The sequence below is a fragment of the Nocardia sp. NPDC055165 genome, from assembly GCF_053606985.1.
This window is the reverse complement of the sequence record NZ_JBSGSS010000008.1, coordinates 115344-170889: the sequence shown is the minus strand read 5'-3', so window position 1 is coordinate 170889 and position 55546 is coordinate 115344. Positions and strand designations below refer to the sequence as shown.

Genomic DNA, 55546 nt, shown 5'->3' with positions numbered 1-55546 from the left:
TCACCGTCGACAGTGGTCTCGGTGAGCGCGCCGGTGCCCGCGTCTACCCGCAGAACCCGGTTGGGGGCGGCGACGAGGACTTCGCCGGGCTTGCCCTGGGCCAGTGACGCGCCGGCGGCGGGGAGGGCGACCGCGCGTGAGGTTGCCGGTGCGGCGGGGTCGATCAGCGACAGCGTGGTGCCCGCGGTATCGAGGGCGGCGAGCAGACCGGTCGAGTGTTCGGCGAGCAGTGCTTTGGTCGCGGCCGCGGCGAAGACCCGCCCCGCGGGATCGACCGCGGCGGGCGAGACCGCCGCGGTCGCGGGCGCCCTGGTCGGCACATCGGGACCGCCGTCTTCACCGCTGCACCCGGTCAGTACCACCAAAACCGCCGCGCCGACCAACGCAGAGGCGACCGAGCCACGAGGGCGCATGCACCGAACTCCTTCAATCCGCACGAGGTGACTGCCTTGATCACCATCTGACCATGATGACTCACCAGTAGCTCCGACCGGGTATCTGGCGTCGGAGCTGTCGGTGACGCGCGTTACTGTTGACGTGTCGAGCAATTGATCGCCATGCAACGGCAGGAGATCCCCACGATGACCGACCGGACACCGGCGGGTTTCGGCATCGATGACATCTCTGTGGGACCGTTCGCCCACGGCTTCGGCACCACCGACGACGGTCACCCCTTCGCCTTCCGCACTCACCGCGCCACCCTCACGGTGCAGATCTATCGCGCCGACCTGGGCGACGCGGTGCCCAGATCCGACGACGTGGTGGCCCAAGCCCAGGCGCAGGTGACCGACATCGACCTCGGCGACGAACGCAGCGTCAGCGCCTTCGTGCGCGATCTGCTCCTCGACGCCGACCCTGTCGAGGCGCCCGCAACCAGTGACATCTCCACAGTTCGCGCCATCCTGGGACGGATCAGTGCCGTCATTGATGGTATGTAGATGGTGATGTCTTCCACACTTTCCGCCAGGGCCGCTGCGGCCACCGCCTGCCTCACGGCCCTCGTCGCCCTCGCCGCGTGCGCGGGAACCACCGACGAGGCCTCGGTCGACGCCGCACGGTCTTCGGCCAACGCCTCCCTCGCTTCCTCCGTCGCGACCTCGGCCAGCAAGGCCAATGTGCCGCTGCCGACCGCCCAACAGCTCGACGCGCAGATCAAACGCGCGCTCGACCCCAACCTGCCCGATGTCGAACGCACCGAACTGATCGAAGACGGCGCCGCGTTCTCCGACGCCATCCCCGACATGTACAAGGCGCTGCGCGACAACCCCCACGCGGTGTACGGCGTCGTCGACCCGGTCTTCGACAACCGTGACGGCACACTCACCGCCACCATGCGCCTGGACAAGGACGGTTCGGGCACCAACGTGCGCACCACCATCGTGCATTTCGTGTTGCTCGACGGTAAGTGGAAGATCTCGCGCACCGACCTGTGTGGCATCCTGCGCTCGGCCGACTACCGCACCGCCGCCTGCGGCTGAGATGCGCGAATCTCGATCCATGCGGTGGGGCAGGTTCGTCTACCGCCACCGATTCCTCGTGCTCGGCTTCTTCGTGCTGACCGTGCTGATCTCGGGGTGGTTCGGTCGCGACCTCGCCGACCGCTACACCCAGGAGGGCTGGTTCGACGAGTCGAGTCAGTCGGTGGCGGCGTCCAAACTGGCCGATGACATTTTCGGCCGCGACACCGACGGCGATCTGATCGTCATCTACACCGCCCCACCCGGCACCACTGTCGACGATCCCGCCGTCCGGGGACCGGTGACGGCCGCCCTGGCCGACCTGCGCAAACAGCACGGTGAGCGCATCCACAAGATCGACAGCTACTGGGACAGCCCCTTCTCTGCCAATGCCTCCGACCCGACCAAACAGCACGCGTTCGCCAGCATCGGGCTGGCCGGGGGCGGCGGAACCGCGACGGTCAACAACTACCTCGCGCTGAAACCCCATCTGCACGCCGATGTCCCCGGCGCCGGGCCCGGCGGGACGACAGTGCAGCTGGCAGGGCTGCAGCCGGTGGTCGAGGGCATCAATATCGGGATGCAGCACGACATCAAGCGCGCCGAGATCATCGCCTTGCCGATCGTGGCGATCCTGCTGTATTTCGTGTTCGGCGGGGTGATCGGCGCACTGCTGCCGGTGCTGATCGGTGGGCTCACCATCCTCGGCACCTCCGGGATCTTGCGGGTGCTCACCGCCCATATCGAGGTCAACGTGTTCGCCAGCGCGGTGATGACGTTGGTCGCGCTCGGATTGGCGATCGACTACGGACTGTTCACGGTGACCCGGTTCCGGGAGGAACTCTCGGCCGGGCGATCGGTCGAGGACGCGACCGCGCGGACCGTCGCCACGGCGGGGCGCACGGTGCTGTTCTCCGCGGCGATCATCGCTTTGAGCCTCGGTGCGCTGTTCATCTTCCCGAACGGGGTGCTGCGCTCGGTGCCCTACGGTGGCATCTCCGCGGTGATGCTGGCGGCGCTGCTGTCGGTCACCGCGCTGCCCGCCGCGTTGAGTATCGCCGGCCACCGGATCGACTGGCTGGGCTGGAAACGTTTCTCGCGCAGCAAGACCGAAGCCGAGATCGATGCCGGGTTCTTCTCCCGGCTGGCGCAGTGGGCGATGCGACGGCCGTGGGCGGTGGTGATCCCGATCGTGCTCGGACTGCTCGCGCTGAGTATTCCGTTGCGCCACATCGAGTTCGGTGGGATCAGCGAGAAATACCTGGCTGCCGACAACCCCGCGCGGGTGGCCCAGGAAGACTTCGATCACCTGTTTCCCGGTTTTCGCACCGAACCGCTGAAACTGATCGTGGTCGGTGCCTCACCCCAGCAGTTGAGCGATATCCGGTTCGAGGCCAATCAGGTTCCCGGACTGACCGGGCGGTTCGAACCTGCGGCGGCGACCAAGGACAACGTCAACGTGCTCTCCGCCGGGCTCGGCGACAAACGCGACGCCGACCGCGTGATCGACGCACTGCGTGCGCTGCCCGCCCCACCGGGCGTGCAGGTGATGGTCGCCGGCATCCCCGCGCTCGAACGCGACAGCATCAACGGGTTGATCGACGGGTTGCCACTGCTGTTGGCGATCCTGATCGCGGCGGCGCTGGCATTGATGATCGTGGCGTTCCGGTCGGTGATCCTGGCGGTGAAGGCCGTCGCGATGAGCGCGCTCAGCCTGGTCTCGACCCTGGGTGTGCTGACCTGGATCTTCGTGGAAGGGCACGGGTCCGGGGCATTCCAGTTCACGCCGGGACCGCTGATGTTCGCGGTAGTCGCCTTGATCGTGACGGTGATCTTCGGATTGTCCACCGACTACGAGGTGTTCCTGCTGTCCCGGATCGCCGAGAAACGGGCCGCGGGCGCCGATGCCGCCGAATCCATCCGCTACGGCGTGGCCCACACCGGCGGGGTGATCACCTCGGCGGCCGCGATCCTGATCGTGGTGACCGGCGCGTTCGGCTTCTCGGATCTGGTGCTGATGAAATACATCGCCTACGGGATGATCGTGGCCCTGATCATCGACGCCACGATCATCCGGATGGTGCTCACACCGGCCCTGTTGAAGATCATCTGGAAATAGCAGGTTCGACCAGGGGGCCGACGGTGCGGACTCGAGGAGCTGCAGTGAGCCCAGTGACTATCTGAGAGAAGGGTCCTCACTCGAGTCGAAGTCGGGTGAGGACCCTTCATATGTTGTCAGGCAGCTGTGGCCCGGACAGGCTCGGTAGACAGTCGTCTTCGAACGCTCATCTAGCGATTGGGGCGGCTGTTCGGCGGTGCGTATCCAACGGGCCACCGCGTGGTGTCGTCGTAGTAGACCTGGGTGAGGTTCGCGTCGGTCAGCTGAGCGCCGGTGAGGTTCGCGCTGGTCAGGTCTGCGCCGGTGAGGTTCGCGCCGGTCAGGTCAGCGTCGGTGAGGTTCGCGCCGGTCAGTTGAGCGTCGGTGAGGTTCGCGCTGGTCAGGTCAGTGCCGGTCAGATCTGCCTCGATGAGGCCGGCGCCGACGAGATTCGCGCCTTCCATGAAAACACCGGTGAGATTCGCGCGCCCGAGCCAGGCATCGGTGAGATTCGCCTGGTTCAGGAACGAACCGGTGAGGTTTGTACCGCCGAGGTCGGCTTCAGTGAGATTCGCGAAGGAAAAGCCTCCACGGGTGATGTTCGCTCCGTTGAACCAGGCATCGGTGAGGTTCGCGGAGTAGAACACTGTCTCGGTGAGGTTCGCGGAGTCGAAGGACGACCCGGTCAGGTTCGCCTTCCTCAGGTCCATGCCAGACATACAGGTCTTGGCCAGGTCGAGTGGCCCGCTACCGGTACGTCTGTTGATCACGGTCACCACCGCGAAAATATCGACTGGAGCCGGTGTGTTCCTGGTGGGGATTTCACATGCCGAAGCGGTGGTGTGGGTGCGCACGAACGCGGAGAGCACCTCGAAAACCGTCTCTTGGTCGGCAGGTGAATCTTTCGCAAGCCGTTCGAGCAGATAGATGCCGCCCAAGCGGATATCGATTTTGTCTGAGGTCAGCGCTTCGACTGCGTTCTGGAAGCGGCCGGTCACCGCCACCTGTTGGGACAAGCTGTATTGGTTGTCGGTCGCACGCAACGACTGGCTTGTGAACCAGAGCGCCGCGATCGCGGCAACAGTGGTGGTCATTGCCGCGAGTTTCGTCCAGCCTGGCCATTCGAACAGGTTGCGCACCACACGCCTGAACCACGGCGGCGTCGCTGCAGGCGGCGCGGGCGGCCGTAGTGATCGGCCACGGTGGGCAGTTACGCCGCGCCGTCGTGGTGATGGCGTGCTCTGCACAGGCATCGGTACTCCCTCCGAAGCGCATCTGGTTGGTACCACGATTCACCCTTTGTGCTTCGGTGCCCGGATCTGATCGGCTTGCCCACCTGTACGGGATTTCGAGTACTTGCGCCCGTAGGTCCTGTGCGCAAGAGCGGCCCCGCCGGGCGGCCTACCGCACCGACCACGATCGCATCCTGATCAGAACTGCTGATTGCCGTAATCGCGGAACCAGGCCACGATCTGGTCGTGGTCGGCGGTTGTGGCCAGTGCCAGCAGGAGCAGCAGGCGTGCCTTCTTGGGTGCGAGGTCGCCGCCGCTGACGACGCCCATCTTCGGGTCGACGGTGATCGCGCCCGAGCCGTAGCCGTTGGTGGCGACCAGGACGATGCCCTTGGTCGTCATCGCGGCGCTCGCCTGGCTCGGAGACGGAGTGCCCGCGAACACGATGCCCTTGGCGCCCGCGGCGACGGCGGCGGTGATGGGCTCGGCGGGGGCGCCGAGGTAGCTGTGGGCGATGTCGACACGGGGGAGGGTGTCGCGGGGGATCGTGGTGAGGTCGAACGGGGTCGTCCAGCGGGCGGGGTCGTCGCAGCGTTGGACGCGGGCGGGGGCGCGTTGCACCCGGATGCCCGCCTGGTCGATGGTGCCGAGGTCGCCGTATTCGTGGGTGGTGAAGGTGTGTACGCGGGTCGAGTCGGTTTTGGTGGCGTCGCGGGCGGGCAGGATCTGCTCGTTGAGGGCGATGACGGTGCCGAAGCAGGTGGTGCGGTTGCTCGCCGCGAGGCGGATCGCGTTGTACAGGTTGATCGGTCCGTCGCTGCCGATCGCGGTCCACGGTCGCATCGCCCCGGTCACGACCACCGGTTTCGTGCTGCGCACGGTGAGGTCGAGGAAGTAACTCAGTTCTTCCATGGTGGCCGAACCGGTGCTGACCACGACCGAATCATGGTCTCGGAGGCGACGTTCGACCAGCTGCGCCAAGTCGTAGAGGTCGGCGACGGTGTATTCGCCGGATCCCTTCTGCCCGAAGTCCTCGGTGGTCACGGCGGCGACGTCACCGATTTCGGGGCGCAGCGAGTCGACGAGTTCGGCGATCGGGCGGGTGCCCGGCCGATAGGTTTCGAGGTCGGTGCGCCGGTCGGAGGTGCCTGCGATGGTGCCGCCGAGGCCGATCACCGCGACTCGTTGCGCGGCACCGGCCGGTGCGGAGTCGGCTGAGCTGACACCGATTCCGGCACCGGCGACGGTTCCGGCGAGAGCGATCGTGGCGGCGATTTTCGAGACTGTGGGCATGTCACTCACGCTAGGAACGCCACGTGCCCGACCACATCACTCCCGCGCGGTACCTCGATCTGATACCGAGGTACCGCGCGGGCCAGATCAGATCGTCTTGATGATGCCGCCGTCGATCACCACGTCGGCGCCGAGGATGTTGGCGGACTTGGCCGAGGCGAGGAAGGCGATCAGCGCGGCGACCTCGTCGGGTTCGGAGATCCGGCGCGAGGCGATGTCGAACTGTTCGGGCAGCGCCTCGAGCAGTTGCTCGTGGGAGATGCCCTGGGCGGCAGCCAGTTTGGCGCCGATGCGGTGTTCGTCGCGCCAGATCCTGGTGCCGACGGGGCCGGGGGAGACGGTGTTGACCCGCACGCCCTGCGGGCCGAACTCCTCGCTGAGCCGTTTGCCGAGGGAGGTGAGGGCGGCTTTGGCTTCGCTGTAGCCAGTGGGGCCCACCGCGGGCAGGTGCGCGTTGATGGACGAGACGTTGATGATGGTGCCGCGGCGATCGAGCAGGCTCGGCAGCGCCGCGCGGGTGGCCCGGATCGCGCTGAACAGATTGATGTCGAGGAAGTGGTGCCACTGGTCGTCGGTGGTGTCGAGGAACCCGGCCAGCGTGAGCCGATCCGGGTCGCCGCCGCCGACATTGTTGACCAGGATGTCGATGCCGCCGAGTTCCTCCAGTGCGGTGTCGATGACCGTGGCGACGCCCTGCGCGGTCCCCAGATCGGCGGCGACCGTCGCGGCCGCGACCTTGTCGAGCTCGGGAGTGATCGTGCGTGCGGCGCCGACGACACGCACGCCCTCCGCGGCGAGTGTTTCGGCGACGGCCAGACCGATGCCGCGTGAGGCTCCGGTGACGACGGCGGTCTTGCCGGTGAGTTCGAGATCCATGCTCGTACCTTTCTTGAACTATAGGTCAATAATTAGGGCATGCGGAACGTGCTGGCGGGAACGAGGGTTTCAGAGGGTGGTCAGCGCTACGTCGACGAGGCGGTAGAGCTGGGCGGCATCGTTGGTCTTCGCCATGAGACGCAGACCCGCGCTGGTGGTGAACAACAGGGCCGCAATCGAATTCGGGTCCACCTCACGGTCGACGTCGCCGTCGCGGCGGCCCTGGTCGATACGGGCTGCCAGGGTGGCGACGATGCGTTGTTCGATGCCGCGCAACACCGCGGTGGCTGCCGCGTCGTGACCGCCGAGTTCTGCCGCGGTGTTGACGGCGAGGCAGCCGCGCCGGGTCGGCGAGGCCATGTCGAGATCGACCGCGGCGCGCAGATATTCGCGCAGACACTCGCGGGTGGTTCCGGGCCGGGACATGTAGTCCTCGGCCATGGCCACGCCGAGTCGGCCGTAGCGGTCGAGAACGATGTCGAACAGGGCGCGTTTGCTGCCGAAGGTGTTGTACAGGCTGCCTTTCCCGATGCCGGTGGCATCGGCGAGCTGTGCGGGGGAGGTGTTGGCGTAGCCGTGGGTCCAGAACTGGTCCATCGCGCGGTCGAGGACCGTGTCGGTGTCGAAGTTCTGGGGCCTGGCCATGTCTCGACGGTAGACGTTCTATACCTCTAGGTCAATAACTCGGGCGAAAGATCGTGGCCGTGCGTGCCACGATCTCGTGCGCTACTTGCCGATGATGCCGAAAGCGTTGCCGTCGGTGTCTTCCAGGACGCAGATACGGGCGCCGGGGCTGACTTCGCGCGGGGCGGTCCGTTCGGTCGCGCCCGCGGCGATCGCCGCTGCTCTGGCCTTGTCCACATCGTCGACTCCGGCGAAGGCGACCGGACCCGCCGTGACGTCACCGCTGGGGTCGAGGCCGATCTGGACGTCTCCGACTGCCCAGCCGACGTAGTACGGCTCGTCGGTGTGGGGTTCGCCGTAGAGGGTGGTGTAGACGGCTTTCGTCGCGGCCAGATCGGATACGGGGATGACGACGCTGGCGATGGTGGGGCTCATCGGATCTCCTCTTACGATAGGAGCGAGCCACGTTCGCGAGCGACGAGTGGACCGATCGTCGTGTGCGATGGTGACCGCGGTGGACGAATGACCTCGGCGCCCAGCCTACTCAGCCCCGCTCAGCCCTCCGTCGCTGCTGCGGCCCGCGTGTCGACGCTTCCTCGGCACGGTCGCGTTCGATCAGGACGAACCCGTTGCGTCAGTGGTGACCGCGTTCGGGCAAGACGAGTTGGGCGCCGGTGGCCGGGTGGTCGAAGACGTCGACGGGGTGGTGGTAAACGGCGGTGAGCAGTTCGCGGGTGAGGATCTCGCGCGGGGGGCCGTCGGCGGCGACGCGTCCCGCGTCCAAGACGGTGACCCGGTCGGCGTAGGCGGCGGCGACCCCCAGGTCGTGGACCACGACGACCACAGCGGCGCCCTCGGCGGCGCGGGTGGCGGCCAAGCGCAGGACGGCTTCCTGGTGACCGAGGTCGAGGGCCGCGGTCGGTTCGTCCAGCAGCAGGGTGGCGGTGTCCTGGGCCAGAACGCGAGCCAGGGCTACCCGGGCACGCTCGCCGCCCGACAACGACGGGAACACGCGCGTGGCGAGGTGAGTGACGTCGGTGGCGGCCAGTGCCGCGGTGATGAGGGCGTCGTCGTCGCCGGCGGCGGGCGTGTGCAGCCACGGGGCGCGGCCCATGGCGACGACCTCACGCGCGGTGAACGGGAAGCCCACGGCGTGCGATTGGGGCAGCACCGCGCGGCGGCGGGCCATATCGGCGGGGGTCCAGTGCGAGAGCGCGTGGCCTTCGAGTTTGACCGTGCCTGCGCTGGGCTCGAGTTCGCCGGCGAGGGCGGCGAGCAGGCTGGACTTGCCCGCGCCGTTCGGGCCGACGAGCGCGACGATCTCTCCGGCCGCGACCTGGAAGTCGACCTCGTCGAGGACGGTACGGGTGCCCCGCTCGACGGTGAGCCCGGTGGCGCGCAGGGTGACGGCGCCGAGCTCCGGGCGCGTGGGCACGTCGGGGGTTCGTGCGAACAGCGAACGCCAGGAGGCGCGGCGCTCGCGGGTGGTGTCGGTCATCCCCAACCTCCTGCGCGGGCACGGGTGCGGCGCAGCAGCCAGAAGAAGAACGGGCCGCCGATCAGGGAGGTGAGCATGCCCAGTGGCAGGTCCGCGTTGTGGACCAGCGTGCGGGCGACGACGTCGGCGCCGAGCAGCACCACCGCGCCCACGATCGCGCTGAGCGGGACGAGCACCCGGTGGCCGGGGCCGACCATCATGCGCACCAGGTGCGGCACGATCAGGCCGACGAACAAGATGATGCCGCTGAACGCCACGCCCGCGGCGGTGAGCACGGCGACCACCACGATCACCTGCCTGCGCAGCCGCTCCACGTCGACACCGAGATGGCGGGCCGCGGAATCGCCGAGCGCGAGCAGATCCAGGCGTGGTGCGATGAGAATCGCGGCCAGGATGCCGACCGAGGCCAGCGCCGCCACCACCGCCACCGACTGCCAGGTGGCGCCGTTGAGGCTGCCGAGCTGCCAGAACACGATCTGATCCCGCGCGGCGGGGCTGGCGACGAACAGCAGCAGCGCGATCAACCCGCCGGCGAAGGCGTTGATCGCGACACCGGTGAGGATCAGGGTCACCACTTCGGTGCGACCGCCCGACCTCGACAGCACGTAGACCAGCGCGGTGGTGATCAGACCGGCGACGAAGGCGGCCGCTGCCACCGACCACGCGGCGACGAACGCGCCGCCGACCACGATCACGGTGCCCGCCCCGACCGCCGCGCCGGCCGACACCCCGATGACGCCGGGTTCGGCCAGCGGATTGGCGAACACGCCCTGCAGCAACGCACCCGCTGTCGCGAGCGAGGCGCCGACCAGGACGGCCAGGGCCACGCGAGGGAACCGCACCTCCCACAGCGTCACCTCACCGGCCGGATGCGCGGGCAGGGGCCCGATATCGAGGCCGATCCGGTGCGCCACGCTGCCGAGCACCTCGGCGGCGGTCGTGGGGACCTGCCCGAGCACCGCCGACACCACGGCCAGCACGAGCAGGGCGAGCAGCGCTACCGCGAACACGACGGTCACGCGCGTGGCCCGGTGCGCGGTGGGCGGCAGCGGATCAGGAGTGGAGTCGGTGATCCGCGGGGCGTTCGCGGACTCGGTCAGGTCGGGCACCTCGCTCATGCGGTGTCCACCCGGCACGGTTGCTGATCGCTCATGCCGATTTGCCGTAGACGGCGTCGGACAGCGCGGAGACGACGCGGCCGGTGTTGGGGCCGAAGCTGAGGATCACCGCGTCGGACATGTCGACCACGCGCCGATTGCGGCCCGCCGGAGTCTGGGCGATGCCGGGCACCTTCTCCAGTCCCTCGACGCCACCCACCGATTTCAGCCCGTCCGACATCACGAGCAACACATCGGGCGCGGCGGCGATCATCGCCTCGCTGGTGATGGACACGAACGGTTCGTTCACCCCGGAGGCGGTGCCCGCGTCCACGCCACCGATCGCGGTGATCAGCGAATCGGCGCCCGAGCCGCGTCCGGCGATCATGGTGATCGCGGCACTGCGCAGATACAGGAACGCGATCTTGGGCTGTGGATCCTGCTTCGGCACGCGGGCGGTCGCGGCGGCGATCTCGTCGTGGGTGCGCGCGCCGAGCTGCTTGCCCGCCTCGGGAACGCCCAGTGCGGTGGCCACGGCCTCGATCTGCGGGACGACGCCGTCCATGCTGCGCTCGGGGTCGAAGTAGACGACGGTCACCCCGGCTGCGCGTAGCTGCTCACGCACGGCGGGGGCCGCGCTGGTGGTGTCGGTGAGGAACACCGACGGGCGCAGGTTCAGGACCGCTTCGACGCTGAGGCTGCCGTTGCCACCGGCCACATTGGGCACGGACGCGACGGCGGGGAACGAGGCCGAGGTGCTGCGGCCGACGAGGTTCGCGCCGAGGCCGAGGGCCCAGACGGTTTGGGCGAGGGTGCCGTACCGGTCGACGGCGATGATCCGCGAGGTGTCGGTGATCGTCACATCGGTGCCGTCATGGGACTTCACCGTCACCGGCAATCGCGGACTCGGCGCGGGTCCGATCGGTACGGGGTCGAGGTCGGCGAGCTGGGCTGTCACCGGCCCACCGGAATTGGCAGTCGATGCAGGATTGCTTGCGGTGCAAGCGACGGCGCCGGTCAGCACCGTCGCCGCGAGCATCGCCGTCAGCACACCACGCAGTTTCATGCAGGTAAGGCTAGCCATCATTCGGAACGGGCGCTCACATCGTCCAGTGCTGCCGCGATCGCTCGCGGCAACTCGAGTGTCTCGGCAGCCAGCACACCGGTGAGCTGACCGATATCGCGGGCACCGACGATCATGCTCGTGATGCCCGGCCGATCACGGATCCAGGCCAGCGCCACCGCCAGCGGCGACGTGCCGAGCCCGTCGGCGGCGGTGACCAGCGCGTCGACCACCCTGGTCGCGCGATCGTCGTCGAGCCTGCGCCGGATCTCGGCCGCGGTCGCCTCGTCGGCACCCCGCGAATCCGCGGGGACACCGTCGCGATACTTGCCGGTCAGGATCCCACCCGCCAGCGGCGCCGACGCGATGACGCCCACCCCATGGTGGCGGGCGGCGGGAATCACATCGTTCTCGGTGCCACGCGCGAGCAGCGAATACGGCGTCTGCGCGGCGCTGATCGGCGCGATCGCGGCCAGACTCGCCAACTGCCACGCCGCGAAACCACGCACCCCCGCGTACCGGGTGCGTCCGGTACGCACCGCGGTCTCGAGGGTTGCCGCGACCTCATCGAGCGGGGTGTACGGATCCCAGGCGGCGATGCTCCAGATGTCGAGATGGTCGGTGCCCAGTTCGAGCAGGGTCCGATCGAGTTGTTTGAGCAGCGTGCGCCGCGACGCGTCGACCACCGGGCCCACCGCCGCGGGCGCGGGCACCGAGTCGCCGACCCCGGCGCCGGGCGCGTGCATCACCACACCCGCGCTTCCGCTGAGCACCAATTCGTCACGCGACACCAGGTCGCCGAGCAGGTCCGCCAGGATCCGCTGCGCCACCCCCTCGCCGTAGACGGGCGAGAGGTCGACGAGCGTGCCACCGGCCTCGGTGAACGCCGCCAACTGCACCGATGCCTCGTCGGCATCGGTATGTGTCCCCCAGGTATGGGTCGCCAACCCGATTCGCGACACCCGAAGTCCGCTGCGTCCCACCGTTCGCTGTTCCATCACCGCGCCCGCGCATTCGTCACGGCGACAGCCTAATGCGCGCACCACCGCTGCCTCGCTCGGCGACCCGTGCCACGGCGCGGCAGAACTCGATCTCGGTGATGGGCGGGCGACGACCGACCGCGACGACGGGTAGGGTCGCTGCGAGATCGTGGCGGTCACAGCCACACGTGAAGGAAAAGCCCAGGAGGACGCCGTCTTTCGGGCGCGAGTCAGCAGGAGGACGTGTTGGGCGAGTCGATGACCTGGTTCCAGGCATTGGTACTCGGATTGGTGCAGGGACTCACCGAGTTCCTGCCGATCTCCTCCTCCGGACACCTTCGGATCGTCTCGGGCGTGTTCTTCGGCGACGACGCGGGTGCCTCGTTCACCGCTGTCACTCAGCTCGGCACCGAACTCGCAGTCCTGGTGTACTTCGCCAAAGACATCTGGCGCATCCTCGTCGCCTGGTTCACCACCCTCGGCATGCGGTGGCGGGAACGCTCGCAGCGTGAGGTCGCGGTCGGCGATCGGGTGACCACAAAACTGCCGGTGATGGACCGCAGCGCCCGCGAAGCACATGAACGTGACACCCAGCGCGAACTCGACTATCGCATCGGCTGGTACGTGATCATCGCCACGATCCCGATCGGTGTGTTGGGGTATCTGTTCAAGGACGAGATCCGCACCGGTGCCCGCAATCTGTGGCTGGTGTCGTTCATGCTGATCGCTTTCGCCCTCGTGATCGCCGCCGGTGAGTACTTCGGTAAGAAAGAACGCTCCATCGAACAGCTCACCACCCGCGACGGCATCATCATGGGCTTGGCGCAGTGCCTGGCGCTGATCCCGGGCGTCTCGCGCTCCGGCGCCACCTCCACCGCGGGCCTGTTCCTCGGCTTGAAGCGTGAGGCGGCTGTGCGGTTCTCCTTCCTGCTGGCGATCCCCGCAGTGACCGCGTCCGGGCTGTTCAGCCTGCCTGACGCGTTCGAACCGGCAGGTGAGGGGCTCAATGCCAGTGGGCCGCAGTTGCTGGTCGCTACCGTGCTGGCGTTCTTCGTCGGGTATGCCTCGGTGGCCTGGCTTTTGAAGTTCGTCGGCAAGCATTCGTTCTACTGGTTCGTCGGGTATCGGATCATCGTCGGCCTCGCTGTGATGGGCTTGCTGGCCGCCGGCGTCGTCTCCGCCACCTGATCCCGACCCCGACCCATGGTTAGGCTGGTCCCATGACGGTGATCCTGCTCCGGCACGGAGTGTCCACCTCCAACACCGCGCGCACCCTCGCGGGCCGCGCCCCCGGTGTCGAACTCACCGAGCGCGGCACCGAACAGGCCGCCGCGGTGGCCGACCGGCTCGCGATGCTGCCGATCGAACACATCGCCAGCTCGCCGCTGCTGCGCTGTCAGCGCACGGTGGCGCCGCTGGCCGAGAAACTCGGTCTCGAACCCGACCACGACGAACGCCTCATCGAGGTCGACTACGGCGACTGGACCGGGCGCCCGATCGCCGAGCTGGTCACCGAACCGCTGTGGCGGATCGTGCAGGGTCACGCCTCGGGCGCGGTGTTCCCCGGTGGGGAAGGGCTGGCCCAGGTCCAGCAGCGCGCGGTCGCCGCGATCCGCGACATCGAACGCACGCTGGCCGAGAAAGCGGGCCGGGATGTGCTGTGGGTGGCGTGCGCGCACGGCGACGTCATCAAATCGATCCTTGCCGACGCCCTCGGCCTGCACCTGGACAGTTTTCAGCGGATCGCGGTGGAACCGGCCTCGATCAGCGTCGTCCGCTACAGCCCGCACGGGCCGTCGGTGTGGAAGTTCAACGACACCGGCGCCGATCTTTCCGCGCTGGCCGCGTCCGCACCGACGACACCGACACCTGGTGGAGAGGTACCTGCGGCCGCGAACGCGGATAATGGGAATGCGGGGCACCGCGATTCTCCTTAGAGGAGTGTGTTCGTGAGTGTCGATCAGGGTCACGTATCAGGAGGTGCATGTGTCACGCGCAATCCATGTATTTCGCACCCCCGATCGTTTCGTCGCCGGGACCGTCGGTGAACCGGGCGATCGTTCGTTCTACCTGCAGGCTGTGCAGGAGCCGCTGGTGGTGAGTGTGCTGCTCGAGAAGCAGCAGGTGAAGGTGCTCGCCGACCGGATGGGTCTGCTGCTCGACGAGGTAGCGCGCCGCTTCGGCGCCGAGGTGCCACCCGAAGGTGAGGACGTGCGCGATGTCGCGCCGCTGGTCACCCCCATCGACACCGAATTCCGGGTCGGCACCATGGGTCTGGGCTGGGATTCCGACGCAGGCGCCGTGGTGGTCGAGTTGCTCGCGATCACCGAGACCGAGGTCGACGAATCGGTGGTGCTCGATGACACCGACGAAGGCCCCGACGCGGTGCGGGTTTTCCTGACCCCCATCCAGGCACGCGAGTTCGCGTTGCGGTCGGCGCGGGTGATCGCGGCGGGCCGCCCACCGTGCCCGCTGTGCGGGGAACCGCTGTCCTCGCGGGGGCACATGTGTGTGCGCACCAACGGGTACAAGCGCGGCGAGATCTTCGGCGCTGCCGAGCTCGAAGAGGAGTGATCTTCTGTGCCGGTACTCACCGAAGGTGACCTCGACATCGTCGGCCGGATCGGCGTCGCCAGCAACCTCACGCTGGTCTGTGAGATCGCCGCACCCGAACCCGACGGTGCCCCGCTGCGGGTGGTGTACAAGCCGGTGCGTGGTGAACGGCCGCTGTGGGACTTTCCCGACGGCACCCTCGCGGGCCGAGAGGTCGCGTCGTATCTGATCTCCGAACACCTCGGCTGGGGTGTGATCCCCGAAACGGTGCTGCGCGACGGGCCGCTGGGGCCGGGCATGGTGCAGCGCTGGGTCACCTCGGTCGACAACCGCACCGATGCCCGTCAGCGCCTCGACCTGGTCGATCTGTGCACGCCGGGAACCGTGCCCGCGGGATTCTGCGAAGTGCTGCGCGCGCTCGACGAGCAGGGCAACGAGGTCTCGCTCATCCACGCCGACGATCCGCGCCTGCAGCGGATGGCGGTGCTGGATCTGTTGCTCAACAACGCCGATCGCAAAGGCGGGCACGCGCTGGAAGGTGTCGACGGGCAGGTTTACGGCGTCGATCACGGCATCTGCCTGCACGCCGAACCGAAACTGCGCACCGTGTTGTGGGGCTGGGCGGGACGACCGGTGCACGAGTCGCTGATCCCCGACATCACCACCTTCGCCGCGAATCTGCCCGGCGCCGTGGCCGATTCGCTGGCCATCCACATCACCGACGCCGAGATCACCGCCCTGGCCGAACGGGCGAAGGCCTTGCTGGATCACCCGGTGATGCCTGTCCCCAACTCCTCGCGTCCGATCCCCTGGCCCGCATTCTGACAGCAGGTCCGGCGCCGATAAATCGGTCGTGCTCCGCCCGGCCTGGTTGCTACCGTTGCCGCCATGAAGGTCGAATCCCTAATCGCTGCCGCGACCGCACGAGCTCTCAGCTCGCCGGTCGCTGCCGCCTGACCTTCTCTCCCATGCCGGCGACCGGAAACGGTCCGCTGGCGTGCGTCGGTCTTGTCGCTGTTCGTCATGGTGGCCGCTTCCGGTCGATGTCACCTCGATGGAGCAACCACCATGATCACCACAGACCAGACCGTTCGGACCTTCCTCGACTATTTCCGCGAACGCGGGCACGAACTCACACCGGACGGATCACTCATTCCCTCGCCGGGGGATCCGGTGCTGTTCACCACCTCCGGGATGCACCCGTTGACCCCGTATCTGAGAGGTCGGCCCCACCCGCTGGGCCGGCGGCTCACCGGCTCGCAGCGATGCCTGCGCACCACCGATCTCGACGAGGTCGGTGACGACACCCACCTCACCGTGTTCGAGATGCTCGGATCGTGGTCACTCGGCGACTACAGCGGCCCGCAGAGCCTGCGGTGGGGAGTGGAACTGCTGCGCGACGGCTTCGGTATCGACCCGAACCGGATGCACGTCACGGTGTTCGGCGGTGACGACCACGTCGAGCCCGACCACGAGTCGTGGCACACCTGGGACGAGCTGGGTCTGCCGGTCGAACCGACCGTCGACGAGAACTGGTGGTCCAACGGCCCGACCGGACTGTGCGGGCCCGACTCCGAGATCTTCGTCTGGACCGGAGACGACACGCCGCAGGGCACACCGATGACCGATGACCGGTGGGTGGAGGTGTGGAATCACGTCATGATGCGCTACCTGCGCCATCCCGACGGCAGCCTCGAACCGATGCGCCGACCCTGCGTCGACACCGGGCTGGGGCTGGAACGGCTGGTGCGAATCCTGCGGAACTCACAGTCCGTCTTCGAGATCGACCTGTTCGAGCCCTGGCTGAGCACCTTGCCCCGAATCTGGGGCCCGCTCGATGATCGGTCGCTGCGAGTGCTGTCGGACCATCTGCGATCGAGCATCGTCGTCCTCGGCGACGGGGTCATCCCGTCCCCGTCGGGCCGTGGTCACATCCTGCGGCGTTTGATCCGCCGCACCCTCACCACGTTGTGGCGCGACGATCCGACCCGCACTCTGTCGGACCTGCCGATCGAGCTGGTGGACCACACCCTCGGGCACTTCCGGCAATCCGTGCGCTCCCAGGACGTGCGCACCCTGCTGGTCGAGGAGGAACACAAATTCGATCTGCTGCTCCGGCGCGGGCGAAAGGTCTTGTCCCACCGTCGTTTCAGCGGACCCTTGACCGACGGCGACTACCACTACCTGCACGACACCCACGGTCTGCCCCGCGATCTCGTGGTGTATCTGACCACCGAATCCGGGGTCGGGTGAGCAGGTTCGGATCCTGGGTCCTTCGTGGCGGTATCAGGTTTTCGGAAGCGCAAGGGCCGGACCGGGTGTGAGGATCGCCAAACAACGATGCGAGGAGAAGAGATGCGACAACATGCTGGTCCGGCTCCGTCGGTTGCGCAGTGGCGCGTGGTCGGGGGAAGCCGATGAGAACCGTCGTGCTGAGTCTTGTCGCGGTGCTGTTCGCGGGGATGGGGTTGTACGCGCTGGCCGCTCCCGCCGCGCTGGCACGTCCGTTCGGGACGACGGTGGCGACGGCGGTGAGCCGGGCCGAGATTCGCGCGGTGTACGGCGGTTTCGGGCTGGCCGTCGCCGGGGTGCTGTTCTGGTCGGCGTTCGGTGCCGATGATCTGCGGTCCGGGGCGGCGCTGACTGTGGGTGTCGCGCTGGCCGGGATGGCGGGCGGTCGCATCATCTCGCGACTGGTCGACAGCGCGACGAGCTTCTATCCGAACTGGTTCTACTGCCTGATCGAGCTTGTGGGCGCCGCGCTCGTGCTCGGTGTCGCCTGACGGATCCGGTCGGACACCTTCCCGTAGTGTCCGAAACGGCGAGGTGAGGGCCGATGAATTTCGAGCGCGAAGGAGGTCTACACGGTATGAGGAAACTGATCTACGGATTCGGCGTGTCAGTCGACGGTTACGTCAACGACCGCGACGGCAAAATCGACTGGACCGACCCCGACGACGAGCTGCACCAGTACCACAACGACAGATTCCGCGGGCTCGAGGTCGCGGTGAACGGTCGCAGGCTCTACGAGCTGATGGCCGAGTACTGGCCGCACGTGCCCGAGGACGCACCGCCCATCCAGCGCGAGTTCGGCGAACTCTGGACCCGCACACCCAAGGTCGTCTGCTCCCGCACGCTCACCGAGGTCCACTGGAACAGCACCCTGGTCAGCGAGAACGTTGTCGAGGAGGTCCGCAGGATCAAGGCCGAAGGCGACGGCGTCATGGAGGTCGGTGGTGCGAGCCTCGCGTCCGCGCTGATGCCACACGGGCTCATCGACGAGTACCAGCTGTTCGTCTCGCCGATAGTGCTCGGCGGTGGCACACCGATGTTCCCGGCCCTGGATCAGCGGATCGGGCTGCGCTTGGTCGAGACGCGGCGCTTCGAAACGGTGATGCTGATGCGCTATCAGGTCGACTGAGGTCCGCTCACCGCGGCTGTAGCTGCGGTTTCTCGCGGTGGCCAAGGCTCTGTTGCCTGGTCAGCGCCGGTGCTAGTGTGCTCCAAGCACTTTCGTTATCCCCGTGAGATCTGAGGAAACCTATGTCGACCCGTTCTATCGTCACCGCCTCCGCAGCCGCGTTGCTGCTCACCGGTGCTGCCGCTGCTGTTGCCGCGCCCGCGCAGGCGTTCCCTGCCGGGTGGTGGGCTGAGAAGACCTATGTGTGTTCCTCCACCAACCAGGCCGGCGCGCCGCTGCCTGACGTTACGGTGAAGGCCGGCAACGAGGTTGGTGCGGCGTATTACGCGACCCAGCAGCTCGGCCCGGACGCGGCGCAGATGCAGTGCCGCGAACTGTGATGTGATCATGTTCGGTGTCGCCGCACGTCGGGGAGCGGTGGCACCGAAGTCTCATCCCGCGTGCGAGAGCACGAATTCGCTTACCGCAGCAGACTGATTCAGTAGCGCGTGCCCGACTCCGGGCAGGAGCCGCACCTCGCCTCGGGTGAAGGCGCGGGCGCGTTCGGCGGTGCGTGCGGAGTCGAACAGAGCGTCGCGTTCGCCGACGATTATCAGGACCGGGATGTCCACTTCGCGTAGTTGTTCGTCGCGGAAGATGGGCAGTTTTCCGGGGCGGGGCGTGAAATGGGTGAACGTCAATGCGATGTCGTCGACGATCGGATCCGCTTGCGCCCCATCCAGGCCGAGGCCGAGGCGTGCCATCTCGTGCACGCTGTGCCTGCCGATCATCCGCAGCCCGATCGCCTTCACCAGCCAGCCGTAGCGGTGCTTGCCCAGTCCTCCCGGGCACAGCAGGACCAACGTCGTAACCCGGCCCGGCCTGCGCAGGACGTAATCGAGGGCGGTCCACCCACCCAGCGACATGCCGGCCAGTGCCACGGTGTCGAGGCCGAGTCCGTCGATGACCTCGTCGAGCCAGCTCGCGGTCGCATCGCTGTCCAATGCCAGCCGGGTGGGGACGCTGAAGCCGGGTTCGCCGGGCAGATCCACCGCATACACGCGGAAGCTTCTCGACCAGTCCGCGATGTCGGCGCGCCAAGTGCTCGCGTTGGCTCCTGAGCCGTGCAGCACGACCATCGGCGGTGCGTCCACCGGTCCGGAGGCCACGACGAACGTTTCGCCGATGCCGGTGTCGATCCGCAGTTCCTCGCGTGGCACCGGCCAGGCGTCGAGGTGTTCGCGGTAGCGCTGCTCGACGAGCCGTCTGCCTTCGTCGGTTTTGTAGATCATGAGCGCAGGATTCCGTCCAGGTAGTCGAGCAGGCGGGAACTGTCGACGAGGCTGCCGAGCAGGATCACTTTGAGGCGGCGCCGGGCCGGGTCGTAGCTGGTCTCCACGCGCATCCGCTGACCGCCGCCGCCTCGGGTACCGGCGGTGGCGGTGAGCAGAGTGGTGATCCGGTCGACGGTGGCGCGGTCGATGTCGTCGATCTCGACGATGCAGGAGGACTCGGCGTGTCGACGCGGTGTCGTCTGCGGTGTGGTGATCGGCAGTCCGGTGAAGGTCTCGAGGTCTTCGTGGGTGATGCGGTACTGCTTGCCGATGCGCACGGCGGGGAGTTTGCCCTCGCGCACATAACTGCGCACGGTGCGGACATGCAGTCCGAGCAGTTCGGCGACCTGCTCCACTGAATAGAGACGATCTGTCATGAAACAACCGTAAACGAAGGTACATATAGGGATCAATAGGGACGTTTTGTGAGTTGCGGACTGTGACAATGATCGCGATGGCAACCGTTCGCCCAGGTGGGACCGCACACTGGGCACGACACGCCCGATCCGCCCCGCTACCCCCGTGACCAGCGGATCTGCTCGAGCGCAAACCTTGACGCTCGCGCCGCGACACGTTTGTGTGCAGGTAGCGGGCCGTGCCGCGACGCCGCGAGCAACCCCATGTGCCGGGCCGCGGGCCGAGCACCTCGACAGGGGCTCTACCCTCGAAGACATGCAGTCCTGGTCCGATATCGCCCTGCCGACAGTCCCCGGAACAGGGCCGCCGTTGCGTTTGTACGACACCGCCGACCGTCAGATCCGCCCGGTCACCCCTGGCGAGACCGCGAAGATGTACGTCTGCGGCATCACGCCCTACGACGCCACCCACCTCGGTCACGCCGCCACTTACCTGACGTTCGACCTGGTCAACCGGGTCTGGCGCGACGCGGGCCACGACGTGCACTACGTGCAGAACGTCACCGACGTCGACGACCCGCTGTTCGAGCGCGCCGACCGCGACGGTATCGACTGGCGCGACCTCGGCAGCCGCGAGATCGACCTGTTCCGCGAAGACATGGCCGCACTCCAGGTGCTGCCCCCGCGCCACTACATCGGTGCCATCGAATCGGTGGAGGAGGTGGTGGAGCTGGTGCAGAAGTTGCTCGCGGCCGGCGCGGCCTACATCGTCGACGATGCCGAGTACCCCGACATCTACTTCCGCACCGACGCCACCGAGCAGTTCGGCTACGAATCCGGCTACGACCGCGCCACCATGGAGACGCTGTTCGCCGAACGCGGCGGCGACCCGGACCGGCCGGGCAAACGCGACACCATCGACGCGCTGCTCTGGCGGGCCGAACGCCCCGGTGAACCGTCGTGGGAGGCGCCTTTCGGCGCCGGCAGGCCCGGCTGGCACATCGAGTGTGCGGCGATCGCGCTCAACCGCATCGGCGCCGAGTTCGACATCCAGGGTGGCGGCTCGGACCTGATGTACCCCCACCACGAGTACTCCGCCGCGCACGCCGAGGCGATCACCGGCGCCCGCCGCTTCGCCCGCCACTACGTGCACGCCGGCCTCATCGGCCTGGACGGCGAGAAGATGTCGAAGTCCCGGGGCAACCTCGTCCTGGTGTCGAAGCTGCGCCGCGCCGGTGTCGATCCCGCCGCGATCCGCCTCGGCCTGCTCGCCGGTCACTACCGCGCCGACCGTATGTGGACCGACGAGGTCCTCACCGCCGCGCAGCATCGCCTCGACCGCTGGCGTGAGGCCGTGTCGCTGACCTCGGGCCCCTCGGCCACCGACACCGTCGCCCGGCTGCGCCGGCACCTGGCCGACGATCTCGACACGCCGAAGGCACTCGACGCGATCGACAACTGGGCAGAACAGGCCATCGCCTACGGCGGCGCCGACACCGAAGCCCCCGCCCTGATCCGCGCCGCCGTCGACGCGCTCCTGGGCGTCAGTCTCTGACACGATCGCAGGTCAGCGCGGCGACGGCCCTTCCTGATGCCGCGGTGACCTGCGCCGACCTGTGACACGCCGCCGGTAGAGTCGCCGGGAAGTGAAGCGCGGGGCGCTGTCGCGTCGTGTGCACGACCGGCGACAGGAGCGGCGATGCCCGACCCGCAGGATCAACCGGCCTCCGCCACCACCGTCCTGCACGTGGGTGGGCAACTGCGCGCCAGCTCCCACGGGAGACTGACCAACGGGCTGCGCCACCGGCCCGGCGTCCTCGCTGTCGACCCCAATCCGGTCGCCCAAACCGCCACTGTCACCTACGACCCCACCCGAACATCCGTCGCCGACCTGCGCACCTGGGTCCGCGACTGTGGCTATCACTGCGCGGGGCGCTCGGTCCCGACCCACGTCTGCGACCCGGCGAGCGAGCCGACCACGCATACACGACCCGCCCCGCACGGTGCCGAATCCGCTACGGCACCCGAGCAGTCCGCCGATTCTGTGGTCGGCCATGCGCCGCCTGCGATGCCCTCGCACGGCGAGTCCCCGAGTCATCGCGTGCCGAGTCGGGATCAGCCCCACGCCGCGCACGGCGGTGGGCACGAGCACGGCGGGCACGCGTCGATGTCGATGGACGACATGGCTCGCGACATGCGCAACCGATTCCTCGTCGCGCTGGTCTTCTCCACCCTGGTGATGCTCTGGTCGCCGATGGCCACCCACATGCTCGGCCTGCACCTGCCCGTCCCGTTCGGGATGCGCGCCGACATCTGGATGCTCGTCCTGAGCGTGCCGGTGATCTTCTACTCCTCGAGGATCTTCTTCACCGGGGCGTGGGCGGCGTTGAAGGCCCACACCCTCGACATGATGGTGCTGGTCTCGGTGGGTATCGGGACGGGATGGCTGTATTCGCTGTATGTGACGTTCACCGGCGGCGGTGAGGTGTTCTACGAGGCCGCCACGATGCTGGCGACATTCGTGCTGCTGGGCCACTGGTTCGAGATGCGGGCGCGCAGCGGCGCCGGCGACGCGGTGACGAGTCTGCTGGATCTGTCGCCGCCGAAAGCCGTTGTGCTGCGCGACGGTCAGGAAGTGCGGGTGCCGACCGCCGACGTGCGGGTGGGTGAGGTGCTGCTGGTGCGGCCCGGCGCGAAGATCGCCGTCGACGGCACCGTGCTGGACGGGTCGAGCGAGGTCGACGAGTCGATGGTGACCGGTGAGAGCATGCCGGTGCCCAAGCAGCCGGGTTCGGCGGTGATCGGCGCGACCATCAACACCACCGGCAGCCTGCGGGTGCAGGCCACCAAGGTCGGGTCCGACACCGCTCTGGCTCAGATCGTCGAATTGGTGCAGCAGGCACAGAATTCGAAGGCCCCGGGTCAGCGGCTGGCCGATCGGGCCGCGTTCTGGCTCACCCTGGTCGCGCTGCTGGGCAGCCTGACCACCCTGGCGGTGTGGTTGCTCGTCGGTGCTTCGCTGAGCACAGCACTGTTGTTCGCGATCACCGTGGTGGTGGTGACCTGTCCGGACGCGCTCGGGTTGGCGACACCCACGGCGATCATGGTCGGCACCGGTCTCGGCGCCGAACGTGGCGTGCTGTTCAAGAACGCGACAGCGCTGGAGGACGCGGCGCGCATCGACGTGGTGGTGATGGACAAGACCGGCACCCTCACCACGGGCGCACCTGAAGTCACCGACGTGATCACCGCCCCCGGCGTGGACACCGACCGGGTGCTGGCACTGGCCGCGGCGGTGGAACTCGAATCCGAGCATCCCCTCGCCGAGGCCATCGTCGACTACGCGAAAGCCCATGGTGTGGACACCCTTTCGGCCACCGGGTTCCAGAATGTGGCCGGCCGCGGCGCGACGGCCACGGTCGACGGGCAGCACGTGATCGTGGGCAACCGCGGACTGCTCGACGCCGACCACATCGAGCTGGGCGAGTTGGCGAAACACCGTGACGAACTGGCGGCCTCGGGCCACACCGCAGTCCTGGTCGCCGTCGACGGTCACGCGCACGCGGTGATCGCGCTGGCCGACGCCGCACGCCCGACCTCCGCCGACGCCGTGGGGGCACTGCACGACCTCGGTGTCGGCGTGGTCATGCTCACCGGTGACAACGCAGGCACCGCCGAACGCATCGCCCGCGACCTCGGCATCGACACCGTGATCGCCGATGTCCTACCGAAGGACAAGGCCGACCGGATCGCCGATCTGCAACGCACCGGTAAGAAGGTCGCGATGGTCGGCGACGGGGTGAACGACGCGCCCGCCCTGGCCCGCGCCGACCTCGGTATCGCCATCGGCGCAGGCACCGACGTGGCCATCCAAACCGCCGACGTGGTGCTCATGCGCTCGGACCCGTACGCGGTGTCGACGGCCCTGCGTATCGGTCGCGGCACGGTCCACAAGGAACGCCAGAACCTGGGTTGGGCAGTCGGTTACAACGGCATCGCCCTGCCCGTCGCGGCCGGTGTCTTCGCCCCGTGGGGTCTGACCATGCGCCCGGAGATCGCCGCGATGGCGATGTCGGGGTCGAGCCTGATCGTCGCTCTCAACGCGTTGCACCTCAAACGTCTGTCGCTACCCTCCGCGCCCCAGCACAAGTGAGGGCCGCTCGTAGTCCAACGTGGGCCCGCGACCTCGCGGACGGGCACCACCGCGCCGGTTGCCCGCAGTGTGCTGCGCTTATACTGTGGGCCACAGCGCAGCTGACCTGCCGTCGATCGGAGAGCGTCACATGGGGTGCTATCAGCGCATCGTCGTGGGAACCAACGGCTCGGAGGCCGCGCAGACGGCGGTAGCGGTGGCGGGGGAGTTCGCGATGCGCCTCGGCGTCGCGGTCACCGCGGTGAGTGTGTGGAAGGACGCGGGGCGCAAGTCGGCCACCGACGCCGAATGGGCCGAAGCCAACACTCGGGCGGCCGCCGAAGCCCTGCTCGAAGCCGGCGTGACCGAGGTCGCCCGCACCGAACTCGACGGCACGGCAGGCGCGTTGCTGCTCGAGATCGCCGAACGTGAACCCGCCACGTTGCTCGTGATCGGTGGCGGCAGCCTGGGCAGTTCCAAGGCGCGACTGCTCGGCTCGACCGCCAATCACGTCTCCCACCACAGTCAGACCGACGTCGTGTTCACCAACAAGGTCCCCAAACGCTGGACCACCATCGGGCTCACCACCGACGGATCGGCGAGTTCGCTGACCGCGGTCCGTCGCGGCTACGAGCTCGCTCTGGCGCTGGGTGCGCGCCCGTTCCTGGTGGCTTCGGCCAAGACCGATGACGATGGTGCCGACATCCTGATCGACGTCGAAGGTCAGATCGCGGTCGAGGACCCGGAACTGTTCGGACGCGACATCCTCACCGGGGTCCCCCCGGCGGAGGCAATCTGCAACTCGGCCTGGAAATACGATCTGGTCGTGATCGGCAACCGTGGAATGAGCGGTCCCGCACGTCTTCTGGGCTCGGTGGCCAACAAGGTAACCCACGACATCGACACCAACTTGCTGCTGGTCAACACCACGCACTGAGTCATCGGCCCTCGCGTGCAGGAGGTGTCGGCCACCCACTGGTGACACCACGCGTGGTGATTGCCGTTCGAACGGGAGCGCCGAGTCCGGTCTGATCAGGTGTTTGCTCCGGTTTAGCGGGTAACCGCGGAACTTGCCCGGACCGGGGAGTTCGGTCGCCTATGATGACCGTACGCGCGATGTTCGCCACACAACGGAGTGGACGCCGGATGAATGCTGGGATCGAGGCGGCGGGTTTCTTCGGCCTGCTGGACTGGGAGAAGACGACCGGTCTGAGCAAGTTCTGGGTCGACATGATCACCATCCCGATTTTCAGTGCCATGGCCGGTCTGATCACCAACTGGACCGGGGTGATCATGCTGTTCGCGCCGGTGCGGTTCACCGGCTTCTACGTGCCGGGCCTGAAAACGATCTTCCCGCTGTTGCCGCGCAAGGTGCAGATCCTGCCGACCTTCGCCCCCGGTGGCATCCTCGGCTTCCAAGGCTTCATTCCGGCCCGCTCGGAGAAGATGGCGAGCCTGATGGTCGACAACGCGGTCGCCAAGATCGGCACCGCCAAGGACTTCTTCGACCAGATGGATCCGCGCAAGATCTCCGCGCAGGTCGCGCTGGTGGCGATGCCGAACGTGCGCTCGATGGTCGACTCGATCATGGTCGCCGAGCATCCGCGCCTGTGGGCCGACATGCCGCCGCGCGCACGCGAAGCCGTCTACACCCGGGTCGAGGCCGAGCTGCCCGCGATCACCGATCGTGCGTTCGACTTCATCGGCGAGAACATCGACCAGCTCCTCGATGTGAAGCTGATGGTCGTGGGCTACCTGCGGCGCAGGCCCGAACTGCTCAAGGACGTGATCTACGGGCTCGGCGCACCGGAATTGCGGTTCATGATCCGCAGTGGGGTGCTGGGATTCCCGTTCGGGGTGATCGTGGCGCTGTGGTTGTCGTTGCTGCACTACAGCACCCCCCACGGTGACACCCCCGCGGTGATCTCGCTGCCCGGCTGGCTCTACGAGATCCTGCATTTCCTGCCCGCGTGGGCGTGGGTGCTCGCCGGTGGCGCGACGGTGGGTGTGCTGGTCAACATCATCGCGATCAAGGTGGTGTTCGAGCCCGCCGTGCCGCAGCCGCGCTACCGATATCCGTGGGGGGTCGCGAAATTCGCGAAACGGCAGTACCAGGCGGCGGCGGATCTGGGGCATGCGATCGGGTATCAGATCGTCACCCTCGATGTCGTCACCGAACAATTGCTCGACGGGCCCAGTGGCGACAAAACGCGTGCGGTCATCGCGCACTTCCTCGAGGCTGAGATCGACCGGATTCTGGGCCCGCTGCGGTCGGTGACCCGGCTCGCGATCGGACCCCGCCATTTCGACGCCATCCAGGCCACCGCGGGCGCGAGCCTGGCGACCGAGATGAAGCCGTGGTTGGTCGAGGACGTCGAATTCTCTCAGACCACCGCGGCCAGCGTCGACCGGCTCGCCACCGAGAAACTGCGTGAACTGCCGCCCGAGGAGTTCGTCGAAATGCTCTACACCGCCATCGAACAGGACGCCTGGCTGCTGTATCTGCACGGTGGCGTGCTCGGTGCCTTCATCGGCGCGCTGCACCTGCTGATCTTCGGAGTGTGAGCAATGGAGCCCAACCCTGATCGCGAACCCAGGATCCCGACCGATCTGCTCGGTTTGGCGCGGATCGCGGGATTGTCGTTGCGCCACATCGTCGGCACGGTGGCCAAGGGTGCTGTGCACACCGCCACCGATCTGGTCGACGACCTCCGTTCCGGCGAACCGATCTCGCAGATCGTCGACGAACGCGTGGAGCTGTTTCGGCGGGCGGCGTTGAGCGCGCTCGGTCTGACCAGCACCGCCACCGGCGTCTACGGCCCGGTCGAAACCAAGGTCGACGCCGAGGATCTCAAGGCGATGGGCGATGCGATGATCACCGAGGGCTGGGACTCCGCGCAGCAACCGCGTGAGCTGCACCCCTCGTTCGTGCCGATCCTGCACGACCTGACACCCGACGAAGCCCGGATCCTGCGCTTCCTGGCTGTCGCCGGGCCGCAACCCGCGATCGACATCCGCACCAAGGCGCCGTTCGGGATCGGCTCGCAACGGCTGGCCGACGGCATCAACATGATCGCCGCCATGGCCGGGTGCGCGCTGCCCGACCGCGACCACCACTACCTGGGCAACCTCAGCCGCCTCGGACTGGTCCGCTTCTCCACCGAACCGGTCGCCGACTTTCGCCGCTACGCGTTCCTGGAAGCGCAACCACCGGCGCAGGCGGCCTACAAGTCGGTGAAGATGCGGGCCATCAGCTCCTACCGCAGCATCTACCTGACGGTGTTCGGAAAGCAGTTCTGCGACTCGTGTTTCGTGCTGGGCGACTATACCGGGGGCGGTTGGGCAGGCGATGACCGTGGCGACATCTACCTGGGCAAGGGCCCCCGGCTGCCCTGATCGGTTCAGTCCCGGTTGCGCAGCGCGTCGAGGACTTCGGCGAACATCACGGATTTGATCGCTGTCATCGTGGTCTGGTCTTTGCCGCCCAGCGGTGCCACCAAAGCCAGTGCGGTATCGAGGACTTCGCTTTCCGCGGCGGTGGCGTCGACCAGGTCCAGTGCCAGCGCGTCGGGGCCGCCGAAGCGACGGGCAGTGGTCATGCTGGCCACGGCGGTCTTGGGGGTCGTCTTGGCCTGGATGAGCGCGGCCATGCCGTTGGTGAACGGGATGCGGATGTCGGCCTCGGGGAAACAGAAGTAACCACGGTCGGCGCGCATCACCCGATAGTCGTGCGCCATCGCCACCATCGCACCCGCACCGAAGGCGTGTCCGCCGATCGCGGCGACCGTCGGCATGGGCAGGGTGAGGACCCGGGCGAACAGGGTGTGCACCGCCGCGACGTATTCGGCGGCCCGGTCGCCGTTGGCCGAGAGCCAGTCCAGGTCGAGACCGTTGGAGTAGATCTTGCCGGTCGCGGTGGTCACCAGCGCGGACGCGCCCTCGGCGACGACCGCGTCGAGGTGGGTGTTCATCTCGTCGAGGAAGTCGGGGGAGAAGCGGTTCTCGCCGTCACCGAGGTCGAGTACGGCGATCGAATCGTGGTGGCGCAGTGTGGGCATGGGGCTGTTTCCTTTTCAGTGGGGACCGAGGTCGAGGACGGCACGCACGGCAGCACGCAGCTGAGCGCGGGCCAGGGGGTCGGTGAGCCGGTCGCGGCGCAGCAGCAGCGCGGTGGGCAGGTCTACCAGGCAGGTGGTGACGGTGGCGACGCCGCGCCGGTCGGCGCGACCCCACAGGGCGCGCGCGAGCCGGTTGAGCGCGGCGACGAGCGCCTTCTCGGTGTCGGCGATCTCCTGTGCCAGTGCGGGCGCGATGTCGCCGGCGAGCAGTTCGGCGCGGTCGACGATCAGCAGCAGGCGCGCGGAGTCGGGATGGTTTTCGGCCAGTCGCGCCGGTGCCTCGGCGGCGTCGAGGACCGCGTCGATGCGGGTCTCGGTGTCGGGCGCGGTGACGGCGCGGTCGATATCGGCCGACTGGAGGGCGAGGAATCGGTGCGCGGCGCGTAACCATGTGCGCGCCAGGACAACCTGGCGGGACTGAAATGTGTGATAGAGCGCGCCATTGGATACTCCGGTAGCGGCGGCGACCGCGCGCACTGTGACAGCGGCGGGTCCGGCGCCTGCTGCCAGCTTTTCGGCGGCGTCCAGCACGGTCTCCGGGTCGTGGGTGCGCGGTCTCGGCATGAACAAAAGTTTACAGAGCGTGCGCTCTGCTATTCCATTCGGATGCGCTTTTGGGCCGTTGTGCACGTATTTCGTTCCGCCACTTGGCATTTCGTCGTCCCTACGGTCCACCCGGGCACAGCGTAGACAACGTTACGTACGCGCGAGGGCTCGATACGATGGGGTACTGTTCGGATTCTTCGGCCCTGCCCGCACGAACAGAACGGCATCGCGATGTCCCGAGTGGTCACCAAGGAGCAGTACTTCGACACCGCGGTGGCGGTGCTCGCAGAGTTCGGCTTCAAAGGTCTCAACATCGGGGTGCTGTGCCGTCGCCTCGGCGTCACCAGCGGCTCGTTCTATCACCACTTCGGCTCCTGGCAGGGCTTCGTCGACACTCTGCTCGAACACTGGGAGAACCGTCAGATGGTCGAGCTACGCGCGCTCGACGTCGGCCACGGTGACGCCGACGCCGACGTGCGGGCGATGTCGGTGCTCGCCAGCGGACTCGAACACGGCGCCGAAGCCGCGCTGCGCGCCTGGGCGGCCAACGACGAATCGGTACACGTCACCGTCAAGCGGGTCGACGAGTCGCGGCGGCGCACCGTGCACCGTGTCATCGACGGCGTCGTCGACGACACGGCCACCGCCACCGTCGTCACCGAATTCGGCATGGCGATGATCATCGGCTACCAACAGCTCGCTGCCGCGGGCGAATCCACCGAACTCGACCACCTGCTCGCCGAATACGCGCGACTGATCTACTCCCACCGCGGCTGACGACCACGTCGGTGCGACGACTGCGTCAGGGTCTCGTGCCGCGCTGATTCGCGACCCCTGGCCGGACGGACACTTCCGTGAGCTAGCCGAGCAATTGGTCCACGTAGCACCATCGCCAGGCTTCCCCGGGCTCCACACTGCGCATCACCGGATGCGCCGAGTCCCGGAAATGGGCGCTCGCGTGGTCACCGATCGAGGACTCACAGCAGCCGATGTTCCCGCAGGCGGTGCACATTCGCAGATGCACCCAGCGCAGACCCTCGTCCAGACACGTCTGACACACCAGCTCACCAGCGGGCGGCTCCGCCAGTGCCGGCGCCTCCTCCAGATGGGCGCACCCCACCGCACCGGCGGCGGTGGACAGCGGTTCGGCGCGGCGCTCGTCGTCGCTCTCGTCGAAACGGTCGATCATCGATTCCTCGAGGTCGAGCCGGGCCAGCACATGTTGGAGGACTTCGTAATCCACCGCCCCCGCGTCGCGAACCGTCAGCACCGCATCGCGTTCGGCGGCCAGCATCGCCAGTCGTAACCGCCGGTACTCCGCGGTCGGTGTCACCAGTTCGGCCTCCGGGCGGCCCAACCGCTCCCAGGCGGCGTTGGAGCGCCAGATCAGTCGCTGTCGCAGCGATTCGATCACCGGTTCGGGGGTGTCCGGTCCGATCCTGCGGTCGAGTTCGGCCAGACCGGCGGTCGAAGCCTGTTGCAGCAGATCGGCTTTGGCGAGTGCGTCTTCCTCGCGACTGGGTCCGCGCAACCGCAGCAACCGCACCAGCCACGGCAGCGAACTGCCCTGCACCAGCAGCGTGCCGCCGACCACCACCAAGGCGAGCAGTTCCAGCACCGGCAACTGCGGTGTCGAGTCGGGCAGCAACAACACCGCCGCCAAGGTCACCACCCCGCGCATGCCCGCCCACGACACCACCGCCGCATGACTCAACGGTTCGGTCGCGCGCCCGAACAACCTGGCCACCAGCACGGGCGTGAACACCCACACCGGGCGCGCCAGCATCACCGCGGCCAGCACACCCACCGCCGCGACGACGAGCGTGGCGTGATCCAACCCGCTGTGCCAGGCGGCCTCGACGATCCAGCGCACCTGCAACCCGATGATCAAGAACACCGCGCTCTCCAGAATGAACTGGATGGTGCGCCAATTGGTGGTCTCGGCGACCCGCGAGGCCGCGCCCTGCCACCGTTGCGCGCCGTGGCCCAGGATCATCCCGCACGTCACGACCGCGATCACGCCCGAGGCGTGGAAGTGCTCGGCGGGCAGATACGCCACGAACGGGGCCAGCAGCGACACCGAGGTATCGAGCACCGGGTCGGTGATCCGCCGGCGCAACATCACCAATGCCGCCGCCACCACGGCCCCGATGACACCGCCGCCGACGGCCGCGAGCAGGAAATCGCCGCCGATCTGCCATGCGGTCACCGCACCGGCCATCGCCGCGATCGCCGAACGCAACGCCACCAGTGCGGTGGCGTCGTTGAACAGCGACTCGTCCTCGAGCACCGTCACGATGCTGCGCGGCATCCCTGTGCGTCGGGCCACCGCGGTCGCTGCCACCGCGTCCGGGGGAGCGACCACCGCACCCAACGCGACCGCCGCCGCGAACGGCACCGGCAGCAACCACCACACCACCAGCGCCACCGCGAACGTGCTGAACAGCACCAACCCCACCGACAGCGACGCGATGGTGCGCAGGTTGTCCTTGAAATCGACCAGCGAGGTGCGCAACGCGGCGGTGTAGAGCAGCGGCGGCAGCAACCCCAGCAGCACCACCTCCGGCTCGAGGTGTACCTGCGGCACCATCGGCAGATACGACGCGGCCACCCCGGCCAACGTCAGCACCAGAGGTTCCGACACCCCGAATCGCCGCGCCAGCGCCGCCAGCGCGGTCGCCGAGCCGATGAGGACAACCAGACCGATCGCGACATCCACTCGCGCATTCTCCCACCCACGGACCCATCAGTCCGTCGACGCCACCCAACGACAGCCGCGTCGGCACCGACCATCACGAAAACGGTTGCGGCCGACATCGGTCGGTCGCGCTGGCCCCTAGCCCGTGTCCGCGTCCATCGCGAGGTGGTCGACCGAGCCCCACACACGCAACGCCAGTCGTGGGCCCTCACGCCGCCACTGTGACACCGACGCGTTGGGCACCGGCTCGAGCGAATCCGGTACCGGCGCACCGAGTCCGTCGAGGATGTAGCGCAACGACACCACCACCGCATCGTGCGTCACCACCAGCACCTGCTCGCCCGCGGCCACCACGTCGAGCTCGTCGAGGAAACTGCGCACCCGCAATGCCACATCGGCCAGCGACTCCCCGCCCGGCGGGCGATAGACCCAGTTGCCGACCAGTTCACGACGCAGCCCCTCCTCGGGCGCGCGTCGCCGGATCGCCCGGTACGGATGTAGTTCGAACACCCCCATCTCCCGATCACGCAACCGTTCGTCGACCAGGGTGCGGATCGGGTGCAGGTGCCGGTTGCGGGAGGCGGCGGCCTCGGCCATCACCGCCCAGGTGACTCTGGTGCGCAGGTAGGGCGAGCAGACCACCAGGGTGGGTCGCTGCGTGCCCGCCAGCCCGGCCAGCCAGTCGCCCAGACAGCGCGCCTGCCACTGCCCGTGGGTGGTCAGTTCCACCGCGGAATCGGTGCCCCGCATCGGCCGCTGCTCGGTCGCCGGGTCGGAGAACCACACATTGGCCTCACTCTGTGCGTGGCGCACCGCCCACAATCCACCCAGCGCGCGTGGCACCACCAATCCTTCGGGCACCTGCACCCACCCCCTCCGCTGCTCGAACTCCATCGATACCCCTCGTGCTCGTCCCGTCGTGCCCGGACGCGCCAGGGAATAGCGGCCTCGTTGCCGGCGTTACATTCCCCGAATTCGAACGCCTGTCCGGAACTGTCCGGCGGACCACCGCCGCACCCCTCGATGCGCCGCAGGAGGCCCGCTTGTCCACCAGAGTAGAGATCTGGACCGACATCAATTGCCCGTTCTGCTACCTGGGCAAAGCCCGCTTCGAAGAAGCGCTGGCCGGCTTCGCGCACCGGGACGACGTCGAGGTGGTGCACCGGTCCTTCGAGCTCGATCCGACCTTGCCCGCCGGTTCCACGCGTCCGGTCATCCCGGCGATCGCCGAGAAATACGGCATCACCGTCGACCAGGCCGCCGCCAACGAACGCGGCATCGGCGCCCAGGCCGCGGCGATGGGTCTGCCCTACCGAACCGCGGGCCGCGACTCGGGCAACAGCTTCGACATGCACCGGCTCCTGCACTACGCCCTCGACCAGGACAAGCAGGAAGCCCTGCTCGACGCCCTCTACGCAGGCAATTTCGCCGAACCCGAGCCCGTCTTCGGCGATACCGAACGCCTCGTGGCCTTGGCTGTGCGCGCGGGTCTGGACGAGAACTCGGTGCGCGCGGTGTTGGCCGACCCCGACGCCTACGCCGACGCGGTCCGCCGCGACGAAGCCGAGGCCGCCGCGCTCGGTGCCACCGGTGTCCCGTTCTTCGTCTTCGACGGCAAGTACGCGGTCTCCGGCGCCCAACCTCCCGAAACGTTCACCCGGGCACTGAACACCGCCTGGAACGATCGACCTGCTCCCCAGCTCATCGCCGACGGCGACAGCTGCGGCCCCGACGGCTGCGCGGTCCCCACGACCGAGGTCGCGGCGGCCGACTGACCACCGCGGGCTTCGCTTCGGCGAGTCAGGCCAGGTCGATGACGACCTTGATATCGGACCCGCCTGGGTCGAACGCCTCGAGCGCCCTTTCCAGCGGCAGCCGCCGGGTGATGAGGCGTTCGAGCCACGACTCGTCCGCTTTGGCCAGCGCTTCGGCGCCCTGTTCGTAGTGGTGGCGGTTCGCGTTCACCGAACCGAACACCACCGCGTTGTCGAGCACGATGTTGCGGTTCAATCCGCCGACATCGACATCGGTATCGACACCGGGGGTCGACACCCCGGTCAGGCAGACGATCACGCCCGGGTTGTCGATCTCCATCGCCTGCAACGCCACCGCGGGCGCACCGGTCGCCTCGATCACGATGTCGGGGCTGATCTCTTTCGCGGCGGCGGCCGCCGTCCCCGTGTGGAACGTGCCGCCCAGCGCCTCGACCAGCTCTTCTTTCGTCCCGCCGCTGGTCCGGTCGAGGACGTGCACGTCCAGGCCGCGTTGCTGCCCGAGCAGCGCCGCCAGCAGACCGATCGGCCCGGCGCCGGTGACCAGGACGGTGCGCGGATCGAACCAGGCGCGGTTGTTGATCTTCTCGATCTGATCCCATGCCTTGGCGACCACGGTCGTCGGTTCCAGCAGTACCCCGACCTTCTCCAGTGCCGGATCGAGTCGCACCGCGAAGTCCTCGCGCACCACCCAGGACGTCGACCCGTACCCGTCGATCTCCTTGATCCCGCGCTCGACGTACATCCCGTTGCGGCACATGTCCCATTGGCCGCGCGCGCACGCCCCGCACGGCACCGGATCCGGCCTGCGCACGATCCCGACAACGAGGTCGCCAGGGGCGAATGCGCTGCCCGCGGGCGCGGTCTTCACCCGCCCCAGAGATTCGTGCCCGAGCACCATCTGCGACTTGCCCGGTGGCAGCCAGCCGTAGTTGCCCTGCGCGATATCGCGGTCGGTGCCGCAGATACCCAGCGAGATCCCGTCGACGAGCAGTTCGCCGGGACCGACGACCGGGTCGGGCACATCCTCCACCCGCAACGATTGCTTCTGCATGGGAACCACTGTCAACGCACGCATTTCGGCATCCCTTCCGCCCGGACGGGCCAACGGTCGACGTCTGCACGAACCACATCCACGACACCCGGGGGAGCAACCCCATCGCGAACACGCCGCGAACACGGACTACCTGCGCCAACGGTACGCGAACAACCCACCGACCGGTCGATACGAGACCATTCGCGAACAATCGGCATCACCGATGGCCGAACGTCACACTCCGCCATCATCGCGGCATCGGGAACCCTGAGTCGCCGATCCTGTCCGCCGTCTCGGCTACGGTGGACAGCGCTCGCACCGATCGACCCGTGGCCAGCTGGAGGCGTCTTGCGCATCATCGTCCGGATCATGCTCGTGCTCGCCGCGCTCGTGTGCGCGCTGGCACCGGCCTCGGCCGCACCGTCGGTCGATGACGCTTCCGCGCGCAAGATCGACGAACTCCTCACCGTGCGCGCCGAATCGGGCGGTCTGGGCCGTGGCGAACTCCTCGAACGGCTCTCCGCGCGGCTGCTCGGCACCCCGTACGGCGCGAACATGCTGATCGGTTCGGCCACCGAGCCCGAACAGCTCGTCGCGGATCTGCGCCGCGTCGACTGCTTCACCTACCTCGACTACATCGATGCCGCCTCCCGCTCCAGCACCCGCGACGAGTTCCTCACCAACCTGATCAGCACTCGCTACATCGATGGTCGCGTCGAATTCGCCCAGCGCAAGCACTTCTTCACCGACTGGGCCACCCGCGAACGGCTCGCCGCCACCGACATCACCGCGAGCCTGAGCCCCGCCGCGGTGACCACCACCAAGCATCTCAACGCGAAAGCTGACGGCAGCACCTACCTGCCGGGCGTTGCCGTGGTCGACCGTGCCGTCACCCATATTCCCGCGGCCGCCGTCGACGGGGCAGTCCAGGCCGCCCTTCGCACCGGCGACTTCCTCGGCGCTTACACCCCCGACGCCGGGCTCGACGTGACCCACGTCGGCATCATCGTCGCGACCCCCACCGGCCCGGTCTTCCGCAACGCCTCCTCGCTCGCGGCGAACAACCAGGTCGTCGATACCCCCTTGACCGAGTATCTCCAGACCGTCCCGGGCGTCGTCGTCCTTCGCCCGCTCTGACCGCCAGAGGAATCGCCATGACCACGCTGCCCGACCGCCCGAACACCGCGCTGCTCGTCGTCGACGTGCAGAACGGCGTCGTCGACGAAGCACCCCGCCGCGACGAGGTCGTCGCGAACATCAACGCCCTTGTCGACCGTGCCCGCACCGCCGATGTCCCGATCATCTGGATCCAGCACTCCTCCGAGGATTTGGTCGAACACAGCGATCCCTGGCACTACGTCCCCGAACTCACCCGCACCGACACCGAACCACTGGTTCACAAGCACTACGGGGACTCCTTCGAAGACACCGAGCTCGAGGGACTGCTCGCGGCGGTCGGCGCCGGCCACCTGGTGGTCACGGGCGCGGAATCCGACGCCTGCGTCCGTTCGACCATCCACAGCGCGTTCGTGCGCGGATACGATGTCACCCTGGTCGCCGATGCCCACACCACCGGCGACAAGACCCGGTGGGGCGCACCGAAACCCGAAGACGTCATCGCCCACACGAACCTGTACTGGCAATTCCAGCAAGCACCCGGTCGCACCGCGGCCGTGCGCCCGACCGACGAGCTTGACTTCAGGTCGACCTGAACAACCACGGTGGTCTCATGACCACATTCGGATACGCACAGAGCCTCGGCTACGACCGGCGCGCCACCCGGCTCCTCACCGGCCTGTACCGGCGGATCGCCACCGACATCGACGCCAACACCACCGATTCGGCCACGGTCCTCGACCTCGGCACCGGCCCGGGAAAGCTGTTGTCCCACGTGGCGACTCGTCGCCCCGACCTGCGCCTGCACGGCATCGACCTGTCCCCGCACATGATCGAGATCGCCCGGCGCACCCTCGCTGGGCAGCCGATCGACCTGGCCGTCGCCGACGTCGCCGAGCTGCCCCACCCGCACGCGAGCATCGACTTCGCCGTGTCGAGCCTGAGCATGCACGAATGGCCGGACCTGCCCGCCGCCGTCACCGAACTGCGTCGAGTACTCCGCCCCGGCGGCGGCGCCGCGATCTTCGACTTCCGCTTCACCCGAACCCGCGAGATCCGGCGCGCACTCAGCACCGCATTCGGCTCGGTCGACACCGAAACAGTCCGTCTGCCTTGGCATCCCGTCGCCGTGATCACCTGCTACCGCGTCACCGCATAGGCTCGGCGGATGGCCGGGGAACACACCACGACCGGTGCGGTGGCAGCCCAGTTCGGGCTCGCGACCCACGTGCTGCGCCACTGGGAAGACCGCGGACTGCTCACTCCAGCCCGTGACTCGGTCGGACGCCGCCACTACCGCGGCACCGACATCGACACGATCGCGATGATCGTCCTGGGCAAGAAGGCAGGCTTGTCCCTCGACGATCTCGCCATCCTGTTCATCCGTTCCCCCGATCGGCGCACCCGCCGAGAAGTACTCGAAGCCCATCGCGACCGCCTCGCCGACCAGATCGCCCGCACGCGCGCCGCCCTCGACGCCGTCACCCACGTCCTGGACTGCGACGCCGAGGACTTCCGCACCTGCCCTCACTTCCGCGCCGAACTCGCCGGGGTCCTCGACACCCACACCGACCCGCCGGTGTCGGCAACACCGTCCGACGTGGGACGATCGGCCATGTGACCGGCCCACCCGCGAAACCACAGCACTTGAGCGACCTCGCGCTGCTGCGTCGTGTGCGCGACCGCATCGACCGTGAGTACGCCCAGCCGCTCGACGTCGAAGCGCTCGCCCGCGGCGTCCACATGTCGGCCGGGCACCTCAGCCGGCAATTCCGCCTCGCCTACGGGGAATCGCCGTACTCCTACCTGATGACCCGCCGCATCGAACGGGCCATGGCACTGCTGCGCCGCGGCGACATGAGCGTCACCGAGGTGTGTTTCGCGGTCGGCTCGTCCTCGCTGGGTACCTTCAGCACCCGCTTCACCGAACTCGTCGGGGTGCCGCCCAGCACCTACAAACAGCGTCAGGACGAACAGACCGCGGGCATGCCGTCGTGCGTGGTCAAGAAGGTGACCAGACCGATCAGGAATCGAGAAGCTTCCGCTCCGGCCGACAATTAGCGTGGTCGGCATGAACCTCACCATCCACTCGAGCTACCTGCCGCAGGACGACCCCGACGCCGCGCTCGCCTTCTACCGCGACACACTCGGCTTCGAGGTGCGCAACGATGTGGGCTACAACGGGCTGCGCTGGATCACCGTGGGCCCCACCGGCCAGCCCGACACCTCCATCGTGCTGCACCCACCGGCCGCCGACCCCGGCCTCACCGACGACGAACGCCGTGTCATCAGCGAAATGATGGCCAAAGGCACCTACGCCGGCGTCAACCTCGCCACCGACGATCTCGACGGCCTGTTCGAGAAGCTGCAGGCCGGAGACATCGAGATCGTCCAGGAACCCACCGATCAGCCTTACGGCGTGCGCGACTGCGCCTTCCGCGATCCCGCCGGAAATATGGTCCGCATCCAGCAGACCAAGTAAGCCATCGCGCCGGTAGATTCGATGTCCGGCGATGTCGACTGATCAAGGGAGACCCATGAGCACGGCCAAGAAGACCGGCACCACCATAGAGCCGGCCGACAGCCACGATGTGATCCGCGTGCACGGCGCGCGGGTCAACAATCTGCGCGATGTGAGCATCGAGATCCCCAAGCGCAGGCTGACGGTCTTCACGGGCGTGTCCGGATCCGGTAAGAGCTCCCTGGTCTTCGGCACCATCGCCGCCGAATCACAGCGCCTGATCAACGAGACCTACAGCGCGTTCGTGCAGGGCTTCATGCCCAGCCAGGCCCGCCCCGACGTCGACGTCCTGGAGGGTCTGACCACCGCCATCCTGGTCGACCAGTCCCGGCTGGGCGCCGACCCGCGTTCCACAGTCGGCACCGTCACCGACGCCAACGCGATGCTGCGGATCCTGTTCAGCCGCCTCGGCGACCCGCACATCGGGTCGTCGCAGGCGTTCTCGTTCAATGTCGCCTCGATCAGCGGCGCCGGTGCCGTCGAGGTCGAGAAGAACGGTGTCACCGTCAAGGAACGCCGCAGCTTCGCCATCACCGGCGGTATGTGTCCCACCTGTGAGGGCAAAGGCCAGATCAACGACATCGACCTCACCGAGCTCTACGACGAGAACCTCTCCCTCGACGAGGGCCCGTTCAAGATCCCCGGCTACAGCATGGACGGCTGGATGGGCCGCATCTTCAAGGGTTCGGGCTTCTTCGACCCGGCGAAGCCGATCAAGAAGTACACCAAGAAACAGCTCGCCGACCTGCTGTACAAGGAACCGACCAAGATCAAGGTCGAGGGCATCAACCTCACCTACGAAGGACTCATCCCCAAACTGCGCAAGTCGATGCTGTCCAAGGACATCGATTCGCTGCAACCGCATGTGCGCGCCTTCGTCGAACGTGCCGTCACCTTCGGCACCTGCCCCGACTGTGCGGGCACCCGGCTCTCCGCCGCGGCCCGCTCGTCCAAGATCGACGGCATCAGCATCGCCGACGCCTGCGCCATGCAGATCACCGATCTCGCCGAATGGGTCAAGCAGGTCGACGACCCGTCGGTGGCGCCGCTGCTGGAGTCGCTGCGACAGACCCTGGACTCGTTCGTCGAGATCGGCCTGGGCTACCTGTCGCTGTCGCGTCCTTCGGGCACCCTGTCGGGCGGTGAAGCCCAGCGCGTCAAGATGATTCGCCACCTCGGCTCCTCGCTCACCGACGTCACCTATGTCTTCGACGAGCCCACCGCGGGCCTGCACCCGCACGACATCCAGCGGATGAACGACCTGCTGCTGCGCCTGCGCGACAAGGGAAACACGGTGCTCGTCGTCGAGCACAAGCCCGAAACGATCGTCATCGCCGACCACATCGTCGACCTCGGCCCCGCCGCCGGGTCCAAGGGTGGCACCATCTGCTTCGAGGGCACCGTCGACGGGCTGCGCGCCAGCGACACCGTCACCGGCCGCCACTTCGACGACCGCGCCTCGGTCAAGGACTCGGTGCGAAAGTCGACCGGCGCCTTGCAGATTCGTGGCGCCACCGCCAACAACCTCGACAAAGTCGACGTCGACATCCCCCTCGGCATTCTGGTGGCGATCACCGGCGTCGCGGGCTCGGGCAAGAGCTCGCTCGTGCACGGCTCGATCCCGATCGACGAAGGCGTCATCTCCGTCGACCAAGCCCCGATCAAGGGCTCACGCCGCAGCAACCCCGCCACCTACACCGGTCTGCTCGACCACATTCGCAAAGCGTTCGCCAAGGCCACCGGCGCCAAACCCGCCATGTTCAGCGCCAATTCCGAGGGCGCCTGCCCGAACTGCAACGGTGCGGGCGTGGTCTACACCGACCTGGCGATGATGGCCGGCGTGTCGACGATGTGTGAGGTGTGTGAGGGCAAGCGCTTCATGGCCGAAGTCCTCGAATACACCTTCGCGGGTAAGAACATCAGCGAAGTGCTCTCGATGCCCGTCGACGAAGCCCGCGCGTTCTTCGGCGACGGCGAGGCACGCACCCCCGCCGCCCACAAGATCCTCACCCACCTCACCGAAGTGGGCCTGGGCTACCTCACCATCGGCCAGCCACTGACCACCCTGTCCGGCGGCGAACGCCAGCGCCTCAAGCTCGCCACCCACATGTCCGACAAAGGTGGGGTCTACATCCTCGACGAACCGACCACCGGCCTGCACCTGGCCGACGTCGAACAACTCCTCGGCCTGCTCGACCGCCTCGTCGAATCCGGCAAGTCCGTCATCGTCGTCGAACACCACCAGGCAGTGATGGCCCACGCCGACTGGATCATCGACCTCGGGCCCGGCGCGGGACACGACGGCGGCCACATCGTCTTCGAAGGCACCCCCGCCGACCTCGTCGAAGCCCGCTCCACCCTCACCGGCGAACACCTGGCCACCTACGTCGGCGCCTGACTTCGTGCGGCCGGGCTCACTCCGAGCCCGGCCGCACCTATTCTGGACCGATGCTCGAGATCTCCACCGATCCCGCCGCAGTCGATCTCGACTGGCTCCACCACCGCCTGTCGACCGATGCCTACTGGGCCCTCGGCCGCAGCCGCGAACGCGTCCGCCGCGTCGTCGAGAATTCTCTGCCCTACAGCGTGTTCCACGACGGTTCCCAGATCGCCTTCGCCCGCCTGGTCACCGACCGCACCACTTTCGCCTGGCTTTCCGACGTCTACGTAGACCGTCGACAGCGCGGAAAAGGCGTCGGCAAACTCCTCCTTGACCGGATCATGGCCGACGCCGACGACTGGGGGCTACGCCGTATGGCCCTGGCTACCGGCGATGCCCACGACATGTACCGCCCCTACGGCTTCACTGCTCACCCCGAACCGGACCAGTGGATGGAAAAGACCTGGCCGGCCGATCCCGCTTGAATCACGACCGGCCCTCTTTTTCGCCGTGCACGGAAACCGCAACCGTGTTAGTTTCAGTTTCGAAGGTCAACGGCACCGGGAGGATGCATGAGCGTCAGCAGCAGAAGCGCGGTCGCCATTCACGCATTGACGAAATTGGCGCAAGGCGGGGAGAGTTCGTTGACGTCTGTGGAGATCGCGGAGAGCTTGGCGAGCAATCCCGTGCTGGTTCGACGCATCCTCGGCAACCTGCGTGACGCCGACCTGGTGCGGTCCACGGAGGGTCGCGGCGGGGGCTGGACGCTCGCCCGCCCTGCTCGCGAGATCACCCTCTTCGACGCCTACCGCGCCGTCGAAGGTTCGCCGGTGCTGTCTCGACATGCCCACCCGCCCAGCGCCGAGTGCGAGGTCGGTCGTCATATGCAGGCGATTGTCGACGAGCAGTTCCGCAACGCCGAGCAGGCCATGGAGGAGCAGTTGGGTCGGACGACCATCGCACACCTGCTCCAGAAGGTATTCGACATCGAGCGAGCGGCGCGTATGCGCTGATCGCAGGACGGCGGGAGACCGCCGTTCTTTTTTTACCCGAACTGTAACCATAATGGTTGCGGTAAAGCTGGGAGAGGGAACCCATGACATCCACGAGACTCGAAACCGACCACGCTGGTTCAGGCCTGGCATTGCTGGCGGTGCTCATGCCCGCGATGCTGGCGACGGTCATCGCCAGCGACATGGTCAATCTGCTGCTACCGGCGATAGGCACCGAGTTCGACGCCTCGGAAGCCGAATTGGCATGGGTCGTCACCGGATTCCTGCTGATGTTCTCCGTCGGCATTCCCTTCTACGGACGCCTGTCGGACCGAGTGAGCCTGCGGACCCTGTTCGTGGTCTGCCTGACAACCTATGCCGCGGGCAGCCTGGTCAGCGCGCTCGCCCCGAGTCTGCTCGCGCTGGTGGCCGGGCGCATCGTGATGGGCATCGGCGCAGCCGGGATCCCGGTGCTCACGATCCTGGGCGTGACCCGGTTGCTGCCGGCGGAAAAACGCGGGATGGGCATCGGGGTGATCTCCGCCGCGGCAGGAATCGGCACCGCGGCCGGACCTGCCCTCGGTGGGGGCATCGGACAGCTGCTCGGCTGGCACGCACCGTTCTGGCTGATGGTCGCCATCGCGCTCGTACTGCTGCCGTTGATCTGGCGAGTCCTGCCCGCCGACTCACCGACCACCGCCGAGCGGTTCGACCTCACCGGCGGCATCCTGCTCGGTGCAGGCGCCGGACTGCTGCTGTTCGGAATCACCCAGGCTCAGGTCGCCGGATTCACGGCGCCCTCGGCGTGGGGATGCCTCGTCGTCGGCATGGCCACACTCGTGGTGTTCGTCGGTCGCAATCGGCGCATCGACCGGCCGTTCGTCCCACCCGCACTGTTCGACAACCAGGTCTTCCGGATCGCTGTGATCGTCGTGTCGCTGGCAATGAGCATCAACCTCGGCGCCTTGGTGTTCGTGCCGATCGTGCTCGTCGACGTCGACGGCCTCGATCCGGGCACCGGCGCGCTGGTCATGATCCCGGTCGGCCTCGCCGTCGCGATGCTCTCACCGCTGAGTGGACGCCTGGCCGATCGCATCGGTGCCCGCACCCCTACGCTGGCCGGTCTGGCTGTGATGGGACTGTCCGCGGTATTCCTGTCCGCTGTGGCCGGAGGCGGTTCGCTGGTCCTCACCGCGATCGGGATCACCGCACTGTGCGCCGGCTTCATCTTCGTGATGACGCCGATCATCAGCGCCGCGGCAGGCGCTCTGGCTCCCGCACAGGCCGGCATCGGGCTCGGGATCCTCCAGGGCGCCCAATTCCTCGGCGCCAGCGCGGGTCCGGCGCTCTTCGGCGCCTTGGTCAGCGCACGACGACAAGCCGGTACCGACGCCCTCAACCCCCTGAACGACACGGGATCCGGGGCGGCATTCTCGGATGCCTTCCTCGCGATGGCCTTCGTCGCCGTCACCGCACTGATCATCGCCCTGTGGATGCGCCCCACTCCCGCATCGAACGAACTGCCATGAAGACCCTGCTTGGAAGTCCTTACTGGCAAGCCGCTGGACCCCACCTCGAGGCCTTGGCCGAATCGAGCGACGGCCGATCGCGACATCACCACAGAATCTCGGTCAGACGGTCGGTCGCTCCGATCAACCAACCGGGATCGCCGTGCCGACGCCCCCAGAGTGCGGCCTTGATCGCCCGGACCTGCGCCCATCGACGGGCACGATCACGGTCGATACCCGCTGCTTCGCAAAACAAGTCCAGTCCGCGACGAATACCGGCGGCCGGATCAGGGGCGAACAGCAGCGGCGCGAACCGGTAGCTGCGAAGGACAGTGATCGTGTCGTAGGCGGGGTCGCCGACATACCCCTTGGGGTCGATCGCGAGCCAGGGCTCCCGTTTTCCCACCAGCACATTCGCATCATGAAGGTCGCCGTGGACGAGGGTCTCGGGCTGACCCGGACCGAGGTCACGCAAGGTCTCGGCCGCGGCATCCAGAACGCGGCGGGGGAGTGGATCGCCAAGTTCGGCGGCCGTCGTGCGGAGCTCGTCCGTCCAGTCGGCGACCAGGTCGCTCAGGCGCGGCAGCCCGGCGGGGGCGTCGATCGCCAAGCGGTGGGACAGTTGCCCGAGTATGCCGACTGCCTCGTCGAAGTCGGTGATGTGGGCCAGAGTTCCGTGTCCTGTGCGCTCGAGCAGCATCGCGAACCGTTCGTCATCACGGTCGAACAATTGCACCGCACCCCGTCCGTTCCAGGTGGCGAACGCGTCCGGCTCGAACACGTTGCCCGGGTGTGGAAAGGAGATCTTGACAACCGCGGGCGGCAGATCCGGGCACAGCACCGGAATGACGATCCCGACGTGGCCGTGCATGACCGGCCCGTCAGGAGTGCACGACCACCGTTGCAGTAATTCATCCGCCAGCCGGGGTAGTGTCGCGATCCATGCCCGCCCGGGTTCACCTTCCCGACTGATTGTTTCGCGGGTGAAGACCTCTGGAATCTCGATCATGAGACGACCCTAGGCGTCTATCTCGAGCCGCGGACACCGCCGATGTGACGTATCTCGCCGCCCTCGAGTCTGGTCTCCGCGATGACGACCGGCATAGCCTGAGACACCGCGCAGGAGCGAAATCGACTGCACTAGAAGGATATTCGGTGCAAACCGGACATTCTCGGTTCGGTAGTCGGCCAGCTGGTTTCGACACGCGCACACTGCCGTCCCGGGACGTCTACATCCGGGCCGACGGCAGAATCATGGCAAGGAGCTACACCGGTGCCGGTTCGTCACAATGACCTCAGCCCCGTCATCACCCGCCGCGGCGCACTCGCCGCACTGGCACTGCTCGCTGCTGCCGGCTGCGGCGGTTCGGTCGCGGCCACCACGGGCAAGCCGCACTGGGACTACGACGCCGAGGGCCCCGAGCACTGGGCCGACCTCGACCGCGGCTACTCGGCCTGCCGAGTCGGCCACGCCCAATCGCCGATCGACCTGGACAGCCCCACCGAACTACACCCGTCCGATCACATCGAGATCGACTACCGCCCCATCCCGTCGGTGAACCTGCTGAACAACGGGCACACCGTGCAGGTGAGCGCCCCAGCGGACTCCGGCAACCGCATCGTCGTCGACGCAACGCCGTTCACCCTGACCCAATTCCACTTCCATCTCCCCAGCGAGCACACCGTCGACGGTGCCGAGACCGCCATGGAACTGCATTTCGTCCACACCGCCCGATCGGGCCGGTTGGCCGTTCTCGCCGTCCTCCTGAACGCGCACACCGACCCCACCCCGCTGAGTCGGATCCTCACCGCCGCCCCGAACCGCTCAGGGCTCACCCGCGCTGTCGCCACTGTCGACCCGCGCGAATTCCTCCCAGCCGACCTCGCCCAGTTCCGCTACCAGGGCTCCCTGACCACGCCCCCGTGCACCGAAGGTGTCGAGTGGATCGTGCTGCGCCACCCTGCGCCGGTCGCAGCCCCTGATGTCGACAACTACCGCGCCCTGTTCCCGCACAGCAACCGACCCACTCAACCGCGCAACGGCCGCCCGGTAGTCCTCGCCGGACCCAACTGAGCCCGCTCGGCACAGGCACCTAATCCTGTGGACGGAGGGTGAGAATCTGTTCGGCAACCCCGACCGGACCGCGAATGTCGTGCAGGACGGTACTGGTGAGTCCTTGTCCGGTGTGGCCGAAGGTGACGGTCGTGTCGAGACCGGTCCATTCGCCTTCGGGTTGCCGATAGAGATGGACGGTCAGGTCCAGGTTGGGAAACATCCACTTGGTGGGCTCCTGTCGCACCGCGATGCCGTTCGCGGTGTCGACGAGCGCGAGGTAGGAAGCCAGGGGATCAGCTGGTTCCGCGGACACCAAGTCCATCGGCGAGTGCACCCACGCGGTGGTCCGCCCGGGTTGAGGAATGCCGACCGGGCGGGTATCGAGCGAAGCGATGTAGCCGCCGGGCCACACCGAGGTCAGCGGCCAGGACGCCAATGATTCGGGGGTGGGAAGCCGCTCGGGCTCCCCACCAGCGACGCCCGCACTGTCCTGCGCGCTCAGAAACCACGCGCGGGCCGAGACGACGCTGCGCCCGGCGATGGTGACGGTCGCCTCGACCAGTTCGATCGTGCGACCCGGGCGGATGGTCCGAACGTCGATGTCGAACTCCCCGAACGCGATCCTGCCCAGGATGTCGAAACTGATCCGGCTCATGGCCAACGCTGGGCGCTGTTCGTGGGCGCGTGTTCGCTGGATCTCGTGCACGATCAGCCCGCCGAGCGGGCTGAAGTGCTGCTCGGCGGTGTCCCACGCTCCACCCGCGTGGGCAGTCGGCGCGAAGCGGTGAGCACCGACCCGGTGGAAGTAGGACGTGGGCGCGATCGTATCTCTCACATTTATCAACCTACGGGTCGAATTTTCATCCTGCAAGTCGTCTGATCGTCCTAATAGTCGGCTGCCGGTGGCAGATAGAATCATGCGATGACCGCGACCACGGACGAGAGCGTCGCGCCCGCAGGGCGTGCGGAGAGACGACGCGATCGACGCAAGGCGGAAATGATCGACGCCGCATTGCAGATCCTGTCCAGCGTCGGCTATCAGGGAATGCGATTCGAGGACGTCGCCGAACGCTCCGACATCGCGAAAGCAACTCTCTACTACTACTTTCCGAGCAAAGACGCCTTGGTCTCGGCAGCATTGGAAAAGCTGACCGCTGACGTGCTGACCCATCTCGGCGAGGCGCTGGAGACCGCGGCCGAGCTCTCCTCGGCCGAACAGCTGCGCTCGCTCATCGCCGAGCAGTTGCGCGTTCTGACGGTGCTCTACCCGGAAGTGGGCAAACTCTTTTCCTTCCCCGCGCCGTGGCCCGACGAGCACGGTGAATCCATCAAGACCATGCGTCGACGCCACGACCGGATCTTCCGTGCGGTCATCGATCGCGGTGTCGCGTCAGGTGAGTTCGATTGTTCGGACCCCTCCGTGGCGCTGCACTGCCTGCACGGGATCCTGAATCATGCTTCGATCTGGCTCCGGCCCGCTGCGGACCCGGAGGGGCGAACGCGTGAGGCCGTTGTCGACGAATCCATGCGGCTGTTCCTGCGCGCCTGAAGCCTTGTCGGCCATCGCCTTCCGCACGTCAGGATGCGGTTCGCGGCATCGTCAGTCGGCGGCGCGGGGGAGCAGGCCCAGGGTGAGGTGGCGGACCAGGTCGTCGAGTAGCTGTTCGGAGTCGTAGTCGGCGGTGTAGCCGGAGCCGACGAAGGTGGCCAAGCCCTGGAGGGCGGCCAGGGCGGTGACGCCGAGCCGTTTCGGGTCACCTGCCACGATCTCGCCGGCGGCCTGACCATCGGCGATGAGGGTGATCGGCACCGCGAACGCCCGGTCGGCGGCCTGCTGAATATCGGCGGAGGTGGAGTTGTTTCGGCGCGCGAACATCAGCGGCAAGAGCTCGAGGTTGTCGACGGCGAATCGCAGGTAGGCGTAGGCGACGGTTTGCAGGCGTGCCGTGATGGGTCCTTCGATCACGGCTTGTTCGAAGCAGGCGCCGAGGCGTTCGAGCCCGGTGACGGCCAGTGCGTCGAGCAGTGCCTGCTTGTCGCGGAAATGACGACTCGGGGCCGCATGGCTGACGCCGGTGTCGCGGGCCAGTTGACGCAGCGACAGCCCGTCCACGCCGGCCTCGCGCAGTGTCGCCTCCGCGCGCGTCAGCAGCGCGGCGCGGAGGTCTCCGTGGTGGTACGGGGTGTGCAGGGACATGGTACGAGCAGGATATCTGACGGCCACCCAATGTTTGCGTTGACTACTTTGTTGTCGCTGACTACATTGACGATTGCCATGACTGACAACACCGCGCCCACCCGCACACAGCGCAGCATGCCGATCCGCGAATGGCTGGCCCCGATCACCCTGGTCACCATCCTGGCGGCGCTCCTGGGCACCATGTACCTCGGCTACACCGCCGACCCCGAAAAGCACCTGCACGACTTCCCGATCGCCCTGGTCAACCAGGACGTCGGCGACACCGTCGGTGGCAAACCGGCCAACATCGGCGCACAGATCACCTCCGCGCTGAGCGAGAACATCCCCGCCGACAAGATCGACCTGCGCCCACTCGGCATCAACGAAGCCCAGCAACAGCTGCAGAACGGCGAGGTCTACGGCGCCATCGTCATCCCCGGCGACTTCACCAAACGCGTCGCCATCCTCGGCGCCGCCTCGATCGTCCCGGGCCAGGTCGAGCAGCCCATCATCTCCGTGCTCACCAACCCGCGGGCAGGCACCCTCGCCGCACAGATCATGAACACCGTCGCCGACCAGGCCATGACACAGGTCAACAGCACCGTCGGCACCCAACTCGCCGAACAGGTCCGCACCGCGGCCGGGGCCACACCACTCAGCGGCGCCGCACAGCTACAGCTCGCCGAGCCGATCGACGTCGTCGTCACCGCCTACCACCCGCTCCCCGAAGGCACCGGCCAGGGCTTGGCGGCCTTCTTCTACACCCTGGTCCTGCTGATCGTCGGATTCAGCGGCGCGATGATGATCAATTCACTCGTCGACGCCTCACTCGGCTATGTCCCCGCCGAATACGGCCCATGGCACAAGGCCACCACCCCGGCCCCGATCAGCCGGTGGCGCACGCTGCTCATCAAATGGGGGATCGCCGCGATCAGCGCCCCGCTGGCCTCCGGCGTGTTCCTCGGCGTCGGCACCCTGCTGAACATGGCGATCGAGCGACCACTGATGCTGTTCCTCTATGGCACACTGGCCATCGCCGCCATCGCGGTCACCGCCCTGTCGGTGATGGCCGCCTTCGGCACGGCAGGCCTGATGATCAACCTCATCGTGTTCGTGGTGCTCGGAATCCCGTCATCGTCGGGCACCATCCCGCTCGAGGCGACACCGCGCTGGATCGCCGACATGGCCACGTTCGAACCCATGCACCAGATCTACCTGGCCGTACGCGCCATCCTGTTCTTCGACGGACACCTCGAAGCAGGCATGGCACAGGGTCTCTGGATGACCTGCGCGGGACTGGCGATCGGCCTGATCGTCGGCGCGGTCGCCACCAACACCTACGACCTGCGCGGCATGCTGCGACTCGGCATCGAGCACGCGCCCGCGCAGTAACTGATCAATCCATGTGGAAGGGCCCTGTGATGCACGAGTTCGAAGCCCCGGCTTCCTACACGATTCCCGAGCACGCGAACAATTCCGACAGTGTGTTCCTGCACGCCGAGCACTCGCCCCACACGGTGTTGTTCAACGTCTCCAACGGCAGCGGCGGACTCTCCGATGTCACCGCGGCCGAGTTCGCCCGAACGGTCACCGACGTGGCGAAGGGCCTCATCTCCTCGGGCATCGAACCCGGTGACCGGGTAGCGATCATGGCCCCCACCCGCTACGAGTGGGTCGTGCTCGACCACGCGATCTGGGCCACCGGCGGCTGCACCGTGGCCATCTACGACAGCTCCGCCGCCGAGCAGGCCAAGTGGATCCTGCAGGACTCCGCGACGAAACTGCTCATCGTCGACAGCGGCCAACACCGCCGAATCATCGAGGAGATCGACGACCGCGCCCTGCCCGAACTGCGAGAAATCCTGCAGATCGACACAGGTGCCGTCGCGGAATTGACCACGCGCGGTGCCGACCTCGACGACGCGGCCGTACACACCCGCCGAGCCGAGGTCGGCGCGAGCTCCCCGGCCACCCTGATCTACACCTCGGGCACCACCGGACGACCCAAAGGCGTGATCCTCACCCACGGAAACCTCTACGCCGAGTCGAAATCCGACCGAATCGCGCTGGGGGAGTTCGTCACCGAGCGCAACAAGACACTGATGTTCCTGCCGCTCGCCCACGTCTTCGCGCGCGCGGTGACGCTGGCCGCGCTCGACGCCAAGGTGGTCGTCGCGTTCAGCTCCGACTGGTCCACACTCGTCGACCAGTTCGGCAGCTTCCGGCCGCATTTCATCCTGGCGGTGCCGCGAGTGTTCGAAAAGGTCTTCAACGGTGCCAAGCAGAAGGCACACGCCGGCGGCAAGGGAAAGATCTTCGACCTGGCCACCGAGACCGCCATCGCCTGGAGTGAATCCCAGGACACCGGCGGCCCCGGAATCGTCCTCGGACTGCGCCACGCCCTGTTCGACAAACTCGTCTACCGCAAGCTGCGCCTGGCGCTCGGCGGACGATGCGAGGCGGCGGTATCCGGTGGTGGACCGCTCGGCGCGCGGCTCGGTCACTTCTTCCGCGGCGTCGGGATCCCCGTGTACGAGGGCTACGGACTCACCGAGACCACTGCGGCGATCACCGTGAACACCCCGGCCGATACCCGGGTCGGCACCGTCGGACGCCCGACCGAAGGCCACGCCGTCAAGATCGCCGACGACGGCGAACTGCTGCTACGCGGCCCTGTCGTGTTCCACGAATACTGGGGAAACCCACAGGCCACCGACGACGCCTTCGCCGACGGCTGGTTCCAGACCGGCGATCTCGGCAGCATCGACCGCGACGGCTACCTCACCATCACCGGCCGCAAGAAGGAAATCATCGTCACCGCGGGCGGAAAGAACGTCTCCCCGGGCCTGATGGAAGACTCGCTGCGCGCCCACCCGCTGATCAGCCAGGCGATGGTGGTCGGTGACGGCCGTCCGTTCGTCGGTGCCCTGATCACCCTCGACCCCGAAGCACTCCCGGCCTGGAAGCAAAGCCACAACCTGCCCGCCGACACCACGAACGAGGCTCTGATCGACAACCCGGATCTCGTCGCGGAGATCGATGCGGCCCTCGCCGACACCAACAAGAAGGTGTCCCATGCCGAGGCGATCAAGAAGGTCCGCATCCTGCCCGTCGACTGGACCGAGGCCACCGGCGAACTGACACCGAAGATGTCGCTCAAGCGAGCAGAGGTCATGAAGAAGTACGCCACCGAGGTGGACAAGATCTACGAACCCGCCGCCAGTAGTCACTGACACCCATTCCGGCACTTCCGGCTGTTACGTCTAACTAAATACCACGCACAGTACCGAACCAACCCCGTCGAGTTCGTATTCTCACCTGGACCGCGCCCGGCGCGGGCACCGGAACAGGGGTTGAACACAGCAGATGGCTATATCTGACGTCGAGGCGTACACGCATCTCTCGCCGACCGACATCGAAGAGTTCGGGCAACGCCTGGACGCGTTGCGCAGACAGATCGAATCCAGCCTGGGTGAACGCGACGCGAAATACATCAAGACCGTCATCCGCGTTCAGCGAGCATGCGAGATAGCCGCCCGGCTCGTGCTGATCGACTCGGGTCGGAAAAGCAGTTGGTGGTGGGGGACAGGCCTGCTCACCTTGTCGAAGGTGCTCGAGAACATGGAGATCGGGCACAACGTCATGCACGGCCAGTGGGACTGGATGAACGACCCGGAAATCCACTCCACCACCTGGGAATGGGACCATTCCATGCCCGCCGCCCATTGGAAGGAAGCGCACAACTACCGCCACCACGTCTTCACCAATGTGCTCGGGCTGGACCCCGACGAAGGGTACGGGCTGCTCCGCATCACCCGTGACCGGCGCTGGCGTCTGTACCACCTGGGCAACTTCGTCTACCTCGTCCCGGTGTCACTGCTGTACGAGCTGGGTATGTGCGTGTACCACCTGGAGATCCCGCGCGTGCTGGCGGGCAAGAAGGACAAGAAGAAGTTCCGGCAGGCGCGCGACGAAATCGCCCAGAAGGCAGGTAAGCAGCTGCTCAAGGACTATGTGATCTTCCCGGCGGTAACCGGTCGGAACTGGAAATCGACGATCCGCGCGAACGTCACCGCCAACCTCACCAAGAATGTGTGGGAGCAGATCATCACCTTCTGCGGACATTTCCCCGACGGCGCGGAGAAATTCACCAAGCGCGATATCGAGGGTGAGACCCGCGGCGAATGGTATCTGCGCCAATACCTGGGCAGCGCGAATATCGACGTCGGTCCCCTGATGCGCATCCTTTCCGGCACGCTCAGTCATCAAATCGAACACCACCTGTTCCCGGACCTGCCGAGCAACCGGCTGCCCGAAATTCAGCGTGAAGTGCGCAAGCTCGCGGCCGAATATCGCCTGCCGTACACCACCGGCAGCCTGGTCCGTCAGTACGCGCTGACCCTGCGCACCATCGCCAAACTGTCGTTGCCCGATAAGTACCTCACCGCCGACGCCGACAACGCACCGGAAACCAGCTCCGAAAAGGCCACCGAATCGCGCCGGCTCACCGCCGTTTTGGTCTGATCCTCTATGGCACACCGCATCACGCGATAAAAGCTATGCGGTGTGCCGTCCAGGCACCTTTAGATAGTTTCGTCACTGTGACGAATTGAAGCCGGGGAAGTGAGAGGGGGAGTGCCGGAGCCTTGGGTGGCCGGTTCGGCTTATCGAGGATACGGGCCCAGATTCGCCGATGAGCACATTCGCCGGGAACGGTCATGAATCGACCAGGCCGAGAATTATCCGGATTCGCCAGCTTTCCTTCGGATGTCCCAGGATGTGGCCAATCGAGCTCGCGAGTACTGAAGTGCGCACACCGACGCGGCAATCCAGGGAAGCGACAGCGAGTGCCTGTCAGTACGCGATGCAACTATGCATGCACGGCAAACATTCGCAAAAACCCCTTCCGACAGGCCGCCTTCAAACGCCGATAATGCACATTATGTCAAGTAGTCACTACCCTGGCGGCCAGCACAGCTGCGAGACCTTCCCGCAGGTCCTTGACGAAGTACTCGGGAACCTCCAGCGACGGGAAATGTCCCCCGCTGTCGGGCGATCCCCATCGGACGATCTGCCGGTACCGCTCTTGCGCCCAGACCCGCGGGCACTTGTCGACGTCACGTGGATACATGGTGATTGCCGATGGAACGTCGACACGAAGTTCGGGGTCGAGCGAGTTGTGGCTTTCGTAGTAGATACGAGCGGCCGATGCGCCGGTCCGCGTGAGCCAGTACAGCGTGACGTTGTCGAGAACCCGGTCAATGGAAATCGTCTCGAACGGGCTGTCTTCGGTGTCTGTCCACTCGGCGAACTTGTCGAGGATCCAGGCCAGGAGTCCGACCGGTGAGTCGACGAGCGAGTAGCCGATGGTCTGCGGTCGCGTCGCCTGCTGCTTCGCGTATGCCGCGCGGTGCCGCCAGAAATCGCGAGTCTCCTCGGTCCAGGTGCGCTCGGCGGCTGTCAGCCCGTCCGTCGTCAACCCGGGCGGTGCCTCGGCGAACGTCGAGTGGATGCCGAGAACATGCGCCGGGAATCTGCCACCGAGAACCGTGGTGATATTGCCTCCCCAGTCGCCGCCGTGAGCCAGGAACCTGTTGTAGCCGAGCCTTGTCATCAGCTCCACCCAGGCGGCCGCGATCTTCTCGGTCCCCCAGCCTGTGGTGGCCGGTTTGTCGCTGTAACCGAACCCGGGCAGCGAGGGAACGACAACGTGGAACGCCGGCGCGTCCGCGTCCTGCGGATCCGCCAACTCGTCTACTACATCGGTGAACTCGGCGATACTGCCCGGCCAGCCGTGCGTCATGATCAGCGCGGTGGCATCGGCGCGCGTGGATCGGCGGTGCAGGAAGTGGATTTCCAGACCGTCGATGGCTGTGCGGAACTGGCCGATCCGGTTGAGGCGCTCTTCGAACGACCGCCAGTTGTATTCGGTGCGCCAGTAGTGCACGACCTCGACGAGGTCGGCGAGCGGGACCCCCTGCTCCCATCGGCGCGGGTCGGGCGCGGCGCGATAGACAGTCTCGGGCTCCGGTAGTCGTGCCGCGGCCAGTCGTGCGCGCAGATCGTCGAGGTCGGTGTCGGGTGCGTGGGCTTCGAATGCTTGGACGTCGCTGATCGGATTGGGCACGAGACCTCCTGCGATTGGTGAACCGTCTTAGACGGTTCTAACATGACGATATGTCAGCGCGCAACCAGCTAAGGTGGTTCCATGCATGCTGAGTTCCCCGACTTCCGCCTCGGCACTGTGCTGGCGACCAGCTTCACGGCGACGCTGACAGAGCGCTCCGGCGACGCTGTAGAGCGCATCCCGACGCCGCAGCGGCTCGTCGACTGGCTGACGGTGAGCGGCCTGGCCGTGAATTCCTGCACCACCGCCCAGCTCGCACTCGCACGGGAATTGAGGGAGGCGATTCACCTCGCCGCGACCGCGACCGCGATGCACGACACTCCCCCGGCCTCTGCAGTCCGAGTCATCAACGACCGCAGCATTCAGGGCCGCGCGTCAGCGGTCCTGACGCCCGAGGGCAATCGGCACTGGCGACTCAACTCGGATTCCCGCGTCGACGACGCGCTGGGTGTCATCGCCGCCGACGCGATCAGCATCCTCGCCGGCGAGCGCGACGGAAAATTGGCCTTGTGCGCATCGCCGACCTGTCGAGCCGCCTTCTTCGACACCAGCCAGAGCCGCACCCGCAAATGGTGCGACATGAACACGTGCGGGAATCGTCAGAAGAAGGCGCGCTTCAATGATCGGAAAGCAGGATTACCCGTAGCGAGCAGGTAATCAGCAGCCGGTCTCCCGGTGGATGGACACTCCCCCGTCCGGCGTGCGCGAGAACTCCTTAGCGTGCGCAGCACAGCGGATGGGAGTTGTCATGAGCACACACACTTCGGTAGCGCCTGTCGATGCGGGCGATGTCGGGCAGGTCGACTACGAAACCGATGTTCTGATCGTGGGATACGGGTGCGCAGGTGCGGCAGCGGCGCTCGAGTCGTTTGCCGCGGGCGCCGATGTCATCGTGCTGGAGAAGCTGAGTGGTGGCGGCGGGTCGTCCGCGCTGTCGGGCGGCGAGATGTATCTGGGCGGCGGCACCGAGATCCAGCGGGCCTGCGGGTTCGACGACACCGCGCAGGATATGGAAGCGTTCCTGCTGGCCGCGCTGGGACCGGACGCCGACCGGGAGAAGGTCGGCCTCTACAGCCGGGAGAGCGCACGGCACTTCCAGTGGCTCGTCGACCACGGCGTCCCGTTCAAACCCTCGTTGTGGGACTCCCCCACGTGGGTGCCGCCCACTGATGACGGTCTCATGTGGATGGGCGAAAAGGCTTGGCCCTTTGCTGATCTCGCGAAGCCGTCGCCGCGTGGGCACCGGGTCACCTCCGACGGTTTCGGTGGCAAGGTGCTGATGCAGAAGCTGTTCGAGGCCGTCGCCGCGACCGCGGTGGCAGTGCACACCGACACCAACGCGATCCGGCTCGTCACCGAAGCCGGACGCGTGGTCGGTGTCGTGGCGAAGCAGTACGGCCGGTACTACACCTACCGTGCTCGACGTGGCGTCGTCTTGACCACGGGCGGGTTCGCCGACAATGCCGCGATGGTGGCTCAGCACGCACCGCAACTGGTCGGGCTCGGTGTCAACAGTGACGGCGGTGACGACGGGCGCGGCATCGTGATGGCACAGGCTGTGGGCGCCGCGGTGCGCCACATGTCCGCCGCACAGGTGGGGATCTCGCTGATTCCGGGGATGATGGTGCGCGGCATGATCGTCGACGACATCGGCAGGCGCTTCATCAACGAGGATGTCTATCCCGGGCTCGTCGGCCAGGCCGCCTTGTTCAAGCACGGCCTGAAGGTGTGGGTGATCCTGGACGAGCAGGCCTACGAGGAAGTGCCGGAGAACGAACGGTGGGGCGTACAACCGCATTTCGTGGCCGAGACTCTCGACGACCTCGAACAGCAGATCGGTATGCCGCCCGGCGCGCTGGCGACGACGGTCGCCGAATACAACCGGCACGCGGCTGACGGGCAGGACCCTTACTTCCACAAGGCGGCGCACTGGCTGCGGCCGCTGCGGGCACCGTTCGCCGCGATCGACGTCCAGCGCGGCATCGCCCCGCCCGAGTACGGCGAAGCGGGCCGTGGCGGAGCTGAGGTGTTCACCATCGGTGGTCTGCACACGACGGTCGACGGCCAAGTCCTCGACTTGGACAGCGCACCGATCCCGGGTCTGTACGCCGCGGGCAGGGCCACGTCGGGCCTGCATTCGTGGGGCTACATCAGCGGCACGTCGCTCGGCGACGGCACCTTCTTCGGTCGCCGCGCCGGTGTCGCCGCGGCCGCGCCTCCCGCTGCGTCCTGAACCGAGTCGGCGGCTACCGAAACAGGAGTCTCACCATGGCGATCGTCGAGCCGGGCAGTACCTGGGCGCCGCTCGAGCAGCGCTCGGCCACCACCACAAACGAGCGGCACCGCACGGTGCTCGGAATGGCAGGCGGCAGCAACGTGCTCGAATCCGAGCTGAATCGGCTGGTTGTCGATGATCATTGTGTGGTGAACAAGGGTTTCCTGAAACTGATCTACCCGGGGTCGGAGTGACGGGCGCGCGCCGGGCGGACATCGCGTGCATGCTG

58 protein-coding genes (2 of these 58 only partly in view) are annotated in these 55546 nt (G+C 67.1%); 37 read left to right on the top strand and 21 right to left on the bottom strand.

The annotated features are described in order from the left end of the window. Window positions 1–413 carry the 5' portion of a YncE family protein gene (locus ACWFRF_RS18525; RefSeq protein WP_452451158.1) on the bottom strand. 595 nt of this gene lie to the left of the window's left edge, so 413 of the gene's 1008 nt are visible here — the first part of the coding sequence; it begins with the start codon at window positions 411–413; its stop codon lies off the left edge, out of view. Window positions 414–581: 168 nt separating this feature from the next. Between ACWFRF_RS18525 and ACWFRF_RS18520 the strand changes: the two genes are divergently transcribed. The 3 genes from ACWFRF_RS18520 to ACWFRF_RS18510 are packed head-to-tail and all read left to right on the top strand — an operon-like array spanning window position 582 to window position 3576. Beyond that, window positions 582–938, top strand: coding sequence for a hypothetical protein (locus ACWFRF_RS18520; protein ID WP_378629053.1), 357 nt, complete (start codon window positions 582–584; stop codon window positions 936–938). Window positions 939–944: 6 nt separating this feature from the next. Further along, a complete protein-coding gene (locus ACWFRF_RS18515; protein ID WP_378991844.1) occupies window positions 945–1478 on the top strand; it encodes a hypothetical protein in 534 nt (177 codons plus the stop codon). Between the two features lie 19 nt (window positions 1479–1497). After that, entirely contained in the window at window positions 1498–3576 is a 2079-nt protein-coding gene (locus ACWFRF_RS18510; protein ID WP_378991843.1) for an MMPL family transporter, read from the top strand. 170 nt (window positions 3577–3746) lie between these two features. On the opposite strand, the gene ACWFRF_RS18505 is transcribed toward ACWFRF_RS18510, so the two are convergent. From ACWFRF_RS18505 to ACWFRF_RS18465, 9 genes are all read right to left on the bottom strand, one after another. Next, entirely contained in the window at window positions 3747–4649 is a 903-nt protein-coding gene (locus ACWFRF_RS18505) for a pentapeptide repeat-containing protein (RefSeq protein ID WP_452451155.1), read from the bottom strand. A gap of 336 nt (window positions 4650–4985) precedes the next feature. Further along, window positions 4986–6080 (bottom strand): asparaginase, encoded by a 1095-nt coding sequence (locus ACWFRF_RS18500; protein ID WP_452451153.1) that lies wholly within the window; start codon window positions 6078–6080, stop codon window positions 4986–4988. A gap of 87 nt (window positions 6081–6167) precedes the next feature. Continuing rightward, complete coding sequence (locus tag ACWFRF_RS18495; RefSeq protein ID WP_378991839.1) at window positions 6168–6956, bottom strand: SDR family oxidoreductase; 789 nt, start codon at window positions 6954–6956, stop codon at window positions 6168–6170. A 69-nt stretch (window positions 6957–7025) separates the two neighbouring features. Next, window positions 7026–7601, bottom strand: a complete 576-nt coding sequence (locus tag ACWFRF_RS18490; protein WP_378991838.1) for a TetR/AcrR family transcriptional regulator — start codon at window positions 7599–7601, stop codon at window positions 7026–7028. A gap of 81 nt (window positions 7602–7682) precedes the next feature. After that, complete coding sequence (locus ACWFRF_RS18485; protein ID WP_378991837.1) at window positions 7683–8015, bottom strand: VOC family protein; 333 nt, start codon at window positions 8013–8015, stop codon at window positions 7683–7685. A 199-nt stretch (window positions 8016–8214) separates the two neighbouring features. Further along, window positions 8215–9078, bottom strand: coding sequence for a heme ABC transporter ATP-binding protein (locus ACWFRF_RS18480; RefSeq protein ID WP_452451150.1), 864 nt, complete (start codon window positions 9076–9078; stop codon window positions 8215–8217). Then, window positions 9075–10196 (bottom strand): FecCD family ABC transporter permease, encoded by a 1122-nt coding sequence (locus ACWFRF_RS18475; protein WP_378991835.1) that lies wholly within the window; start codon window positions 10194–10196, stop codon window positions 9075–9077. Before ACWFRF_RS18475 ends, ACWFRF_RS18480 begins: the two co-directional genes overlap by 4 nt. 31 nt (window positions 10197–10227) lie before the next feature. After that, window positions 10228–11241: a heme/hemin ABC transporter substrate-binding protein gene (locus tag ACWFRF_RS18470; RefSeq protein ID WP_378991834.1), complete on the bottom strand. Its 1014-nt coding sequence runs from the start codon at window positions 11239–11241 to the stop codon at window positions 10228–10230. 17 nt (window positions 11242–11258) lie between these two features. Next, window positions 11259–12236: an aldo/keto reductase gene (locus ACWFRF_RS18465; protein WP_378991833.1), complete on the bottom strand. Its 978-nt coding sequence runs from the start codon at window positions 12234–12236 to the stop codon at window positions 11259–11261. A gap of 240 nt (window positions 12237–12476) precedes the next feature. Between ACWFRF_RS18465 and ACWFRF_RS18460 the strand changes: the two genes are divergently transcribed. The 8 genes from ACWFRF_RS18460 to ACWFRF_RS18425 all read left to right on the top strand — a co-directional run bounded on the left by ACWFRF_RS18460 (window position 12477) and on the right by ACWFRF_RS18425 (window position 18572). Continuing rightward, window positions 12477–13406, top strand: a complete 930-nt coding sequence (locus ACWFRF_RS18460; RefSeq protein WP_452451359.1) for an undecaprenyl-diphosphate phosphatase — start codon at window positions 12477–12479, stop codon at window positions 13404–13406. A 32-nt stretch (window positions 13407–13438) separates the two neighbouring features. Then, window positions 13439–14155, top strand: coding sequence for a histidine phosphatase family protein (locus ACWFRF_RS18455; protein WP_378991832.1), 717 nt, complete (start codon window positions 13439–13441; stop codon window positions 14153–14155). A 49-nt stretch (window positions 14156–14204) separates the two neighbouring features. Further along, window positions 14205–14792 carry a DUF3090 domain-containing protein gene (locus ACWFRF_RS18450; RefSeq protein ID WP_266288581.1) on the top strand — a complete coding sequence of 196 codons (588 nt, stop codon included), beginning with the start codon at window positions 14205–14207 and terminating at the stop codon, window positions 14790–14792. Between the two features lie 6 nt (window positions 14793–14798). Continuing rightward, window positions 14799–15596, top strand: a complete 798-nt coding sequence (locus tag ACWFRF_RS18445; RefSeq protein WP_387444961.1) for an SCO1664 family protein — start codon at window positions 14799–14801, stop codon at window positions 15594–15596. A gap of 243 nt (window positions 15597–15839) precedes the next feature. Beyond that, window positions 15840–17024 (top strand): alanine--tRNA ligase-related protein, encoded by a 1185-nt coding sequence (locus ACWFRF_RS18440; protein WP_452451147.1) that lies wholly within the window; start codon window positions 15840–15842, stop codon window positions 17022–17024. Between the two features lie 164 nt (window positions 17025–17188). Further along, a complete protein-coding gene (locus tag ACWFRF_RS18435) occupies window positions 17189–17554 on the top strand; it encodes a DUF4345 family protein (protein ID WP_452451145.1) in 366 nt (121 codons plus the stop codon). Between the two features lie 86 nt (window positions 17555–17640). Beyond that, complete coding sequence (locus tag ACWFRF_RS18430) at window positions 17641–18192, top strand: dihydrofolate reductase family protein (protein ID WP_452451143.1); 552 nt, start codon at window positions 17641–17643, stop codon at window positions 18190–18192. 122 nt (window positions 18193–18314) lie between these two features. Continuing rightward, a complete protein-coding gene (locus ACWFRF_RS18425; RefSeq protein WP_194828263.1) occupies window positions 18315–18572 on the top strand; it encodes a hypothetical protein in 258 nt (85 codons plus the stop codon). Between the two features lie 51 nt (window positions 18573–18623). On the opposite strand, the gene ACWFRF_RS18420 is transcribed toward ACWFRF_RS18425, so the two are convergent. Beyond that, window positions 18624–19463 (bottom strand): alpha/beta fold hydrolase, encoded by an 840-nt coding sequence (locus tag ACWFRF_RS18420; RefSeq protein ID WP_452451141.1) that lies wholly within the window; start codon window positions 19461–19463, stop codon window positions 18624–18626. Then, on the bottom strand, window positions 19460–19882 hold the full coding sequence (locus ACWFRF_RS18415) for a helix-turn-helix domain-containing protein (protein WP_379314755.1): 423 nt from the start codon (window positions 19880–19882) through the stop codon (window positions 19460–19462). The genes ACWFRF_RS18420 and ACWFRF_RS18415 overlap by 4 nt, the downstream gene beginning before the upstream one ends. A gap of 295 nt (window positions 19883–20177) precedes the next feature. Here ACWFRF_RS18415 and mshC point away from each other — a divergent pair, with 295 nt between their 5' ends. From mshC to ACWFRF_RS18390, 5 genes are all read left to right on the top strand, one after another. Then, entirely contained in the window at window positions 20178–21416 is a 1239-nt protein-coding gene (gene mshC, locus ACWFRF_RS18410) for a cysteine--1-D-myo-inosityl 2-amino-2-deoxy-alpha-D-glucopyranoside ligase (protein WP_378991824.1), read from the top strand. Window positions 21417–21560: 144 nt separating this feature from the next. Further along, a complete protein-coding gene (locus ACWFRF_RS18405; RefSeq protein ID WP_452451138.1) occupies window positions 21561–24014 on the top strand; it encodes a heavy metal translocating P-type ATPase in 2454 nt (817 codons plus the stop codon). Between the two features lie 130 nt (window positions 24015–24144). Next, window positions 24145–24930, top strand: a complete 786-nt coding sequence (locus ACWFRF_RS18400) for a universal stress protein (protein WP_378991820.1) — start codon at window positions 24145–24147, stop codon at window positions 24928–24930. A 209-nt stretch (window positions 24931–25139) separates the two neighbouring features. Continuing rightward, window positions 25140–26558, top strand: coding sequence for a hypothetical protein (locus ACWFRF_RS18395; RefSeq protein ID WP_378991818.1), 1419 nt, complete (start codon window positions 25140–25142; stop codon window positions 26556–26558). A 3-nt stretch (window positions 26559–26561) separates the two neighbouring features. Beyond that, complete coding sequence (locus ACWFRF_RS18390) at window positions 26562–27389, top strand: Abi-alpha family protein (RefSeq protein ID WP_378991816.1); 828 nt, start codon at window positions 26562–26564, stop codon at window positions 27387–27389. A 5-nt stretch (window positions 27390–27394) separates the two neighbouring features. Here ACWFRF_RS18390 and ACWFRF_RS18385 read toward each other — a convergent pair whose 3' ends face one another. Both ACWFRF_RS18385 and ACWFRF_RS18380 read right to left on the bottom strand, forming a co-directional pair. Continuing rightward, window positions 27395–28051 (bottom strand): enoyl-CoA hydratase-related protein, encoded by a 657-nt coding sequence (locus tag ACWFRF_RS18385; RefSeq protein WP_378629090.1) that lies wholly within the window; start codon window positions 28049–28051, stop codon window positions 27395–27397. Window positions 28052–28066: 15 nt separating this feature from the next. Next, window positions 28067–28675, bottom strand: a complete 609-nt coding sequence (locus ACWFRF_RS18380; RefSeq protein ID WP_452451135.1) for a TetR family transcriptional regulator — start codon at window positions 28673–28675, stop codon at window positions 28067–28069. A gap of 213 nt (window positions 28676–28888) precedes the next feature. On the opposite strand from ACWFRF_RS18380, the gene ACWFRF_RS18375 reads away from it, so the two are divergent. After that, a complete protein-coding gene (locus ACWFRF_RS18375) occupies window positions 28889–29434 on the top strand; it encodes a TetR/AcrR family transcriptional regulator (RefSeq protein WP_378629092.1) in 546 nt (181 codons plus the stop codon). An 82-nt stretch (window positions 29435–29516) separates the two neighbouring features. On the opposite strand, the gene ACWFRF_RS18370 is transcribed toward ACWFRF_RS18375, so the two are convergent. Both ACWFRF_RS18370 and ACWFRF_RS18365 read right to left on the bottom strand, forming a co-directional pair. Then, window positions 29517–31376: a Na+/H+ antiporter gene (locus ACWFRF_RS18370; RefSeq protein WP_387444973.1), complete on the bottom strand. Its 1860-nt coding sequence runs from the start codon at window positions 31374–31376 to the stop codon at window positions 29517–29519. A gap of 117 nt (window positions 31377–31493) precedes the next feature. Next, window positions 31494–32249: a histidine phosphatase family protein gene (locus ACWFRF_RS18365; RefSeq protein WP_378991809.1), complete on the bottom strand. Its 756-nt coding sequence runs from the start codon at window positions 32247–32249 to the stop codon at window positions 31494–31496. 149 nt (window positions 32250–32398) lie between these two features. Here ACWFRF_RS18365 and ACWFRF_RS18360 point away from each other — a divergent pair, with 149 nt between their 5' ends. Beyond that, the gene (locus ACWFRF_RS18360; RefSeq protein WP_379316113.1) at window positions 32399–33130 is read left to right on the top strand and encodes a DsbA family oxidoreductase; all 732 of its coding nucleotides are present in this window, start codon (window positions 32399–32401) and stop codon (window positions 33128–33130) included. 25 nt (window positions 33131–33155) lie between these two features. Here the strand turns inward: ACWFRF_RS18360 and ACWFRF_RS18355 are convergent, their stop codons facing one another. Continuing rightward, window positions 33156–34181, bottom strand: coding sequence for a glucose 1-dehydrogenase (locus ACWFRF_RS18355; RefSeq protein ID WP_452451132.1), 1026 nt, complete (start codon window positions 34179–34181; stop codon window positions 33156–33158). A gap of 330 nt (window positions 34182–34511) precedes the next feature. On the opposite strand from ACWFRF_RS18355, the gene ACWFRF_RS18350 reads away from it, so the two are divergent. From ACWFRF_RS18350 to ACWFRF_RS18305, 10 genes are all read left to right on the top strand, one after another. Beyond that, on the top strand, window positions 34512–35300 hold the full coding sequence (locus tag ACWFRF_RS18350) for a DUF1460 domain-containing protein (RefSeq protein WP_452451130.1): 789 nt from the start codon (window positions 34512–34514) through the stop codon (window positions 35298–35300). 17 nt (window positions 35301–35317) lie between these two features. Continuing rightward, window positions 35318–35875: an isochorismatase family protein gene (locus ACWFRF_RS18345; RefSeq protein WP_378991803.1), complete on the top strand. Its 558-nt coding sequence runs from the start codon at window positions 35318–35320 to the stop codon at window positions 35873–35875. A gap of 17 nt (window positions 35876–35892) precedes the next feature. Then, on the top strand, window positions 35893–36438 hold the full coding sequence (locus tag ACWFRF_RS18340) for a class I SAM-dependent methyltransferase (protein WP_452451129.1): 546 nt from the start codon (window positions 35893–35895) through the stop codon (window positions 36436–36438). Between the two features lie 9 nt (window positions 36439–36447). After that, complete coding sequence (locus ACWFRF_RS18335) at window positions 36448–36900, top strand: MerR family transcriptional regulator (protein ID WP_452451127.1); 453 nt, start codon at window positions 36448–36450, stop codon at window positions 36898–36900. After that, the gene (locus ACWFRF_RS18330) at window positions 36897–37340 is read left to right on the top strand and encodes a helix-turn-helix transcriptional regulator (RefSeq protein WP_452451126.1); all 444 of its coding nucleotides are present in this window, start codon (window positions 36897–36899) and stop codon (window positions 37338–37340) included. Before ACWFRF_RS18335 ends, ACWFRF_RS18330 begins: the two co-directional genes overlap by 4 nt. A gap of 10 nt (window positions 37341–37350) precedes the next feature. Further along, complete coding sequence (locus tag ACWFRF_RS18325; RefSeq protein ID WP_378629104.1) at window positions 37351–37761, top strand: VOC family protein; 411 nt, start codon at window positions 37351–37353, stop codon at window positions 37759–37761. Window positions 37762–37816: 55 nt separating this feature from the next. After that, on the top strand, window positions 37817–40198 hold the full coding sequence (locus ACWFRF_RS18320; protein WP_452451124.1) for an ATP-binding cassette domain-containing protein: 2382 nt from the start codon (window positions 37817–37819) through the stop codon (window positions 40196–40198). A gap of 50 nt (window positions 40199–40248) precedes the next feature. Then, a complete protein-coding gene (locus tag ACWFRF_RS18315) occupies window positions 40249–40665 on the top strand; it encodes a GNAT family N-acetyltransferase (RefSeq protein ID WP_387444984.1) in 417 nt (138 codons plus the stop codon). Window positions 40666–40752: 87 nt separating this feature from the next. Next, entirely contained in the window at window positions 40753–41193 is a 441-nt protein-coding gene (locus ACWFRF_RS18310) for an Rrf2 family transcriptional regulator (RefSeq protein ID WP_378991793.1), read from the top strand. Between the two features lie 83 nt (window positions 41194–41276). After that, window positions 41277–42701 carry an MFS transporter gene (locus tag ACWFRF_RS18305; protein WP_452451121.1) on the top strand — a complete coding sequence of 475 codons (1425 nt, stop codon included), beginning with the start codon at window positions 41277–41279 and terminating at the stop codon, window positions 42699–42701. Window positions 42702–42786: 85 nt separating this feature from the next. Here the strand turns inward: ACWFRF_RS18305 and ACWFRF_RS18300 are convergent, their stop codons facing one another. After that, window positions 42787–43689 (bottom strand): aminoglycoside phosphotransferase family protein, encoded by a 903-nt coding sequence (locus ACWFRF_RS18300; RefSeq protein ID WP_452451119.1) that lies wholly within the window; start codon window positions 43687–43689, stop codon window positions 42787–42789. A 264-nt stretch (window positions 43690–43953) separates the two neighbouring features. On the opposite strand from ACWFRF_RS18300, the gene ACWFRF_RS18295 reads away from it, so the two are divergent. Further along, window positions 43954–44754: a carbonic anhydrase gene (locus ACWFRF_RS18295; protein ID WP_387444988.1), complete on the top strand. Its 801-nt coding sequence runs from the start codon at window positions 43954–43956 to the stop codon at window positions 44752–44754. A 19-nt stretch (window positions 44755–44773) separates the two neighbouring features. On the opposite strand, the gene ACWFRF_RS18290 is transcribed toward ACWFRF_RS18295, so the two are convergent. Continuing rightward, window positions 44774–45571, bottom strand: coding sequence for a thioesterase family protein (locus ACWFRF_RS18290; protein ID WP_378991788.1), 798 nt, complete (start codon window positions 45569–45571; stop codon window positions 44774–44776). 87 nt (window positions 45572–45658) lie between these two features. Between ACWFRF_RS18290 and ACWFRF_RS18285 the strand changes: the two genes are divergently transcribed. Continuing rightward, window positions 45659–46285: a TetR/AcrR family transcriptional regulator gene (locus ACWFRF_RS18285; protein ID WP_452451117.1), complete on the top strand. Its 627-nt coding sequence runs from the start codon at window positions 45659–45661 to the stop codon at window positions 46283–46285. Between the two features lie 51 nt (window positions 46286–46336). Here ACWFRF_RS18285 and ACWFRF_RS18280 read toward each other — a convergent pair whose 3' ends face one another. Then, window positions 46337–46933: a TetR/AcrR family transcriptional regulator gene (locus tag ACWFRF_RS18280; protein ID WP_378991785.1), complete on the bottom strand. Its 597-nt coding sequence runs from the start codon at window positions 46931–46933 to the stop codon at window positions 46337–46339. A 78-nt stretch (window positions 46934–47011) separates the two neighbouring features. On the opposite strand from ACWFRF_RS18280, the gene ACWFRF_RS18275 reads away from it, so the two are divergent. The 3 genes from ACWFRF_RS18275 to ACWFRF_RS18265 all read left to right on the top strand — a co-directional run bounded on the left by ACWFRF_RS18275 (window position 47012) and on the right by ACWFRF_RS18265 (window position 51439). Next, window positions 47012–48307, top strand: coding sequence for a YhgE/Pip domain-containing protein (locus ACWFRF_RS18275; RefSeq protein WP_379317196.1), 1296 nt, complete (start codon window positions 47012–47014; stop codon window positions 48305–48307). A 29-nt stretch (window positions 48308–48336) separates the two neighbouring features. After that, window positions 48337–50148 carry an AMP-dependent synthetase/ligase gene (locus ACWFRF_RS18270; protein ID WP_452451114.1) on the top strand — a complete coding sequence of 604 codons (1812 nt, stop codon included), beginning with the start codon at window positions 48337–48339 and terminating at the stop codon, window positions 50146–50148. 133 nt (window positions 50149–50281) lie between these two features. Continuing rightward, a complete protein-coding gene (locus ACWFRF_RS18265) occupies window positions 50282–51439 on the top strand; it encodes a fatty acid desaturase family protein (protein ID WP_452451112.1) in 1158 nt (385 codons plus the stop codon). Window positions 51440–51860: 421 nt separating this feature from the next. On the opposite strand, the gene ACWFRF_RS18260 is transcribed toward ACWFRF_RS18265, so the two are convergent. Beyond that, on the bottom strand, window positions 51861–53042 hold the full coding sequence (locus tag ACWFRF_RS18260; protein ID WP_452451111.1) for an epoxide hydrolase family protein: 1182 nt from the start codon (window positions 53040–53042) through the stop codon (window positions 51861–51863). A gap of 81 nt (window positions 53043–53123) precedes the next feature. Between ACWFRF_RS18260 and ACWFRF_RS18255 the strand changes: the two genes are divergently transcribed. The 4 genes from ACWFRF_RS18255 to ACWFRF_RS18240 all read left to right on the top strand — a co-directional run. After that, on the top strand, window positions 53124–53699 hold the full coding sequence (locus ACWFRF_RS18255; protein WP_452451109.1) for a CGNR zinc finger domain-containing protein: 576 nt from the start codon (window positions 53124–53126) through the stop codon (window positions 53697–53699). A gap of 91 nt (window positions 53700–53790) precedes the next feature. Further along, window positions 53791–55275, top strand: a complete 1485-nt coding sequence (locus ACWFRF_RS18250; protein WP_452451108.1) for an FAD-dependent oxidoreductase — start codon at window positions 53791–53793, stop codon at window positions 55273–55275. Between the two features lie 35 nt (window positions 55276–55310). Then, window positions 55311–55511: a hypothetical protein gene (locus ACWFRF_RS18245; protein ID WP_379312315.1), complete on the top strand. Its 201-nt coding sequence runs from the start codon at window positions 55311–55313 to the stop codon at window positions 55509–55511. A gap of 29 nt (window positions 55512–55540) precedes the next feature. Then, window positions 55541–55546: the start of an AMP-binding protein gene (locus tag ACWFRF_RS18240; RefSeq protein WP_452451357.1), read on the top strand. The gene runs 1617 nt beyond the window's last position; 6 of the gene's 1623 nt are visible here — the first part of the coding sequence; the start codon lies at window positions 55541–55543; its stop codon lies off the right edge, out of view.

Coding starts and splice junctions, on each gene's coding strand:
- ACWFRF_RS18520 (WP_378629053.1), top strand. CDS start 582: ATGACCGACCGGACACCGGCGGGTTTCGGCATCGATGACATCTCTGTG.
- ACWFRF_RS18515 (WP_378991844.1), top strand. CDS start 945: ATGTCTTCCACACTTTCCGCCAGGGCCGCTGCGGCCACCGCCTGCCTC.
- ACWFRF_RS18510 (WP_378991843.1), top strand. CDS start 1,498: ATGCGGTGGGGCAGGTTCGTCTACCGCCACCGATTCCTCGTGCTCGGC.
- ACWFRF_RS18505 (WP_452451155.1), bottom strand. CDS start 4,649: ATGACCACCACTGTTGCCGCGATCGCGGCGCTCTGGTTCACAAGCCAG.
- ACWFRF_RS18500 (WP_452451153.1), bottom strand. CDS start 6,080: ATGCCCACAGTCTCGAAAATCGCCGCCACGATCGCTCTCGCCGGAACC.
- ACWFRF_RS18495 (WP_378991839.1), bottom strand. CDS start 6,956: ATGGATCTCGAACTCACCGGCAAGACCGCCGTCGTCACCGGAGCCTCA.
- ACWFRF_RS18490 (WP_378991838.1), bottom strand. CDS start 7,601: ATGGCCAGGCCCCAGAACTTCGACACCGACACGGTCCTCGACCGCGCG.
- ACWFRF_RS18485 (WP_378991837.1), bottom strand. CDS start 8,015: ATGAGCCCCACCATCGCCAGCGTCGTCATCCCCGTATCCGATCTGGCC.
- ACWFRF_RS18480 (WP_452451150.1), bottom strand. CDS start 9,078: ATGACCGACACCACCCGCGAGCGCCGCGCCTCCTGGCGTTCGCTGTTC.
- ACWFRF_RS18475 (WP_378991835.1), bottom strand. CDS start 10,196: ATGAGCGAGGTGCCCGACCTGACCGAGTCCGCGAACGCCCCGCGGATC.
- ACWFRF_RS18470 (WP_378991834.1), bottom strand. CDS start 11,241: ATGAAACTGCGTGGTGTGCTGACGGCGATGCTCGCGGCGACGGTGCTG.
- ACWFRF_RS18465 (WP_378991833.1), bottom strand. CDS start 12,236: ATGGAACAGCGAACGGTGGGACGCAGCGGACTTCGGGTGTCGCGAATC.
- ACWFRF_RS18460 (WP_452451359.1), top strand. CDS start 12,477: ATGACCTGGTTCCAGGCATTGGTACTCGGATTGGTGCAGGGACTCACC.
- ACWFRF_RS18455 (WP_378991832.1), top strand. CDS start 13,439: ATGACGGTGATCCTGCTCCGGCACGGAGTGTCCACCTCCAACACCGCG.
- ACWFRF_RS18440 (WP_452451147.1), top strand. CDS start 15,840: ATGATCACCACAGACCAGACCGTTCGGACCTTCCTCGACTATTTCCGC.
- ACWFRF_RS18435 (WP_452451145.1), top strand. CDS start 17,189: ATGAGAACCGTCGTGCTGAGTCTTGTCGCGGTGCTGTTCGCGGGGATG.
- ACWFRF_RS18430 (WP_452451143.1), top strand. CDS start 17,641: ATGAGGAAACTGATCTACGGATTCGGCGTGTCAGTCGACGGTTACGTC.
- ACWFRF_RS18425 (WP_194828263.1), top strand. CDS start 18,315: ATGTCGACCCGTTCTATCGTCACCGCCTCCGCAGCCGCGTTGCTGCTC.
- ACWFRF_RS18420 (WP_452451141.1), bottom strand. CDS start 19,463: ATGATCTACAAAACCGACGAAGGCAGACGGCTCGTCGAGCAGCGCTAC.
- ACWFRF_RS18415 (WP_379314755.1), bottom strand. CDS start 19,882: ATGACAGATCGTCTCTATTCAGTGGAGCAGGTCGCCGAACTGCTCGGA.
- mshC (WP_378991824.1), top strand. CDS start 20,178: ATGCAGTCCTGGTCCGATATCGCCCTGCCGACAGTCCCCGGAACAGGG.
- ACWFRF_RS18405 (WP_452451138.1), top strand. CDS start 21,561: ATGCCCGACCCGCAGGATCAACCGGCCTCCGCCACCACCGTCCTGCAC.
- ACWFRF_RS18400 (WP_378991820.1), top strand. CDS start 24,145: ATGGGGTGCTATCAGCGCATCGTCGTGGGAACCAACGGCTCGGAGGCC.
- ACWFRF_RS18395 (WP_378991818.1), top strand. CDS start 25,140: ATGAATGCTGGGATCGAGGCGGCGGGTTTCTTCGGCCTGCTGGACTGG.
- ACWFRF_RS18390 (WP_378991816.1), top strand. CDS start 26,562: ATGGAGCCCAACCCTGATCGCGAACCCAGGATCCCGACCGATCTGCTC.
- ACWFRF_RS18385 (WP_378629090.1), bottom strand. CDS start 28,051: ATGCCCACACTGCGCCACCACGATTCGATCGCCGTACTCGACCTCGGT.
- ACWFRF_RS18380 (WP_452451135.1), bottom strand. CDS start 28,675: ATGCCGAGACCGCGCACCCACGACCCGGAGACCGTGCTGGACGCCGCC.
- ACWFRF_RS18375 (WP_378629092.1), top strand. CDS start 28,889: ATGTCCCGAGTGGTCACCAAGGAGCAGTACTTCGACACCGCGGTGGCG.
- ACWFRF_RS18365 (WP_378991809.1), bottom strand. CDS start 32,249: ATGGAGTTCGAGCAGCGGAGGGGGTGGGTGCAGGTGCCCGAAGGATTG.
- ACWFRF_RS18355 (WP_452451132.1), bottom strand. CDS start 34,181: ATGCAGAAGCAATCGTTGCGGGTGGAGGATGTGCCCGACCCGGTCGTC.
- ACWFRF_RS18345 (WP_378991803.1), top strand. CDS start 35,318: ATGACCACGCTGCCCGACCGCCCGAACACCGCGCTGCTCGTCGTCGAC.
- ACWFRF_RS18340 (WP_452451129.1), top strand. CDS start 35,893: ATGACCACATTCGGATACGCACAGAGCCTCGGCTACGACCGGCGCGCC.
- ACWFRF_RS18335 (WP_452451127.1), top strand. CDS start 36,448: ATGGCCGGGGAACACACCACGACCGGTGCGGTGGCAGCCCAGTTCGGG.
- ACWFRF_RS18325 (WP_378629104.1), top strand. CDS start 37,351: ATGAACCTCACCATCCACTCGAGCTACCTGCCGCAGGACGACCCCGAC.
- ACWFRF_RS18320 (WP_452451124.1), top strand. CDS start 37,817: ATGAGCACGGCCAAGAAGACCGGCACCACCATAGAGCCGGCCGACAGC.
- ACWFRF_RS18315 (WP_387444984.1), top strand. CDS start 40,249: ATGCTCGAGATCTCCACCGATCCCGCCGCAGTCGATCTCGACTGGCTC.
- ACWFRF_RS18310 (WP_378991793.1), top strand. CDS start 40,753: ATGAGCGTCAGCAGCAGAAGCGCGGTCGCCATTCACGCATTGACGAAA.
- ACWFRF_RS18305 (WP_452451121.1), top strand. CDS start 41,277: ATGACATCCACGAGACTCGAAACCGACCACGCTGGTTCAGGCCTGGCA.
- ACWFRF_RS18300 (WP_452451119.1), bottom strand. CDS start 43,689: ATGATCGAGATTCCAGAGGTCTTCACCCGCGAAACAATCAGTCGGGAA.
- ACWFRF_RS18285 (WP_452451117.1), top strand. CDS start 45,659: ATGACCGCGACCACGGACGAGAGCGTCGCGCCCGCAGGGCGTGCGGAG.
- ACWFRF_RS18280 (WP_378991785.1), bottom strand. CDS start 46,933: ATGTCCCTGCACACCCCGTACCACCACGGAGACCTCCGCGCCGCGCTG.
- ACWFRF_RS18275 (WP_379317196.1), top strand. CDS start 47,012: ATGACTGACAACACCGCGCCCACCCGCACACAGCGCAGCATGCCGATC.
- ACWFRF_RS18270 (WP_452451114.1), top strand. CDS start 48,337: ATGCACGAGTTCGAAGCCCCGGCTTCCTACACGATTCCCGAGCACGCG.
- ACWFRF_RS18265 (WP_452451112.1), top strand. CDS start 50,282: ATGGCTATATCTGACGTCGAGGCGTACACGCATCTCTCGCCGACCGAC.
- ACWFRF_RS18255 (WP_452451109.1), top strand. CDS start 53,124: ATGCATGCTGAGTTCCCCGACTTCCGCCTCGGCACTGTGCTGGCGACC.
- ACWFRF_RS18250 (WP_452451108.1), top strand. CDS start 53,791: ATGAGCACACACACTTCGGTAGCGCCTGTCGATGCGGGCGATGTCGGG.
- ACWFRF_RS18245 (WP_379312315.1), top strand. CDS start 55,311: ATGGCGATCGTCGAGCCGGGCAGTACCTGGGCGCCGCTCGAGCAGCGC.